47 protein-coding genes, 1 tRNA gene and 1 pseudogene (2 of these 49 only partly in view) are annotated in these 57,671 nt (G+C 61.1%); 20 read left to right on the top strand and 29 right to left on the bottom strand.

The window, feature by feature from the left end; genetic code table 11:
* From ACR9Y2_RS25655 to groL, 5 genes are all read left to right on the top strand, one after another.
* Nucleotides 1–124, top strand: partial view of a DUF6804 family protein gene (locus ACR9Y2_RS25655; RefSeq protein WP_435044566.1) — the 3' portion only. 323 nt of this gene lie to the left of the window's left edge; 124 of the gene's 447 nt are visible here — the last part of the coding sequence; its start codon lies off the left edge, out of view; the stop codon is at nt 122–124.
* Nucleotides 117–812 (top strand): hypothetical protein, encoded by a 696-nt coding sequence (locus ACR9Y2_RS25660; RefSeq protein WP_435044567.1) that lies wholly within the window; start codon nt 117–119, stop codon nt 810–812. The genes ACR9Y2_RS25655 and ACR9Y2_RS25660 overlap by 8 nt, the downstream gene beginning before the upstream one ends.
* 332 nt (nt 813–1,144) lie before the next feature.
* The gene (locus ACR9Y2_RS25665; RefSeq protein ID WP_435044568.1) at nt 1,145–1,552 is read left to right on the top strand and encodes a hypothetical protein; all 408 of its coding nucleotides are present in this window, start codon (nt 1,145–1,147) and stop codon (nt 1,550–1,552) included.
* 38 nt (nt 1,553–1,590) lie between these two features.
* Nucleotides 1,591–1,908, top strand: a complete 318-nt coding sequence (locus tag ACR9Y2_RS25670; RefSeq protein WP_435044569.1) for a co-chaperone GroES — start codon at nt 1,591–1,593, stop codon at nt 1,906–1,908.
* Between the two features lie 29 nt (nt 1,909–1,937).
* Complete coding sequence (groL, locus tag ACR9Y2_RS25675) at nt 1,938–3,524, top strand: chaperonin GroEL (RefSeq protein WP_435044571.1); 1,587 nt, start codon at nt 1,938–1,940, stop codon at nt 3,522–3,524.
* Nucleotides 3,525–3,953: 429 nt separating this feature from the next.
* Here the strand turns inward: groL and ACR9Y2_RS25680 are convergent, their stop codons facing one another.
* Both ACR9Y2_RS25680 and ACR9Y2_RS25685 read right to left on the bottom strand, forming a co-directional pair.
* The gene (locus tag ACR9Y2_RS25680) at nt 3,954–5,561 is read right to left on the bottom strand and encodes a putative N-acetylmannosamine-6-phosphate 2-epimerase (RefSeq protein ID WP_435044572.1); all 1,608 of its coding nucleotides are present in this window, start codon (nt 5,559–5,561) and stop codon (nt 3,954–3,956) included.
* Nucleotides 5,552–6,445, bottom strand: coding sequence for a dihydrodipicolinate synthase family protein (locus ACR9Y2_RS25685; protein ID WP_435044573.1), 894 nt, complete (start codon nt 6,443–6,445; stop codon nt 5,552–5,554). The genes ACR9Y2_RS25680 and ACR9Y2_RS25685 overlap by 10 nt, the downstream gene beginning before the upstream one ends.
* Nucleotides 6,446–6,686: 241 nt before the next feature.
* Here ACR9Y2_RS25685 and ACR9Y2_RS25690 point away from each other — a divergent pair, with 241 nt between their 5' ends.
* From ACR9Y2_RS25690 to ACR9Y2_RS25710, 5 genes are all read left to right on the top strand, one after another.
* A complete protein-coding gene (locus ACR9Y2_RS25690; protein WP_435044574.1) occupies nt 6,687–7,895 on the top strand; it encodes an MFS transporter in 1,209 nt (402 codons plus the stop codon).
* Nucleotides 7,896–8,073: 178 nt separating this feature from the next.
* Nucleotides 8,074–8,826: a GntR family transcriptional regulator gene (locus tag ACR9Y2_RS25695; protein ID WP_435044575.1), complete on the top strand. Its 753-nt coding sequence runs from the start codon at nt 8,074–8,076 to the stop codon at nt 8,824–8,826.
* A 168-nt stretch (nt 8,827–8,994) separates the two neighbouring features.
* Nucleotides 8,995–12,393, top strand: a complete 3,399-nt coding sequence (locus ACR9Y2_RS25700) for a carboxypeptidase regulatory-like domain-containing protein (protein ID WP_435044576.1) — start codon at nt 8,995–8,997, stop codon at nt 12,391–12,393.
* A 39-nt stretch (nt 12,394–12,432) separates the two neighbouring features.
* Nucleotides 12,433–14,064: a glycosyl hydrolase family 32 gene (locus tag ACR9Y2_RS25705; protein WP_435044577.1), complete on the top strand. Its 1,632-nt coding sequence runs from the start codon at nt 12,433–12,435 to the stop codon at nt 14,062–14,064.
* Between the two features lie 14 nt (nt 14,065–14,078).
* A complete protein-coding gene (locus tag ACR9Y2_RS25710) occupies nt 14,079–15,368 on the top strand; it encodes a pectate lyase family protein (protein ID WP_435044578.1) in 1,290 nt (429 codons plus the stop codon).
* A 230-nt stretch (nt 15,369–15,598) separates the two neighbouring features.
* Here the strand turns inward: ACR9Y2_RS25710 and ACR9Y2_RS25715 are convergent, their stop codons facing one another.
* The 4 genes from ACR9Y2_RS25715 to ACR9Y2_RS25730 all read right to left on the bottom strand — a co-directional run bounded on the left by ACR9Y2_RS25715 (nt 15,599) and on the right by ACR9Y2_RS25730 (nt 18,881).
* On the bottom strand, nt 15,599–15,826 hold the full coding sequence (locus ACR9Y2_RS25715) for a hypothetical protein (RefSeq protein ID WP_435044579.1): 228 nt from the start codon (nt 15,824–15,826) through the stop codon (nt 15,599–15,601).
* A gap of 1,406 nt (nt 15,827–17,232) precedes the next feature.
* Nucleotides 17,233–17,811 (bottom strand): nucleotidyl transferase AbiEii/AbiGii toxin family protein, encoded by a 579-nt coding sequence (locus tag ACR9Y2_RS25720; protein WP_435044580.1) that lies wholly within the window; start codon nt 17,809–17,811, stop codon nt 17,233–17,235.
* A 69-nt stretch (nt 17,812–17,880) separates the two neighbouring features.
* Nucleotides 17,881–18,141 carry a hypothetical protein gene (locus ACR9Y2_RS25725; protein WP_435044581.1) on the bottom strand — a complete coding sequence of 87 codons (261 nt, stop codon included), beginning with the start codon at nt 18,139–18,141 and terminating at the stop codon, nt 17,881–17,883.
* On the bottom strand, nt 18,138–18,881 hold the full coding sequence (locus ACR9Y2_RS25730) for a DUF6088 family protein (RefSeq protein ID WP_435044582.1): 744 nt from the start codon (nt 18,879–18,881) through the stop codon (nt 18,138–18,140). Before ACR9Y2_RS25730 ends, ACR9Y2_RS25725 begins: the two co-directional genes overlap by 4 nt.
* Before the next feature lie 444 nt (nt 18,882–19,325).
* Here ACR9Y2_RS25730 and ACR9Y2_RS25735 point away from each other — a divergent pair, with 444 nt between their 5' ends.
* From ACR9Y2_RS25735 to ACR9Y2_RS25745, 3 genes are all read left to right on the top strand, one after another.
* Nucleotides 19,326–19,799, top strand: coding sequence for a hypothetical protein (locus ACR9Y2_RS25735; RefSeq protein ID WP_435044583.1), 474 nt, complete (start codon nt 19,326–19,328; stop codon nt 19,797–19,799).
* Nucleotides 19,800–19,823: 24 nt separating this feature from the next.
* A complete protein-coding gene (locus ACR9Y2_RS25740; protein WP_435044584.1) occupies nt 19,824–20,690 on the top strand; it encodes a hypothetical protein in 867 nt (288 codons plus the stop codon).
* A gap of 89 nt (nt 20,691–20,779) precedes the next feature.
* The gene (locus tag ACR9Y2_RS25745) at nt 20,780–21,487 is read left to right on the top strand and encodes a hypothetical protein (protein WP_435044585.1); all 708 of its coding nucleotides are present in this window, start codon (nt 20,780–20,782) and stop codon (nt 21,485–21,487) included.
* Between the two features lie 494 nt (nt 21,488–21,981).
* Here ACR9Y2_RS25745 and ACR9Y2_RS25750 read toward each other — a convergent pair whose 3' ends face one another.
* The 7 genes and pseudogenes from ACR9Y2_RS25750 to ACR9Y2_RS25780 form a co-directional block, all read right to left on the bottom strand.
* Complete coding sequence (locus tag ACR9Y2_RS25750; RefSeq protein WP_435044906.1) at nt 21,982–22,683, bottom strand: SDR family oxidoreductase; 702 nt, start codon at nt 22,681–22,683, stop codon at nt 21,982–21,984.
* 14 nt (nt 22,684–22,697) lie between these two features.
* Nucleotides 22,698–22,790: pseudogene (locus ACR9Y2_RS25755) on the bottom strand (alpha/beta hydrolase); the annotation flags it as partial.
* A gap of 429 nt (nt 22,791–23,219) precedes the next feature.
* The gene (locus ACR9Y2_RS25760; RefSeq protein WP_435044586.1) at nt 23,220–23,759 is read right to left on the bottom strand and encodes a DUF4136 domain-containing protein; all 540 of its coding nucleotides are present in this window, start codon (nt 23,757–23,759) and stop codon (nt 23,220–23,222) included.
* 60 nt (nt 23,760–23,819) lie between these two features.
* Complete coding sequence (locus ACR9Y2_RS25765) at nt 23,820–25,781, bottom strand: PP2C family protein-serine/threonine phosphatase (protein WP_435044587.1); 1,962 nt, start codon at nt 25,779–25,781, stop codon at nt 23,820–23,822.
* A gap of 239 nt (nt 25,782–26,020) precedes the next feature.
* Complete coding sequence (locus ACR9Y2_RS25770) at nt 26,021–27,895, bottom strand: TolC family protein (RefSeq protein WP_435044589.1); 1,875 nt, start codon at nt 27,893–27,895, stop codon at nt 26,021–26,023.
* A 1-nt stretch (nt 27,896) separates the two neighbouring features.
* On the bottom strand, nt 27,897–29,192 hold the full coding sequence (locus ACR9Y2_RS25775) for an efflux RND transporter periplasmic adaptor subunit (protein ID WP_435044590.1): 1,296 nt from the start codon (nt 29,190–29,192) through the stop codon (nt 27,897–27,899).
* A gap of 20 nt (nt 29,193–29,212) precedes the next feature.
* Nucleotides 29,213–32,410 carry an efflux RND transporter permease subunit gene (locus tag ACR9Y2_RS25780; protein WP_435044591.1) on the bottom strand — a complete coding sequence of 1,066 codons (3,198 nt, stop codon included), beginning with the start codon at nt 32,408–32,410 and terminating at the stop codon, nt 29,213–29,215.
* Between the two features lie 530 nt (nt 32,411–32,940).
* On the opposite strand from ACR9Y2_RS25780, the gene ACR9Y2_RS25785 reads away from it, so the two are divergent.
* The 3 genes from ACR9Y2_RS25785 to ACR9Y2_RS25795 all read left to right on the top strand — a co-directional run bounded on the left by ACR9Y2_RS25785 (nt 32,941) and on the right by ACR9Y2_RS25795 (nt 38,920).
* Nucleotides 32,941–33,969, top strand: coding sequence for a tetratricopeptide repeat protein (locus ACR9Y2_RS25785; protein WP_435044592.1), 1,029 nt, complete (start codon nt 32,941–32,943; stop codon nt 33,967–33,969).
* A gap of 1,052 nt (nt 33,970–35,021) precedes the next feature.
* Nucleotides 35,022–36,023 carry a sigma-54 interaction domain-containing protein gene (locus ACR9Y2_RS25790; protein WP_435044593.1) on the top strand — a complete coding sequence of 334 codons (1,002 nt, stop codon included), beginning with the start codon at nt 35,022–35,024 and terminating at the stop codon, nt 36,021–36,023.
* 188 nt (nt 36,024–36,211) lie between these two features.
* Nucleotides 36,212–38,920: a TonB-dependent receptor gene (locus ACR9Y2_RS25795; protein ID WP_435044595.1), complete on the top strand. Its 2,709-nt coding sequence runs from the start codon at nt 36,212–36,214 to the stop codon at nt 38,918–38,920.
* Here the strand turns inward: ACR9Y2_RS25795 and ACR9Y2_RS25800 are convergent.
* Nucleotides 38,914–41,673, bottom strand: a complete 2,760-nt coding sequence (locus tag ACR9Y2_RS25800) for a sensor histidine kinase (protein ID WP_435044596.1) — start codon at nt 41,671–41,673, stop codon at nt 38,914–38,916. The two genes, ACR9Y2_RS25795 and ACR9Y2_RS25800, sit on opposite strands and share 7 nt — an antisense overlap.
* 417 nt (nt 41,674–42,090) lie before the next feature.
* Here ACR9Y2_RS25800 and ACR9Y2_RS25805 point away from each other — a divergent pair, with 417 nt between their 5' ends.
* Both ACR9Y2_RS25805 and ACR9Y2_RS25810 read left to right on the top strand, forming a co-directional pair.
* Nucleotides 42,091–42,693: a response regulator gene (locus tag ACR9Y2_RS25805; RefSeq protein WP_435044597.1), complete on the top strand. Its 603-nt coding sequence runs from the start codon at nt 42,091–42,093 to the stop codon at nt 42,691–42,693.
* Between the two features lie 281 nt (nt 42,694–42,974).
* Nucleotides 42,975–43,250 (top strand): hypothetical protein, encoded by a 276-nt coding sequence (locus tag ACR9Y2_RS25810; protein WP_435044598.1) that lies wholly within the window; start codon nt 42,975–42,977, stop codon nt 43,248–43,250.
* A gap of 529 nt (nt 43,251–43,779) precedes the next feature.
* Here the strand turns inward: ACR9Y2_RS25810 and ACR9Y2_RS25815 are convergent.
* From ACR9Y2_RS25815 to ACR9Y2_RS25870, 12 genes are all read right to left on the bottom strand, one after another.
* A complete protein-coding gene (locus ACR9Y2_RS25815) occupies nt 43,780–44,532 on the bottom strand; it encodes a UbiA family prenyltransferase (protein WP_435044599.1) in 753 nt (250 codons plus the stop codon).
* A gap of 2 nt (nt 44,533–44,534) precedes the next feature.
* Nucleotides 44,535–45,161, bottom strand: coding sequence for a cytochrome c oxidase assembly protein (locus ACR9Y2_RS25820; RefSeq protein ID WP_435044600.1), 627 nt, complete (start codon nt 45,159–45,161; stop codon nt 44,535–44,537).
* Nucleotides 45,158–46,615, bottom strand: a complete 1,458-nt coding sequence (locus ACR9Y2_RS25825) for a cytochrome b N-terminal domain-containing protein (RefSeq protein ID WP_435044601.1) — start codon at nt 46,613–46,615, stop codon at nt 45,158–45,160. The genes ACR9Y2_RS25820 and ACR9Y2_RS25825 overlap by 4 nt, the downstream gene beginning before the upstream one ends.
* Nucleotides 46,606–47,127: a ubiquinol-cytochrome c reductase iron-sulfur subunit gene (locus ACR9Y2_RS25830; protein ID WP_435044602.1), complete on the bottom strand. Its 522-nt coding sequence runs from the start codon at nt 47,125–47,127 to the stop codon at nt 46,606–46,608. The genes ACR9Y2_RS25825 and ACR9Y2_RS25830 overlap by 10 nt, the downstream gene beginning before the upstream one ends.
* Nucleotides 47,128–47,156: 29 nt before the next feature.
* Complete coding sequence (locus tag ACR9Y2_RS25835; protein ID WP_435044603.1) at nt 47,157–47,849, bottom strand: c-type cytochrome; 693 nt, start codon at nt 47,847–47,849, stop codon at nt 47,157–47,159.
* A complete protein-coding gene (locus tag ACR9Y2_RS25840; protein ID WP_435044605.1) occupies nt 47,846–48,670 on the bottom strand; it encodes a hypothetical protein in 825 nt (274 codons plus the stop codon). The genes ACR9Y2_RS25835 and ACR9Y2_RS25840 overlap by 4 nt, the downstream gene beginning before the upstream one ends.
* A gap of 10 nt (nt 48,671–48,680) precedes the next feature.
* Nucleotides 48,681–49,277, bottom strand: coding sequence for a cytochrome c oxidase subunit 3 (locus ACR9Y2_RS25845; RefSeq protein WP_435044606.1), 597 nt, complete (start codon nt 49,275–49,277; stop codon nt 48,681–48,683).
* A 3-nt stretch (nt 49,278–49,280) separates the two neighbouring features.
* Nucleotides 49,281–50,945, bottom strand: a complete 1,665-nt coding sequence (ctaD, locus tag ACR9Y2_RS25850) for a cytochrome c oxidase subunit I (RefSeq protein WP_435044608.1) — start codon at nt 50,943–50,945, stop codon at nt 49,281–49,283.
* Nucleotides 50,945–51,892, bottom strand: a complete 948-nt coding sequence (gene coxB / locus ACR9Y2_RS25855) for a cytochrome c oxidase subunit II (RefSeq protein WP_435044609.1) — start codon at nt 51,890–51,892, stop codon at nt 50,945–50,947. The genes ctaD and coxB overlap by 1 nt, the downstream gene beginning before the upstream one ends.
* Nucleotides 51,893–52,211: 319 nt before the next feature.
* Nucleotides 52,212–52,655, bottom strand: a complete 444-nt coding sequence (locus ACR9Y2_RS25860) for a DsrE family protein (protein WP_435044611.1) — start codon at nt 52,653–52,655, stop codon at nt 52,212–52,214.
* Nucleotides 52,656–52,665: 10 nt separating this feature from the next.
* On the bottom strand, nt 52,666–53,082 hold the full coding sequence (locus tag ACR9Y2_RS25865) for a hypothetical protein (protein ID WP_435044612.1): 417 nt from the start codon (nt 53,080–53,082) through the stop codon (nt 52,666–52,668).
* 559 nt (nt 53,083–53,641) lie between these two features.
* A tRNA-Val gene (locus ACR9Y2_RS25870) sits at nt 53,642–53,718 on the bottom strand.
* A 103-nt stretch (nt 53,719–53,821) separates the two neighbouring features.
* Here ACR9Y2_RS25870 and ACR9Y2_RS25875 point away from each other — a divergent pair.
* Both ACR9Y2_RS25875 and ACR9Y2_RS25880 read left to right on the top strand, forming a co-directional pair.
* Nucleotides 53,822–54,409, top strand: a complete 588-nt coding sequence (locus ACR9Y2_RS25875) for an SAM-dependent methyltransferase (protein WP_435044613.1) — start codon at nt 53,822–53,824, stop codon at nt 54,407–54,409.
* 87 nt (nt 54,410–54,496) lie between these two features.
* A complete protein-coding gene (locus ACR9Y2_RS25880) occupies nt 54,497–55,825 on the top strand; it encodes a Gfo/Idh/MocA family protein (protein ID WP_435044614.1) in 1,329 nt (442 codons plus the stop codon).
* Nucleotides 55,826–55,883: 58 nt separating this feature from the next.
* On the opposite strand, the gene ndk is transcribed toward ACR9Y2_RS25880, so the two are convergent.
* The 3 genes in view from ndk to sucC are tightly spaced (at most 15 nt apart) and all read right to left on the bottom strand, a layout consistent with a single transcriptional unit that may run on beyond the window.
* Complete coding sequence (gene ndk / locus ACR9Y2_RS25885; protein WP_435044615.1) at nt 55,884–56,297, bottom strand: nucleoside-diphosphate kinase; 414 nt, start codon at nt 56,295–56,297, stop codon at nt 55,884–55,886.
* Nucleotides 56,298–56,303: 6 nt separating this feature from the next.
* Nucleotides 56,304–57,179 (bottom strand): succinate--CoA ligase subunit alpha, encoded by an 876-nt coding sequence (gene sucD, locus ACR9Y2_RS25890; protein ID WP_435044616.1) that lies wholly within the window; start codon nt 57,177–57,179, stop codon nt 56,304–56,306.
* 15 nt (nt 57,180–57,194) lie between these two features.
* A protein-coding gene (gene sucC, locus ACR9Y2_RS25895) for an ADP-forming succinate--CoA ligase subunit beta (protein WP_435044617.1) crosses the window boundary here: on the bottom strand, nt 57,195–57,671 show its 3' portion. Its footprint extends 681 nt past the window's final position; only the last 477 of its 1,158 coding nucleotides appear in the window; its start codon lies off the right edge, out of view — the gene reads right to left on this strand; its stop codon occupies nt 57,195–57,197.

Raw genomic sequence — 57,671 nt, forward strand, 5'->3', positions numbered from 1 at the left:
CAATCCAATCCTGCCGGTACTCATCTTTGCCGGTGAGTGGCAGCGGGTGATCGTGCTGCTCAGCATGATTCCGTTTGGCTTCTCATTTGCCCGGTTAATTTCCAGGAGTCCGAAAAATGCTTAGGTCCTATCAGGGCGGAACCGTCGCTGCGCTCTCGTCAACATTGCTACTCTCCCTGCTGATGCCATTGGCCTCGGCGGGCGACCTCTCCCGGTTTCGCAATTTCCAGCTAGGCTCCGATGTGTCCACTGTCCTAAAACAGACAGGGGCCAATCCGGTCGACGTCAAGGTCGTCCATCGGCGTCCGGCCCTGGTCCAGCTTTTGGAATGGCGTCCCCAATCCTTGAGCTCCGCCACTCAACCCGAGCCGGCGCAGGACATCTCATTCACCTTCTACAACGGTGAACTCTTCCGCATCTTCGTCAACTACGACCGCTACGAAACGGAAGGCTTGACGGCCAGTGATATGGTCGAGACCTTTGGGGTGAAATTCGGAGAGGCACTGAAGCCGTCGACGGTGCCGAAGCCAGTGGCCGCCACCTACGGCGATCAGGAAGAGCCCCTGGCTCGCTGGGAAGATGCCGACTACCGCTTCGAGCTCAGCCGGTCCTCCTTTGGCCCAACCTACAAGCTGCTCGGCATCCTCAAACGGCTCGAGGCGCCGGCCCGCACGGCCGCCCTCGAAGCACTCCGGCTCGATGATAAAGAGGCTCCTCAGCGCGAAGCTGATCAGAAAATTAAGGATGTTGAGGCGGAGCGTGCCAAACTCGAGAAGGCCCGTTTGGTCAACAAACCGAAATTCAAGCCTTAGTCCGCTTTGCACCGCAATGAGGAAACGCGCCTGAGGCGCGAACCAGATGAGCTCAAAACCCGCCAATTCGGGATGTTCGAAAACCGCCGAGGAAGCGCCAGTGGTGAATCCTCGGCCTCCCTGTGTCCTGGATGGCCTCCTTGTCAGCGGCGACGCCCATGTCGCCGAACCTCAGGCAATCGTTGATGCTGGCTGGTCACATCCGCCCGTCCGGCTCACGGCTTTGCGAGCCTGGCCGGGTCTGCCGCTACCTGCCTCCACCAACCGCACTTGTGCTCCGAACGAGGGCGCAGGGATGAATTCGAACAACTCGAAGAGGGGAGGGCATCGAAGTGGGCGACGACTCTGTGACCAACGGCTTCTTCCATCGAGCCATCGAAATCTGGGAAGACGACGGGGGCGCCTCGCGCGCAACCGTCGATTCCTCACCAGTGGCCTTAGCCGGCAGTGCCGCGCAGGTCGAATGGGCGGAACGCATCAGGAACCTGGTGAATGTTGATTTTAACCGTGTGGCCTCCGCCTTCCGCACGGTGGCCGGAACTCAGCTTCCGGGCAGGCGGGCAGATACAGAGCGCATCCTCGACATCCTGGAAGAGAAAAGGATTGAGGTAATGAGCCGGCCCCAGGCTGGCTACTTCATCCACAACTGGCAGGAGATCGGTGACCAGGTGCGCCAAATGATCTTTCACGACGACCGCTACAAGGCGATCCAGCGGAACAGGCCGGCGCGTCCCCGGTGAAGTGGACGACGAACTGAACAAACAGAGCGAGCAACATCATGAATCTCAGACCCCTATACGATCGAATCGTGCTCAAACGCATCGAGGACACTGAAACGACGCGCAACGGCATCATCATCCCCGATTCCGCTAAAGAGAAACCCCAGGAAGGAGAGGTGCTGGCTGTCGGTCATGGCAAACGGCTGGAAGACGGCAGGCTGGTCCCGCTCGACGTCAAGGTCGGCGACCGCGTGCTCTTCGGCAAGTACTCCGGCAACGAAACCCGCCTCTCCGGAACCGACTACATCATCATTCGTGAGGATGAAGTTCTCGCCATCCTGTCAGCCGACGCCACACCTGCGGTGAAGACCTCCTAGGTCACGACACATTCAAAGGGAACTCCTCCATGGCCAAACAGATCATCTACAGTGAACACTCGCGCCAGGCTATTCTGCGCGGTGTGAACCAGCTCGCCGAAGCCGTGAAAGTCACGCTGGGACCGCGCGGGCGCAATGTCGTTCTCGAGAAGAAGTTCGGCGGCCCCACCATCACCAAGGACGGCGTCACCGTCGCCAAGGAGATCGAACTCAAGGATCCGCTGGAGAACATGGGCGCGCAAATGGTGCGCGAAGTGGCCTCCAAAACATCAGACGTCGCTGGCGACGGCACCACAACCGCCACGATTCTCGCCCAGGCAATCTTCCGCGAAGGCGTCAAGGCCGTTGCCGCCGGTGCGAATCCCATGGCCGTCAAGCGCGGCATCGACAAGTCCGTCACGCTGGTCGTGGAAGAGCTCCAGAAGCTCTCCAAGCCCGTCTCCGGCGACATGATCGCCCAGGTCGGCCGCATCTCCGCGAACAGCGATTCCACCATCGGCGACGTCATTGCCGAAGCAATGGCGAAAGTCGGCAAAGATGGCGTCATTACGGTGGAAGAGTCGAAGACCATGACCACCGAACTGCAGACAGTCGATGGCATGCAGTTCGACCGCGGCTACCTCTCTCCTTACTTCGTCAGCGACCCCGAACGCATGGAATGCGTGCTGGAAGATCCTTACATTCTCATTCACGAGAAGAAGATCAGCAGCATGAAGGACATTCTCCCCGTACTGGAACAGATCGCCCGTGCGGGCAAGCCGCTCCTCCTGCTGTCTGAGGATGTCGAAGGCGAGGCTCTGGCCACGCTGGTCGTCAACAAGCTGCGCGGCACGCTCAATGTCTGCGCGGTCAAGGCGCCCGGCTTCGGGGACCGCCGCAAAGCCATGCTGGAGGACATCTCCATCCTCACCGGTGGGAAAGCCATCATGGAGGAGACCGGCATCACTCTCGAGAGTGTCCGCCTGGAGGATCTGGGCCGCGCCAAACGCATCACGGTCGACAAGGACACCACCACAATCATCGATGGCGGCGGCGTACAGCAGAACATCGAGGGCCGCATCAAGCAGCTCCGTACGCAAATTGAAGACACCACTTCGGATTACGACCGCGAGAAGCTCCAGGAACGCCTGGCAAAGCTCGCCGGCGGTGTGGCCATCATCAAGGTCGGGGCCGCAACCGAAACCGAGATGAAGGAAAAGAAGGCGCGTGTCGAGGATGCTCTCCATGCAACGCGCGCGGCCGTCGAGGAAGGCATCGTACCCGGCGGCGGTGTAGCCCTCCTGCGTGCGTCCATCGTTCTCAGGACGCTCAAACTCGAGGAAGACGAACAGTTCGGCGTGACCATCGTACGCCGCGCCTGCGAAGAGCCGGTCAGGCAGATCGTGCTCAACTGCGGTACGGAAGGCGCAGTGGTCGCGGCCAAGATCATCGCCAGCGATGATCCCAACTACGGCTTCAACGCGTCCACCGAAGTGTACGAGGATCTGGTGAAGGCCGGCGTGATCGATCCCACAAAGGTCACCCGCTCGGCTCTGCAGAACGCTGCCTCCATCGCCTCCCTGATGTTGACGACGGAAGCAATGATCTGCTCCGTCCTCGACGAGCCCACTCCGTAGTGGCAGCGTCTGCAACCGGGGGCTAGGTCCAGCCGCGCGATCGCTTGCTCGTGCCAGGCTGGATAGCGGCCAGCTTCTCTGAACCCGGAATGCAGCGTGGCCAACAACCTGATGCCGTGCGGGAGGGCAAACGCTCCCGCCGGCGCCAGGCGTAGCGACCCTGTGCGTCAGTTCAACTCCGCGAAGTCAGCCGGAACGGTCCGCTGACGGAAGTCCAATTGTTGGGAGCCAAAGCAATGTTTCGCTTCGTGAAGAGCCTGTTCTCCACTCGCTGTCCGCACTGCGGATCAATCGAGTTTCGCAGCGTGGGCGTGCGCAATTTTCTGGAACAGGCGATTCTCTGGCTCCTGCAGCCATGCCGTTGTGACTTTTGCGGCCGGCACTACTTCCTCTTCCGGTGGCAGTTGCCCATCGGTGGCACAGCATAACCTATCGCCGGCCCCACTCCAGCGCCGCAATCGCGCCCGCTCCACGCACACCGGCATACCCCCCTGCATCGGAGACTTCGATCCGGATCCTCCGCTGCCCCCATGCCAGGATTCGCTCGCTCAATGAGCGGCGCAGCGCCCCTACCAACAGTGGACCCGCGCTCGCCAGGCCGCCAGTGAACACCAGCACTTCCGGATCCAGTAGATGGACCGCCGGCAACAGCGAACCGGCTAGCGTGGAGGCGTACTCCTCCAGCAGTCTGCAAGCATCCGGATCCTTCCCCAGCACGGCCTCTGTCCACGCTTCCAGCGAGCCGAAACTGGCCACCAGCCGCGTGGCGCCCACCTTGCCCAGTTCCGTCTCTGCGCAGCCCGTTAGTCCGCATGTGCAGGGCATCCAGGCGCCAGGCAGCGGCAAGTGGCCCAGCATGCCCGCCAGCCCGTGCCCACCCCGCAGCAACCGGCCTTCGACAATTGCGCCTCCTCCGACGCCCGTGCCGAGTGTGACGCACACCCCCGAACGCACGCCCCTTGCTGCTCCGTAGAGCCACTCGCCCGCCGCTGCGGCAACTCCATCGTTCTCGAAAAACGCAGGCAGGCTCGTCTCGTTCGCGACGGCGGCGCGCAAGTCCGCACCGGCCCATCCCGGCAGGTTGCCGGTGGCATAGGACACCGACCCGGCCTGCCTGTCCAGCCAGCCTGCCGCCGCGATCGAGACACACTCCACTTCCGGCCCATGCGCCTGCGCCAGGCATGTGCGCAATGCAATCCGCATCTGCTCCAGAACCTGCTCGGCGCTGCCTACGGGTGTCGGAACCAGGCCCGTGCCGTAAATGTCTCCACCTCGCGCCACCAGCCCGTACTTGATGTTTGTGCCGCCTACATCAATCGCCGCAGTCCACTGCGGCCCCCGGCCATCCTGCAGCGCATCGGCGAACTCTCTCGTGATCAGGTGCGGCCGTGTAATCGCGCTACCCACCACCACGGCCCAGGCGCCGGCCCGGACCGCGCTGGCCGCTTCCTCCGGCGACCCAATCCCGCCTTCGGCAATCACCGGAACCGGACAGCGCCGCACCAGCTCCGCGATGAACTCAGGCTCAAAACGACCTCTCAGATGCCTTGTCTCCGCCGTGTAACCCCGCATCGTGCTCAGCACGAAACTCGCCCCGTGACGTACCGCGGCCTCGGCCTCTTCCCGGGTTGCAATGTCAGCCATGGCCGGCAGGCCCAGTTCACGCCGGATCCGCTGCAGCCTGTCATGGGCGCCTCGCACGATGCCGCGCTGGCTGCAATCCACGCCGATGGCGTCCGCACCGGCTCGGGCCAGTTCCACCGCTCGATCAAACGTCGGCGTGATCAGGATCTGTCCGTCCTCCACAACTTCTTTGTGAATGCCCAGGATCGGGACCGGCACGGCACTTCGAATGGACTCGACATCGGCCGCTCCGTGCGCGCGAATGCCGCCCGCGCCCCCATCGACGGCCGCCCGCGCGAACCGCGCCATCAGGCCGGCCCCGTCAAAAGCGTCGGGCGCCGCCGCCTGGCAGGAGACGATCAGCCGCCCACGCGCCTCCGCCCACGCGCCTCGCGCACCCTCGTTCATATGCATACCGGCCGGAGACTCGCCGTCGCCCCCTCGTTCAATTCGGCCTGCAGTTGCTCCACCTCCGCCGGGGTCAGCCTGCGCCGGGGCGCCGCGCACACTCCGCAATCGAGGCCCTGCCAGCGGAGGATCTCCTTCACCGCCGCGTGCGGTTGATAGCGCAGTCCGATCGTCACCAGGCCGTTCACCTTAGACTGGAGGACTCGCGCCCGCTCCCAATCGCCGCGGCGCGCCGCCTGGTACAACTCCACGAACCACCGCGCGGCAACATTGTAGAAGCTCCCGATGCCTCCATCGGCGCCCATCAGCAGCCCCGCCGCGAGAATCTCGTCGAATCCGCTGAACACGGTCACCGCATTGTCCTTCAGCCTTCTCAACAGGTAAAGGTCCGTGCTCGTGAACTTCAGGCCGGCCACGTTCGGAATCTCGCACAGCCGCATCAGCTCGTCATATGTCCGTGGATGCGCCGCGTGCCCGGGATAGTAGTACACCAGAAACGGCAAATCCGTAGCCCCAGCCAGAGCCTCGTAGTAGCCATACACTTCGTCCATCGAATAACTGCCGGCCGGCGGCAGGCTGCTCAGCGCATGCGCACCCACCCGCGCAGCGTGCCGCGCCAGGTCCATCGCCGCCGCCGTGCTTGAAGCGCCCACATGCACGATCACCTGGCGGCCCGTTGGAGTCGCCTCCACCGCCCTCTCCGCCACAGCCTTCCTCTGCTCGAGGCTCATGCTCAGGCCTTCCCCCGTCTGCCCGCAGACATACAACCCGTCCACCCCATCCTGGTAGAGCCTGCCGCACAGAGCCTCAAACGCCTCCGGCATAAACACGCCGTCCGTCGTCATCGGCGTAATCACCGCCGGATAAATGCCTTGTAGTTCCACCGCCATCGATATAATTCCCCTTTATCGTCTGTCCGGTGCTCGCGACGTCACCCGGCCCAAGAATGGACTCCGCAACCCCGGCTACCCGGTCCTCCGCGGCTGCCTTGACAACACGGCCCGGATCAGACAGACTCATTATTGGAATAATCGATAATCGATTGCAAGAGGATCGTCACCATATCGTGATCCCACTCAGCCGCCTTCTCCCACTCTCAGTCTTTCCTCCACCCCCGCCGCATAGACGCCCATGCTGACCAGAAACGCCTGGTGGATCGTCGCCCTCCTCTGGGTCGTTGCCCTTCTCAACTACCTCGATCGCCAGGTCATCTTCTCCCTCTTCCCCCTCCTGCGCGCCGACCTCGGCCTCACCGACATGGAACTGGGCATGCTCGGCACCGCGTTCCTCTGGATCTATGCCGCCGCCAGCCCGCTGGCCGGCTATCTGGGCGATCGCTTCGGACACCGGCCCGTCATCCTCTTGAGCCTGCTCATGTGGTCCGCCGTCACGGTCTGCCTTGCCCTCGCCGGCGGCTTCCGGTCGCTCATCGCCACCCGCGCCCTCATGGGCATCGGCGAAGCCTGCTACATCCCCTCCGCACTGGCCCTCATCTCCGCCTGGCACGGACCCCAGACCCGCTCCCGCGCCATTGGCCTCCATCAGAGTGGCATCTACGCGGGCATCCTCCTTGGCGGCTTCGGCGGCGCGTGGATCGGAGAAAACTACGGCTGGCGCACCGTCTTCTGGGTGCTGGGCGCGGTGGGCATCGCCTACGCCGCCCTGTTGCCCCGGTTGCTGCCGCGGACACCGGCCCTTGCCCCGGATCGCACCAGTTCCGCCGCCTTCCTGCCCACCATCCGCTCCATCCTGCGGAAACCCGCGTTCTGGCCCGTCCTGGCCGTCTTCGCCGTGATGTCCATGGCCAGTTGGCTGGTCTACGCCTGGATGCCTCTGTTCCTCTTCGAGAAGTTCAGTCTCAGCCTGTCCAGCGCCGGCTTCGTCGCCACCTTCTTCGTCCAGGTGGCCAGCGTGGCGGGCATCCTGCTGGGCGGTTGGCTCGGCGACACCTCCGGTCGGCGCTCTGCCCGCGGACGCCTCTTCACCCAGGTGGCCGGACTCGCGCTCGCCGCCCCGTTCCTCTCGCTCAGCGGACTCGCCTCCGATGCCTGGGTGCTCTACGCAGCGCTCGCCCTCTATGGCGTCGGCCGGGGCATCTACGACTGCAACGTCATGCCCGTCCTGTGCGAAATCGTCAATGAAGAGGAGCGCTCCAGCGCCTTCGGCCTGCTCAACTTCGCCGGCACCTTCTCCGGCGGTCTCATCGCCCTGCTCGCCGGGGCGCTCAAATCCACCCTCGGCCTGGGCATGATCCTCGGCGCCGTCGGTCTTGCCGTGCTCGGCTGCTCCACCCTGCTACTGCTCATCCCCCGGCTCAAAGCAAAGGCGGCCGCCGCATGATCCATCCCATTCGCCGTTGCGGGACCCCAGCCGTCGGCGACCCGTCTTCGCCTCCTGTTTTTCAACCCCTCCCACGGCGGCATCCGAAAGTTACAATGACTGTTGTCGGAGTGGAGCCGCGGTTCGGCTTACCGCGTTCCGCACGGGCCGTGAACTTACGCGCATAGGTACTCACCACATGTTCGATCCAGACTTCGCCCAGGCCCACCAGCCGCAACCCGCCGCCGCACCGGCGCCAAACGCGCCCCTCGCTCCGCGCCAGCCCATTCGCGCCGACTCCCTCGCCACCCAGGTCTTCAACCTCCTCAAGAAGGAGATCTTCTCGGGCCAGCTCCAGCCCGGGGAACTGCTGCGCGAACTCCACCTGGCCAAAACCCTCAACGTCAGCCAGGCCACGGTCCGCGAGGCGCTCGTCCAGTTGGAACAGGAAGGCCTCGTCGTCCGCTCGCAGAACCGCAAGACCAGCGTCACCGATTTCAGCTCGGACGACGTCCGCGACCGCCTCGCCATCCGCATGTCCCTGGAGGAACTCGCCGCCGTCCGCTCCGCCCGCAACATGACCGCGGTCGACCTCGACGAGCTCCAGCGGCTCGCCTCCGCCATCGACGACGCCATCGAAGTCGGCGACTGCTACACCATGACCCTGGCCGATCTCGCCTTCCACCGCTTCCTGTGGAGCTGCGCCCGCAGCCCCGTGATGCTCAAAACCCTGGAACAGATTTCCACCCCCCTGTTCGCCTTCCTCGGCGTCAAACACATCCGCAAGCCCCTCCAGCAGAATCGCGGCATGGCCCACGCCGGCATCGTCGAAGCCATGCGGCAGCGCACCCCCGCGGCCATCCAAAGCGCCATCCGCGCCCACATCGAAGGGTCCTACAGCTCACTCCTCGTCTCGCCCGCCGGCTCCGGCGACAATCCTTCCGCCGGTTAGGCGGCCGTCTCTCCTCGAACCATCCTCTCCGGCGCTCTTTCCGTCCGCCCGCCGCGGCGCCATCTTCCTCTCCAGCCACGCAGCCCTCGCTTGACATACCCTCCAATCAGTGATAACTTTCTTTTGATTATCGATGATCGATAATCGCAAATAGGAGACCACATGACTATGCGTCTGCTTCTTGTCTTCATGTTGGGAGCCCTGTCGCTCCTCGGGCAGGTTCTTCGAACAGGACTGCTGGAAGGAGAGATCCGCGATCGGGCCGGGGCCGTGGTCCCCAATGCTCCCGTTGTCGCCACCCACACCGAAACCGGCGTGCATTACCCCGGCGCGACCAACGAAACCGGTCTCTATCAGATCAGCTACCTGCCCGCCGGCACCTACGCCCTCACCGTCGACGTGCCCGGCTTTAAAGGCATCAGCCGCACCGTGACCATCGCCCTGGGACGCACCACCACCGTCAACCTGGAGCTCGAAATCGGCAACGTGAACCAGCGCGTCGAGGTCTCCGCCGACGCCACGCTGCTCGAGACCAATACCTCCTCCTCCTCGGTGTCCATGAACAACCGCTACGTCGCAAAGCTGCCCGTCGTCGGCGGAAACGTCTTCCAGCAGGCGACCCTCTCCGCCGGACTCACCCAGGGCGACTATCCCACCGCGCAAATCATCGCTCACAACAAATCCGTCTCGCGCCTCTCGGCCAACGGCGCGCGCAACCAGCAGAACGCCTTCCTCATGGACGGCATCCCGAACAATCGCGCCGAACTCGTTGCCTATGTCCCGCCGGTCGAGCAGGTGCAGGAGTTCAACGTCCAGACCAACTCCTTCGATGCCGAGTTCGGCAACGGCGGCGGCGCCATCATCAGCGTCATCACCAAATCGGGCACGAACCAGTTGCACGGCGCGCTGTACGAATACAACCGCAACGAAGTCTTCAACGCCAACACCTTCTTCAACAACCGCTCCGGCGCTTCTCGCCCCCGCGTGCGCTTCAACCGCTTTGGAGCCGCGGTCGGCGGCCCGGTCCTGCGGAACAGGACCTTCTGGTTCTTCAACTACGAGGGCATGCGGCAGTCGAGTCCCACCAGTTCCACCTTCACGATCCCCACGCTCGCCCAGCAGGCCGGCGACTTCTCCCGCACGTTTGACAGCCGCGGCCGCCTCATCGAGATCTACGATCCCTCCACCACCCGCACTGATCCCGCCAATCCCAACAAATTCGTCCGCACCCTGTTCCCCGGCAATGTGATCCCCAGCGCCCGCATCAACAAGGTGTCCAGCAATCTCTTGAGCCGCTTCCTTCCGTCCGCCAATCTGCCCGGCAACGCGATCACCGGCACCAATAACGTACTCTTCAATGGCGCGGAAGGCCGCAAACTGGCCAACTTCACCAGCCGTTTCGACCACAACATCGGCAGCCGCCATCGCCTGTTCGGCCGCTGGGGCCGCACCGAGAGCAGTGAGACCGCCCCTTACGTCATGCCCGCGTTCGGCCTGAAGACTGAGCGCATCATCCAGATCTCCACCGGCGGCGGCGACACCTACATGCTGCGTCCAGACACCATCGTCACCCTGAATGCCGGCCTCACCCGCTACATCATCCGGCAGGAACGCCCCGGCTTCGACATGCCCGCCCTGGGCTTCTCTAACAAGTTCGCCGGCACGGTGCAGGCCCAGACCGTACCGCTGTTCTCCAACTCCGACATGGCCCAGATGGGCGTCGGCGACGGCAACTCCTACGACGTGGTCAATACCTACACTTACTCCGGCACCGTCTCCCATCTCCGCGGCCGGCACAGCCTCCGCCTCGGCTTCAACAGCCTCATCCGCCAGTGGAACTCAGCCAGCGGCAGCGCGCAGGCCGGCAGCTTTTCCTTCGATCGTGGCTTCACCCAGGGCTCCGACCCCACCGCCCCCGCCGCCAATGTCGGCCACGGCGTCGCCTCGCTCCTGCTGGGCTCCCCCTCGTCCGGTTCCGTCGCCTTCCGCAACTCCCAGGCCTCGCAGGCGCCCTACTACAGCCTCTTCTTCCAGGACGACTTCCGCATGACCTCGCGCCTTACGCTCAATCTCGGTCTGCGCTACGAGGTCAGCATCGCGCCCACTGAGCGTTACAACCGCGCCACTCGCGGCTACGCCTTCGACACCGCGAATCCCATCGAGGCCGCCGCCCGAGCCAACTACGCCGTGAATCCCATCGACCAGTTGCCCGCCTCCGCCTTCAACGTCCGCGGCGGCCTTCAGTTCGCCAGCTCCAGCGACCGCCGCACCCGCTCCACGCCGCTCGGCGACGTCAGCCCCCGCCTCGGCCTGGCCTACACTCTCAACAACAAGACCGTCCTCCGTGCCGGCTACGGTCACTTCTACAGCTACTGGGCCGGCGCCGGCTCCGTCTATCAGGACGGCTTCGCCTCCACCACGCCCATGCTCGCCACCGTGGACGGCATCACCCCAGCCGGCTCCATCGAGAACCCTTATCCCCAAGGGCTCTCGCTCCCCATCGGCTCCTCCCAGGGCCTGCAAACGCTGCTCGGCAACAGTCTCAGCGTCCTGTCCGTCAACAGCCCCAGCACCTACAACGCCCGCTGGCAGGCCAGCGTCCAACGCGAACTCCAATCCGACTGGCGCCTCGAAGCCGCCTATGTCGGCAGCCGCGCCATCAATCAGTTTGTGGGCAACAGCGGCAGCGGCGGCGCGGGCGAACAGCAGCGCCGGCTCAACTTCATCCCCGAGAAATACCTGTCCCTCGGCTCGGTGCTGAACCAGCAGGTGGCCAACCCCTTCTTCGGGCTCATCCCCTCCAACCTCACACTCGGTCAGGCCAAGATCTCCCGGCAGAACCTGCTCATGGCCTACCCGCACCTCAGCCAGTTGACCCTCGTGCAGGATGGCTCAGGCTCCTCCGTCTACCACTCCGGCCAGTTCACCCTCACCAAGCGCTTCGCCCACGGCCTGCAGGCCCTCACCACCTACACCTTCCAGCGCCAGATCGACAACTCCCAGTACCTGAACGACAGCGATCCCGCCCCCTCCAAGGCCGTGGCCGAGTACTGGCGCCGCCACCGCGTCAGCTTCGCCGGGGTCGGCGATCTGCCCTTCGGTAAAGGCCGCCGCTTCGCCAACATCAACGGCTTCGCCGGAGCCCTGGTGAACGGCTGGCAGCTCTCCGTCATGTACATCTTCCAGAGCGGCGCGCCCATCTATCTGCCCAGTGGCTCCCAGGCCACCGGCCAGGATCCCCAGTTGAGCGCCGGCGATCGCACTCTCAACCGCTGGTTCAATACCGGCGCTTTCACCGTCCAGCCTTCGTTCACACTGCGCAGCCTGTCCGTCCGCTCCGCCTCGCTCATCGGCGACGCCCTCAGCAAAATGGATCTGTCGCTGTCCAAATCCACCACCATCGCCGAGCGCTTCACCGTCGAGTTCCGCGCCGAGGCCTTCAACGCCACCAACCGCGTCCAGTTCGGCAACCCCGACGTCAACCCGGCCAGCGCCGCCTATGGCACCGTCAACAGCCAGGTCAGCGTCCCCCGCGAAATCCAGCTCGGCCTCCGCATCGGCTTCTAACCCGTCGACTGTGGTCCCATGTTCTCGATGGACGTCAGCATGCTTACACGACGACAACTCCTTCTTTCGGCCGCGTCTGCTCCGCTCCTCGCGCAGCAGACGCTCCACAACGGCATCGTCCTGCCGGCCGATTGGCCGCCCTCGCGCCAGTCCCTGGAATACAAGCCGATGCCCGTGCCCTATCTCGAGCAGCCGCCCAGCCTCATTCCCATCGACTTGGGCCGGCAGCTCTTTGTCGACGACTTCCTCATCGAACAATCCACCCTGCGGCGGGTCTTTCACCAACCCAGCTACCATCCGGCCAGCCCGGTGCTCAAACCGGACCGCCCCTGGGAGACAACCGCCCAGGGACCCGCCTCGATGGTCTTCAGCGACGGCGTCTGGTTCGACCCCCAGGACCAGTTGTTCAAGCTCTGGTACATGGCCGGCTACTGGGGCCCGCTGGCCTACGCCTGTTCGCGCGACGGCATCCACTGGGAAAAGCCCAGGCTCGACGTCAAACCCGGCACCAACATCGTCCTCGACATCCCGCGCGGCTCCACCACCGTCTGGCTCGATCACAACGAACCCAATCCCGCGCGCCGCTTCAAGCTCTTCCGCCAGGTCGGCGGCGAACGCCCGCCGCGCTTCGCCCTCCACTACTCGCCCGACGGCATTCATTGGAGCGGCGTGGCCGCCCTCAGCGGCACCGCCAAGGATCGCAGCACCCTGTTCTACAACCCCTTCCGCCGCAAATGGGTCTTCAGCCTGAAGGACGACAATGCAGACCAGCGCATGCGCCTCTACTGGGAGAGCGACAACCTGGAAGAGGGCTTCTTCTGGACGAAGCGCACCACCCCCGTCTGGGTTGGGGCCGATCCGCTCGATCCCCAGCGCCCCGATCTCAAACGGCGGGCCGAACTCTACAATCTCGACGCCGTCGCCTACGAAGGCCTGCTCCTCGGCCTCTTCAGCATCTGGAAAGGGCAGCCCACTGATCGCCCCAAACCAAACCAGGTGATGGCCGGCTTCAGCCGTGATGGCTTCCACTGGCATCGCCCCTGCCGCGATGCGCTGCTGCCGGTCTCCGAAAAGCAGGGCGACTGGAATTGGGGCAACGTCCAGTCGGCGGGCGGCTGCGTGCTGGTCGTGCGCGACAAGCTCTACTTCTACGCCTCCGGGCGCGCCGGCGTCCCCGGCACCAAACAGGATGGCGTCTGCACCACCGGCCTCGCCATCCTGCGCCGCGACGGCTTCGCATCTCTCCGCGCCGGCGCGGCAGGCGGCGTCCTCACCACCCGCCTGCTCCGTTTCTCCGGCTCCCAGCTCTTTGTCAATCTGGAAGCCCCCAACGGCGAGTTGCGCGTCGAGATCCTCGATGCCGAAGGCAAAATCGCCGCCGGCTGCTCTCGCGGCAACTGCCTCCCCCTGAGCGGCGACAGCACGCTGATGCAGGTCCGCTGGCAAGGTGTGAATGAACTGTCCCGCCTGCACGGTTTGCCCCTGCGCTTCCGCTTCCATCTCGTGAATGGCGGCCTCTACTCCTTCTGGGTCAGCCCCGACTCTTCCGGCGCCAGCCGCGGCTATGTCGGCGCCGGCGGACCCGGCTTCCAGGGGCCCATGGACTTCGCCGGCAAGGCCGCGCTCGGCCTGAGCGTCGACCGCTCCTCTGACTCCGATCAGGCTAATTGAAAGGCTCTCCCCTCATGAATCGACGACTCTTCCTCCAATGGCCGGCCCTCGCCCTGGCCGCCCCCCGCCGCCCCTTGCCCGCCTTCCCCGGGGCTGAAGGCTTTGGCGCCTATACCCGTGGCGGCCGCCACGGCGCGGTCCGCTTCGTCACCAATCTCAACGACTCCGGCCCCGGCAGCCTCCGCGCAGCCATCGACGGTTTCTACGCGCGCACCATCGTCTTCCGCGTCGCTGGCGTCATCTCGCTACAGTCGCCTCTCGTCGTGAAAAATCCGTTCGTCACCATCGCCGGCCAGTCCGCCCCCGGCGACGGCATCTGCCTGCGCCGCTTCGGCCTCGTCGTCGACACTCACGACGTCATAATCCGCTTCCTCCGCAGCCGCCCCGGAGACGAAGCCGGCCAGGAGGTCGATGGCATCTCCATCGTCGGCAACAGCCGCAACGTCATCGTCGACCACTGCTCGGCCAGTTGGAGCATTGATGAGTGCCTCTCCGTCAGCGGCACCGTGGCCGATATCACCGTCCAGTGGTGTCTTATCGCGGAAGGCCTCAACCAAAGCGTCCACGGCAAGGGGCCCCACAGCATGGGCTCCCTCATCCGCGCCGTCGGCGGCGTCACCTTCCACCACAACCTCTGGCTCCACCACGACTCCCGCAACCCCCGCCTCGGCCAGCAGGAGCCCACCGTCCCCGTCGTCTACGACATCCGCAACAACGTGATGTACGACTACGGCACCACCTGCTCCGGCCTCACCGACGGATACATTAGCGTCAACTACGCTGGCAACTTCATCAAACCGGGCCCCTCCTCCCGTCCTGGCCGCACTCCGCTCATCATGCACAAAACCCCCGGAACACAGTTCTACCTCGAGGGCAACCGCTTCCTGGGCAACGAGAAACTCTCCGCCGACAACCGGCTCATGATTGACCGGCCCATCGTGGACGGCCTGCGCGTCGCCACCGTCGTGCCCAAACCCTTCGACGCTCCACCCGTGACAACCACCTCCGCCGAAGAGGCCTATCAGGCTGTATTGAAAGGCGTTGGCGCGTTCCGCCCCACTCGCGACAAGGTCGACCAGCGCCTCCTGGCCGACGTGGCCGCCGGCACAGGCGCCATCATCGACTCCCAATGGGAAGTCGGCGGCTGGCCCGAATACCGCGCTGCCCTTCCGCCGCGCGATGCCGATCGCAATGGCCTGCCCGACGACCTTCCGGCGTCGGCCCAACCCAGCGACACCCAAGCGCCGGCCGACGAGTACTCTCCGCTCGAGCGCTACCTGAACCATCTCGCCGAGCTGCGCTAGCTGCGGCGCCCCGCTGTCCGCCCGCGCTGCCAAGAGGCGAGCGGACGCCGGCGCGCTGCCGCCTCTTTCTCCGGAGCCGCGTCCCCGCTACTCGCCCAAGAACCGGACGTGGCTAAGGCCGCCCAAAGAAACTTCATGCGATGGAACCAATCTGGCGGAAGTTTACTGCGAATTGTCTAGCGAAAGCTGCGCCGCGTTGAATGTGATGTAGTTCCGGTGGGACGTCTGTATTACCCACGCGGCGCGGCGGAAAGCGTGTCCAGGCCCAGCGGGTCGGCGAGACTCTGGTGAGCGAGGGAGTGCTTGGAGAGCACGGTTGCCGTGCGGTGGGGACCCTTCTCGCCTTGGGTGGGGTAGGGCAGCACGAATTGTATGGTCTCGTCGAGTTCCGCCAGCAGCAGCTCGTTGGAGAGGCCGGGCCAAACGGTTTGGGCTTTGCGGTCAAGTGATGGGAGCAAGGACACGCCAGGCATGCAGGAAAGCGACACCTCGCCAGGACTCGCCGCCGTCTGCCGGCCTTCTGCCCCCGAAACCACAACCTCGGTAAACCCAAAACCCCCAAACACACGAAGAGCCCCTCTTCCGTGGGGTATGCCTCCAGGCTTGCGGGCCGGCATTCGTGCCGGCCTTCTGCCCCCGAAACCACAACCTCGGTAAACCCAAAACCCCCAAACACACGAAGAGCCCCTCTTCCGTGGGGTATGCCTCCAGGCTTGCGGGCCGGCATTCGTGCCGGCCTTCTGCCCCCGAAACCACAACCTCGGTAAACCCAAAAGCCCCGAACACACGAAGAGCCCCTCACCCGTGGGGTATGCCTCCAGGCTTGCGGGCCGGCATTCGTGCCGGCCTTCTGCCCCCAAAACCACAACCTCGGCAAACGCAAAAGCCCCGAACACACGAAGAGCCCCTCACCCGTGGGGTATGCCTCCAGGCTTGCGGGCCGGCATTCGTGCCGGCCTTCTGCCCCCGAAACCACAACCTCGGTAAACCCAAAACCCCCAAACCCACGAAGAGCCTCTCATCCGTGGGGTATGCCTCCAGGCTTGCAGGCCGGCATTCGTGCCGGCCTTCTGCCCCCGAAACCACAACCTCGGTAAACCCAAAACCCCCGAACCCACGAAGAGCCCCTCTTCCGTGGGGTATGCCTCCAGGCTTGCGGGCCGGCATTCGTGCCGGCCTTCTGCCCCCGAAACCACAACCTCGATAAACCCAAAACCCCCAAACACACGAAGAGCCCCTCCTCCGTGGGGTATGCCTCCAGGCTTGCGGGCCGGCATTCGTGCCGGCCTTCTGCCCCCAAAACCACAACCTCGGCAAACGCAAAAGCCCCGAACACACGAAGAGCCCCTCACCCGTGGGGTATGCCTCCAGGCTTGCGGGCCGGCATTCGTGCCGGCCTTCTGCCCCCGAAACCACAACCTCGGTAAACCCAAAACCCCCAAACCCACGAAGAGCCCCTCATCCGTGGGGTATGCCTCCAGGCTTGCAGGCCGGCATTCGTGCCGGCCTTCTGCCCCCGAAACCACAACCTCGGTAAACCCAAAACCCCCGAACCCACGAAGAGCCCCTCTTCCGTGGGGTATGCCTCCAGGCTTGCGGGCCGGCATTCGTGCCGGCCTTCTGCCCCCAAAACCACTGCATGCCCCGCGCATGCCCCTCAGCCTGTACCCTGTCCCGCAGCGGAACTACATAACAGCTAGACGGAAGACGGCAAGGTGACATTGCGTCACGCAGTGGCGAAGGTATCTGTTGCCATCTTGCAGCTACAGCAGATGCCGTAGTTCTAGAAACTTGGACCGCACACCGGCCCAGGGCGGAAACGATCCATAGCACAGCAATTTGCATTGAGCGTCGTACCCGGACTTCAGCGTCGGCTCGATCTCCGGTGGCGGGAACAGGGCCTCGCTTTCCGCGAAGCGCATACCTTTGGGTAAGAAATAGCTTCTGTCGAAGTGCTCCCGGCTGATTCGGTCATAGCCGCTTTTGTTTCGCCGTACTCGGCGGACTGCAACATGTCGATGACCTCGGTTTGTGCCGCCAATTGGAAGAGGTCATAGTAGTGACGGGCGTAGGAACCCAGCGGCTCTCCGTTCCGTTTCAGCAATTCCACCTTGCCGTGGATGGCGAACATCTTCTCCACGAAGGTGCGCCGGAAGTGCAGGAGTCGCATCGAAAAAGCATCTTCATCGTCCGCTCCCAGCGACACGCCGCGGGCACGCAGGAATTGACTGAGGTAGGAACTGATCTCGATTACAGTAGTTGGCTCACGCCCGCTTGCGGTTCCAGCTTCGAGAAGCACCCGAGCCGCGACCTCGCCCGTGCCGCCGAAACGCTGGTCGTAGGCGAGCCGGTCATTGCGCCCGAATCCACCAATCGTTTGGCTCTCGCCTTCAACGAATGTGAGCGCAGAATGCGCCGCGACGGCATCACGCAGTGCTTTCAACTCGCGGTCTATGGCGCGTTTGCCAAGCGGCGGCTCGAACGCGAGAGGATCCAGGAAGATACCAATGTCCTAGGAGAACCGAGCGATGAGATTCCGACCCTTGGACAGACTGGTGCCGCCTTTGAAGATGATCGTGTTGCTGATCATGCCTGTGGAGTTCTCGCGTGTTCCGGCGGCCGCCTTTGGAGCGCCGGCAGTCGCAATGGAGCGCAGAGCCTCGGTGACGTAGTAGTCCTTTTCGAGGATGGCCGCTCGTAAGCCCTGCGGACGGAAGTGCTCCGCCGCCTCGAGGATGGCCCGCTCGAAGTCAGGGTGTTCGAAGAGTTTCATGCCTCACGTGCTGACTTGGATTGCCACTTCTTAGCGTGCTGCAATCCCGCGAGGAGTCCAAAATCATACTTGGAGAATGGATTCAGGGAATCGTGAAGACACTGCAAGTCGCTCGGAGTCTTGCCGAGTTGCTCGCCGATAGCACCGAGCATCGCGCGAACGCGCGGCGGCTCGGTGTCGGCGACTGCAAGCAGTCGTTCAAAGCGTCGTTTCTCGCTAAGCAGTGCAAGCGTCTTCTGGACGGTCTTCTCTGGCAACACTTCGCTGGTCTTGCCTCCGCACCTCAGGAATTCGAGCAGGGCGGCATCTTCCGGCGACAACTTGTTCCATGCCGCTGGACGCCTTGCATGAATGACCGTATCCTGCCCAACCAGTTTCCGCGGAAGGCTCCCGGCGCTCGTGGAAACCTCATTCTGCCTGCCGGTCTGCGTACTGAAACCCAGCAGGTTGGCTGCTGCAAGACCCGAGGGGAAAATCGGCTTGTGTTTGGCCGCGAGTTTCTGAATCGCGGCGGGGTTGGGTCGGCGGTGCCCGAAGACCGTTGGTCTGGTCTTGTAGTAGATTCCTTTGCTTAATCGTTCCAGGGCTCCGGCCCGCGTGAGGCGCGATAGCGCTTGCGGTGCTGCGGCAAAGGGCAAGTCTCGGAAGTCCTCCAGTCGCCAGACACGTTCGCCGCCCTTCTCGATCCGTTGCCGGATGGAGGCGGTATAGGACTGCGACGGCGTGGGGGACTCACCCATACCCAGAGGATGGATTTCGATAAAGGGGCTGTCTAGTTTTGTCGCAAGAAAACTGGACAGCGAGGTGAGGGCAAGCTGGTTTGGTCACGACCTGAGAGCTTGGCCAGACGCGCAACGCCAACACTGGGGGCTGGCAAGGAATGGACTTGTCCCCTTTCTTGGCACAGCGCGCAAGCAATGTTCAGCGGTGCACCGACACTGGTCATCTCCACCCGAATCGCTCCGGAAGCGCCCCCTCCCGGCCAATCCCGACCTTTCTGAGGTATCCCCCCACCGGCGCAAATCCAACAGCCCCCACCCCACTTCTCCCCCAATTCCAGCATGAAGCCGTCTTCATCCACAGGCGTTCGAAATATATCTTCTCTTTCCCTGCAATCCTTTACAGCCGCATCCCCCAGAATCGCTTGGTCCCATGGTCTACAACCTCGGCCAAGGAGCAATATCATGGAACTCTTCAAATCGACGACCGACGGCTTCACACCGTCGCGCCGCTTTCTGCAAACCACCGGCGCCGAGAACGCTCTCCTCCTAGGAGACGACTCGGCCAGCCTCATCACCTGCATCGAGGACCGGGCCCTCTACGAAGCCCTCCGCGACGACGTCCACCAACACTGCACCCCGGCCACCCGCCTCGAACAGCACATGGCCGACTCCCTTGCCGAGGAACTCTGGCGCAAAAGCCGCTACGCGTTGGTCGAAACCACCGCCCTCTCCGCCGCCATCGAGCGCGACTGGGAATCCGTAAAGAAGGAGTGTCCCAACGCCGATCCCGCCTACCGCACCTACGTCGCCTTCCGCGACATGAGCCCCCGCGACTCCGCCTGCCTCCGCGCCAGCCAGGACTTCGAGGCCCGCTCCTGGCGCCGCAGCCGCGCCGACCTCTCCACCCTCCGCACCTCCAGGACGAAACCACGCTGACAACCGAAACCGGAGACCACCGCCTTGACGAAACGAACCCGATCCTACGGCCGAGCCGCGCACGTCGCCAGCCGGCACAGCCACTACCATCTGCCCGCCGGCATCGCGACCCGCCTCTACCGCCAGGCCCTGGAGCAAACAGCGGACATCGCCGACCCTCGCTTCCGAGCCCTCTTCGTCCAGCGCCTCCTACTCCGCGGCCACGAACGCCGCCTCTTCCAACTCGAAGCCAAACTCTGGGCCGAAGCCCTCCGCGTCAATCACGCAGTCACCCATGGCCCCGCAGGCCGCCAAAGCGAAGGAAGCCGCGCACCCCGCCCCAGTCCCGGAGTGACAGCGACGGGCCACCAACGCGTCTTCAACGGAGTCCCCATGGCCCTTCGGGCCGCCAAACGAGAGGAAATCGCAACGAACCACGACCGTCAGGGAGTGGTCCCCACCGCGCTGCGAACCGCGCACGGCAGTAAGCGGGCACCCGGGCAATGTCGCGTCTGCAACGGAGCCGTCCACCAAGCCTCGCTCTGGATCCGCGACAACCACGCCGAGGTCATCCAAACCCTGGGCCGCTACCACTCCTGGATCTGCGCCCGAATCACCGTCGTCCAGAAGGCCCTCCGCCCCTACCTCGCCCAGCAGCGCGCCCGCCAGGCCGCCACCATTCCGGCTGTCTTCGCTGCCGCGGCCGGCTCCAGCCGCCCCATCACCCTGGCCGCCCGAAACGAAGCCAGCGGCCCCCTGTCAGTCCAGCACGCAAGCCCCGCCAGCTCCAACAGGAAGCCACCCTGCACCGGCCGCCCACCTCACTTCTCCCCCAATTCCCCCATTAAGCTTTATTCAGTCACCAGGTCCGAAACTCTTTATTTGGTTTCGATTCAACACGGCCCTCCCTAAACCACCCATTTCCTCTTGACCCCACCCGTTACCCTGGAATCGCGCCGGCACCAATGCCGGCATTTTTTGTTTACAAGGAGATCTTCATCATGGCAACCGCAGCTCAGATCAACGCCAACCAGGCGAACGCGAAACGCTCCACCGGCCCCGTCACCATCGACGGCAAGGCCCGTTCATCGCAGAACGCCCGCAGCCACGGCTTCACCGCCCAGAACCTCAACATCACGCCCGAAGACCGCGCCGCATTCACAGCGCTCGAAGCCGCCCTCCGCCTCGATACCAGGCCCGCGAATTGCATCGAGGAAGAGATCTTCCATCGCATCCTCACCCATACCTGGAACCTCCGCCGCATCGAATCGTTCGAGTGCCTCATCCTTGCCGAAACGGACCCATTGGCGGAAACCAACACCCACGCCGGCGAACTCGAGCGCTACGCCCGTTACCGCCGCGACCTCGAACGCGGCCTCTATCGCGCCATCAAGGAGCTCAGCAAACTCCAAACCGAGCGTGCCGCCCTGGGCCAGCAGCATCCCGACGTAGTCCAGGGCATCCGCGAAAACGTCCCCCTGGCGGAAGTCACCCGCCTGACCAAAAACACTGAGGAACTCTTCTTCTATGAAGGCTATGGCCGCCCCCGCCGCGCCCTCGAGCACCTGACCACCGGTATCGATTCCAACCATCCGGACAACCAGGACCCCATCGCCGACCTCCAGCCGATCCGCGTTCCACGCAACGAAGCCAACCTGGCCGCCACAGACGAACTGCCGCCCCTCCTCTACAACGTCTCCAAGCGCTGAACACCACGTCCCGGCGAAGCCGCCGCGCATTCGTGGAGACGCAGCGCATCGACGAAACAAAGCCGCTGAGGAGTTCCGCAGCCGGCCGCAACCCCAGCCGGAGCCGCCTCCGGCACTGCTCTTTGACAATTTCACCTTTATGTCCGTCGCAGGGGAGCCGCCGCTCGCCGAGCCCACCCCGTCGGGAGGGCGGACGCCCTCGTCGGCGGCGGACCCCCTGACCGGCTCTCTTCTCTTCATCGATAAGGACAGATACCGCCAAACCGGTCGCCACCAGTTTTCCGATCCGTCAGCCGCGCCCCAATCCGCCTCCCCAGTCACGGAGCGCCAGCGACGGGCTCCCCACACCGCATTCCCGAAACCAGCCAACGATCTGCAGAACGCTGCCGGTCTAAGCCCGGCGCTCGCAGGCAGGGAACTGCGAAACGCCGCCAATCGGATAGATTACCGGATGCTGGTTGGCGCGAGACCCGTTGGAACGGCCACGCACTGGATCAAATCTGGGCAAGGCCGCCGTCGACAAACAATTCGATTCCTGTGACGTAGCTACTTTCGGCTGAAGCGAGAAAGAGAACGGCGCTTGCGACCTCCTCCGCATAGCCGACCCGGCCCAGGGGAATCCCTGGTAGGGCGCCACCGACAACCTGCGCGAGCTGATCGTCATTCAATCCGAGACTGGTATGGTACCCGGGAGTCGGAACCAATCCTGGACTCAACGCATTCACCCGGATCTTCCGGTCGCGCAGATCGACGGACCAGGTGCGAGCGAACGATCGTACGGCGGCCTTGGTGGCGCTGTAGACGCTGAAGTTGAGATTCCCCTTGGAGCCAACTATGGACGCGTTCAGTACGATCGAACTGCCGTCGCGGAGCAGCGGCAGCGCCTTCTGTACGGTGAACAGCATCCCTTTGACATTCACATTGAACTGCTTGTCAAAGTGTTCTTCCGTAATCTGTGCCAAGGGTGCGAACTCACCGATCCCGGCGTTGGCAAAGAGGACGTCGAGCCGGCCCTCTTGTTTGCGGATGATGTCGTACACAGAATCCAGATCTGCCAGATTCGCGACATCACCGCGGATGCCGGTGACATTCGCTCCGATCTCTGAGACAGCACGATCCAGTTCAGTCTGCCTGCGCCCGGTGATGAAGACTCGTGCGCCTTCGGCTACGAAGCGCTTCGCCGTGGCCAGGCCGATTCCGCTGCTGCCCCCAACGCTTGGACACGCTCGGGATGCAGGAGCGCCAGTCGATAACCAACGGGGGCGCCGTAGTCCATGACATACATGGAAAACGCCGTGAGCCCCCCGCGGAATGATGCGACGGGATAGTGATGATTCCGTTGATAGACGACATTGATATCTCCCGAGTGGGTTGCATGGCAACCTCATTCCCCGACGCAAGTCGAAACCTTGTGGGGAGTTCCGTTAGCCGATGTAACTCTCTCCCACTGCTGGTTGGAATGACAGCCAGCGGTTCATTCACCAGGCTCTCAATCCTTGCATTGCAATATTACAGCCAACAGCGGGATCTAGGACAAGCAACCGCTTATTGAGCGAACGATCTGTGCCATGTGTCGCCGGTCCGGCAGATGTTCGAGTGATGGACAGCGGCCGCCCGCGCGGCGGGCGGGTTCAAGACTTTCATCTGTCTAGTCACCAGGAATGCCGAACAACCGTCCCATGCCGACACGAACTTCACGTCCGTGCCGGCCCACAACATGGGAGGTTCACCCTTAACGCTCGCTTTGTAGGCGCGCTTCGGGTGGGAAGTGCTTGAACATCTCGCCAACGTCCTTTTGCAGTTTCTTCTCGTTCTTCTCAGCCTTGCCCGACAGTGTCGCTGAGGAGGATCCGCGCCATACCAATTTTCTGGTCTGCGCGTCGAACACGTCAACGACCAGGGTTCCCACCTGTGTGTATTCGACCGTTGTAGTCGCCATGCCGTCGCCGAAGCCGCGCCACCTCCAGCCGCCGCCGAAGCCGCTGTAGAACGTGTCGAGAGTTCGTTCCTTATGTGTCGATCCAAAGGCGGCTACGGTCGCATCGCCGCCGGAATCCACCTTCTTCCACCCTTTCGCTGTAAGCTCGTTGTCCACGCTGCGAACAATACGGTCTTCCCAGAGGGAGTCCTTCGCATCGACTTTCATCCATGAATAGGTCTTGTAACGGTCGAAGTGCACCGTGTGGTCGAAATCTGTGCTGACCCGAGCTGCGAACGCGATGCCCACGAACGCAGCCGCGAGTGTGAGAGTACCCGACAATGTTAGTTTCATACTGATGCGATTGAGCACTTTGAGAACCATGTAACTTTTAGGTTGACTCGGACATGCAGTTCACATCGAATCAGGCGCGATGCGCAGCACGACCACGGTGGTATCGTCGAACCGCTCCGCACCGCTGGACCAATCGGCAACGGCATGCATTAGATGGCCGGTCGTTTCCCTGGCGTCCCACCCGGGCTCGATGGCCTTGCAGCGGGCAAGCAGGCGGTCCTCACCAAACTCCTCCCCAGCAACATCCGCGGCGTCGGTAACGCCATCGGTAAAGATCACGAGGCAACTGCCGGGGCGCATCTTCACGGTTGTCGCTACGTATTGGGCAGTCGGGAACATCCCCACCGGAAAGCCCTCCGAGCTCAACCTGTCGATTGCGCCGCTCGCGTGAACGACAATCGGCGCAGGATGGCCAGCTCCAACATAAGTTAGGTCACGGGTTTGCGTATCATAGACAGCCCAAATCAGGGTCGCGTAACGATTGGTCCCGAAGCGGCCCGCCAGTTCGGTATTCAGCACTTCGACGAAATGAGCAGGGCATATGGAAGGGACGTCACTGGCATGACTGGCATGCGCCCTCGTCAGGGCTTGCAGGTTGGCCATCATCAGAGCCGCCGGAATGCTTTTCCCGCTGACATCCGCGCACAACATCCCGATTCGCCCGTGGCCAAGGTCGATGAAGTCATAGAGATCGCCACCGATCACTCGCGCGGGCAGGGTCTGTCCCGAAACGGTGGCGTTGAGGAGCACCGGCTCATGGCGAGGGTACAGGTATTGCTGAACACTCCGGGCTGCCTGGAGCTCGCCGTCGAGACGCAACCGCTCCGCTTGTTCCTTTTGAACCTTTTCCAGCGCGATCGCCATCTCGTTGAAATTCGCGGTCAGTTCCCCGAGTTGGCTTTTGCTCCGCACCGCGGTCCGCCAGGAGAAGTTGCCGGCCGCGATCTCAGCCGCCGCGATACTCAGATCGTCAACAGATGTGGCGATCTCCTTACCGAACCGGACGCACGTCCACATGCCGGCGCCATCCAACAGAAAGGCAGCGGCACAGAGCCCAATCAGGAGCCACACCCAATCCGCCAACTGCCCTCCCAGACGCGCCATGCCTTCAAATGTCCTGGAGTAATTGCCCCGAACGCTGGCGACGATCCAGTCCTCCTGTCCGCCTGTCTTCCAGTTGCGTACCGTCAACACCACCGATGCCGGCTGGACCTTGCCGGGGATGAAGTTACTACGGATGGTTTGGAGGATTCGCTGGTTCAACGGGTGCACACGGAAGCGTTGATGACGAACGGCGGTGATTTCGACACCACTGGCCGTCGCAAGGCGCGCCGCCAACCGGGCTCCCAGTGGCAGGCTGAATGCCACCGTCACCGTACAGGCGCCTTTCCGCGCGGAAAGCAGGTGCCGGATTCCGACTTCTCCCTGTTCTACCACCAGCCCGGAGAACTCCTGGGATTCGAGCCAGTTCGGGTGTTCAGCGGCGAGACGGGCCGGCCCGGAACTATGGAAGCGCACCCCGTTGGGACCATCGATGGTGACGGACGCCCGGGACTGCGGAAACACCTCCGCGGTGTAAGCGAGCAACGACTGAGGCAACACCAAGCGGTCCGTTGTTGCCGTGCAGTTCGCGGCATGGTCGAGAATCGTAGGTGCGACGGAGCGGCTCTCGTTCAAGAGCAGGGCGATCTCTTTCTCCACTACACTGCTTGCTTCGCGCCGGACCAGCACGTTCAGGGCGGCAATCGACAATGCCACAACCAGAAGTGTGGACATCCCGGTAAACACCAGAATGGCAGCCATTCTCCAACGCACGCGTCCCCATATCCGATGCAGAGTTGCGGAGGCTCGGGATAACAACGAAGGCATTTTCACGTGGATAGAACGGCAATCGGGCTGCCACTTTGGTTCGTCCCAGCGACGCGTCGAAAATCCCGCGATATGACTTCTCGTCGACATATCTGCTTTGCCGCCATTTGAGTAGGCACCCGTAACTATAGAGTCCGTCGTCGCCAGCGCCAATCAACATGAAGTGACCGCGGCATACGTTCTGCGGTTCCCGATGCGCTGGATGACGCCATTCGTTGAGGCGGGCGTTGGCGGCCTGGTATTCAGTCCCCGCAACATTCTCACTTCAACCACACGGGAGAAGGCTGCCTTCTTATATGGAGGGGGCGCCGAATACTCCGCGAGCTTGGGGGCGGCAGATGATCTACTCAGTTCGGCCGCGGATACGTTTTGAGTCTTTCGCAGCAGTTGATTCAACGAGCGGGCGAATGGGGGCGAGAGACTGTCCCTCGGTAAGCCTCGTCGATCGAAATGCCATTGGTGCGGAGGATACTCCCTGTCGCTCTCTCTAGCGCGATTCTGGCCTTGGCGTAAGCGCCCTTGGCCGCTACTTCGGTGGAGCGCGCTTGCGCCAGAAAGCTCTGGTACTGGATCACCAGAAAGTTGGTGGACAGGCCTACGTCGAATTTCTGCTGCTCCACATCAACCGACTGCTCTTGTAGAAGTCGAGTCTGCACAGCGGCTTCATAGGACGCTCGAGCCTGCTGGAGTGACACCTGCGCATCGGCGACTTCGAGACGCGCCTGGTCTTCGAGTTGTTCGCGCTGAATCTGCGTCTGCCGTAGCTGCAACTCGTCGCGCGCCGCGTCGGCTTGCGCGACGCGATTGCGCAGAGGTAAGTTCATCTGCACGCCGACCCCATAGGTCGGATTGTTTCGCCGGAATATCTGGCCTAGCGTCGTTCCATAACCACCGGTGGGAACGCTTCCCGCCACGGTGCCGGAGAGCGGGTTCAGGTCGCCCGCGAGACCCCCGTTTCTAACGACGCCAACCACGTCGATTGACGGCCTCAGCGCGTTGCGCGATCCCTTGAGACTGATCTGTGTGTTCTCCACCTGTATGCCGGCCTGGGTCAGATCCGGCCGGGTCTTTAGCGCGTCCGCAATCAGATTCTCAAGCGGCACCGCGGTCTCCTGGTCCGGAACCGTGAGCGAATCGGTCGGCACTATGTGGGCGTCGCGAATCGACGCGCTAGCCAGCCCACGCCGCGTAAGTGCCGTCACTACGATGAGTTCCTGCTGCCGCACCAGCCCTTCGGCTGATATCAATGCCTGCTGGCTGGCCGCCACTTGCGCCCGCGCACGAGTTACTTCGATAGGCGCGAGGGTGCCCTGGTCAACCTTGTTCCTGTTGTCGTCGTAGAGCCGCTGGGCCAGCTTCAGCGACTCACGCTTCACGTTTACGTCCTCGTTCAGGCTGACCAGGTCTGTGTAGAGCCGCGAGATGCCGGCGATGGTATCGATCACCTGTTGCTGGAACACGAGTGCCGCCACTTTCTCGCTGTTCTTTGCGATTCGAATGTAGCGGCGATTCAGATCGATTCCGAACCCGCGCAGCAGGGGCTGCCTCACGGTGATCCCCAGATTGGAGTTGAAGGTTGGGTCGTAGGTATACCGGGTGGCGTTGTTCGTGAAGCGCGTATTGTCGAAGTTGACGTCGATCTGTGTGCCGGTCGAGAATCCCTGTGTGAACTCGATACTTCCGTTTGTATTCTTCGACACCAGCCAGTTTGATCCCCCGGTGAGTACCGTGCTGAACTGCGGGTCTGACTGATGCATCCAGTTGAAGCCACCCGAAACAGATGGATCATATTGCGGAATCGAGGTTCCGCTCGAGAGTGGCGCGCCGCCAGCAACGGAGAGATTGTTTTGCTGCCGGCTGATCAGCGCGAGGTCCGAAAAATTGGTATTGACCAGCGGGGTGGGCGTCGAACCCGCGGTGAGGTTGGTGAGCAGCGGACCGTTGGGGCCGCCGATCCCGGGCGCCGGCTGATTCACCAGCAGGCTCAATCCGCGCAACTGACCGCCGCCGCTGGCACGGAGGACATCCGTCGCTGCAATTCGGGGGAGCAGTCGTTGCAGTTCGATGTCGAGATTGTTTTCCAGCGCGAGCGCCACCGCGTCAGCCAGCGAAAGATAGAGTTGGCCAGCGCGGGTCAACTCGTCGATCCGGCCTGAGTTCTGAAAATTGATCTGCGGGACCGGCCGTGGGCGGTACCAGCGAAGCTGAGCGGCCGCGCCGATCGGTATCAGCGCCATCGATACGACAGTTGTCAGGATGTGACGCATTTCACTGTTTCGCCTTTCCGGACACCGCCGAGACCGGCATGACCAGCATGCCCTCTCTCACCGCGTCGCTCGGGTCGACGGCGACATCCTCATCTCCTTGGAGTCCCCGCAGAATTTCCAGGTTGATTCCGTTATCGCGGCCGGCCTCTACCGTTTGGAAACGGACGCGGCGAACTCCTTCCGGCTTTCCGCCGGGAACAGGTTGCAGCACGGCCACCCGCGTCCCGTCCGCCTGCACGATCAGCGCAGCGCCCGGGACCAGCAGAGGCGGATCGCTCCGGTCCGTGAAGAACCTGACCATCGTGTACATGCCGGGCAGCAGAATTCCAGTTGGATTGGCGACTTGCACCTCTGTCAACAGTGTCCTGGATCCGGCGTCAAGTGAGTTTGAGGTCCGCGTCACCTTGCCTGGAAAGACGCGGTTCTGAAACTCCTGAACCGTCACGTCCGCCGCTTGTCCCACCGTGATTCCGGGCGACTGCGACTGCGGGACCGATATGAGTATTCGTAGCCGGCTGATCTCGGCCACACGGAATACATCTCCGCCCCTCGCAACGTCGGCCGGGGCGGCTGTGGACCCTAGGGGCCCCTGGCTCGATCCCGTCGTCGAGATCAGCGCGCCCACGTCAACGCTCCTCGAAGTAACCACGCCTGCAAAGGGCGAGGTGATTCGTTCGTAGCCTTGCAGGGTAACCAACCTCTGGAGAGTGGCCTTGCTCGCGCGCACGAACTCCTGGGCCGCCTTGACGTTCTTCTCGCCCGCCGTTACATTCGCCTCGGCGGTTTTGGACGCCGTCGATTGCATGTCGCCATCCTGACGGGACACCGCCCCGCTCGCCGTGAGCACCTGGTAACGCTTCCAGGTGAGGTTGGCCAGATCGCGGGTTGCGATGAGTTGCTGCAAGGTCGCCTCCGATTGACCCAGTTGTCCCTCGGCCTGCGCCACCGCCGCCTCCGCCTGGGTTACCTGCTGATCGAGATCCGGCGCGTCAATTTCCGCCAGCAATTGTCCCGCGCGCACTTTGTCACCGATGTCAACGTAACGCCGCTTGAGATATCCGGCTGCGCGCGCAAACACATATGCTTCGGTGATCGGCGTGATGGTGCCTGGCAGCAGCACCTCAGTTCGGGAAGGCGCCCGCCCAACCCTCGCGGAGTTGACGAGAGGCGGGGAGTTCCTGCGAAGTTCCGCCTCAGCATTCAGGCCCGCGGTGGTTCTCCTGCGCGCGAGATACCCGGATGCGAATCCCGTTAACGCCAATACAACCACCAGGCCCGCGACAAATATGCCTTTCATGTCAATCACCGAACCTTTCCCTATGCATCGTGGGTCTCAGCCTCGAGTTGCTGATCGAGATCAACCGGCGCCTTGTGTCGAAGCCAGCTATACATGATGGGGACAAACAATAGCGTCGTTGGGGTCGCAAGCGCCAGTGCGCCGATCACGGCACGGCCGAGCGGCGCATTCTGCTCACCGCCTTCGCCCAGGCCCAGCGCCATCGGCACCATGCCGACAATCATCGCGAGCGCCGTCATCGTCACCGGACGGATTCGTGTGAACCCCGCCGACAAGGCCGCCTGCAGGGAGTCCATTCCTTGCGTGCGCTCCTCATTGGCAAAGGTAACCAGCAAAATGCTGTTCGCCGTTGCAACGCCGATTCCCATGATCGCCCCCATCAGGCTGGGGACACTGAACGTGGTTCCCGTCAGATAGAGCATCCATAACATCCCGGCGAGAGCGCCCGGCAGTGCCGTCAGGATGATGAAAGGATCGACCCAGGATTGAAAATTGACCGCCATCAGCAGGTAGACGAGTATGATGGCGAACACCATTCCTATGCCGAGACGTGTGAATGACCTCTGCATGGTGTCGATCTGTCCCCGGATATCGATCGTGCTTCCTCGAGGGAGAGATGGCCGCATCCTGTCGATCACGCGCTGCACGTCGGCAGCGAAGGCGCCGAGGTCGCGTCGGTCCGGGCTCGCGTAGACATCGAGCACAGGCTGGACATCGTAGTGATTGATGATGGCCGTGGACGTGGTCCGCCGAAGGGCCGCCAGGTTGTCGAGCAATTGTTTGCTTCCGCCGGAGAGAGCTGTAATCGGCGTGCGCTTCATTGCGTCGAATGTGTCGACCTTAATCTGCGGCGTCTGTACTGCGACCTGGTAGTTGACTCCGTTCGCCGGATTGAGCCATTGATTGGGTGCGACCTGACCGCTCGAAGAGAGCGATATGAGTAAGCTATTGGCCACGTCTCGCTGCGTGAGACCCGCTTCTCCGGCTCGCAGGCGATCGACGTTGACCTGCACGGTAGGATAGTCGACCTGCTGCCGCACGAAGACATCGACCGCCCCGGGCAGCAACGCGATCTCTCGACGAAGATCGGCAGCGATCCGGTAGTTCTTTTCGGCATCGTTGCCGGTGATCTGAATGTCGATTGGCGCCGGTAGTCCGAAGTTCAATATCTGACTGGTGATATCGGCCGCCTGGAAGTAGAATGTCGACGCGGGGAACTTCGCCGCGAGCGTATCACGCAGCAGGCGCGTGTACTGCAACGTCGGACGGTGCTTTTCCTTCAGCGAGATCAGGATCTCTCCATCGCCTTCTCCGACCGTCGAACTATCGCTGAACGCGAGATTGATACCCGAATTCGGGAGTCCGATATTGTCGAGTATCGAGTTCAACTCCTGGGGCGGAATCACGCTTCGGATTTCCCGTTCCACGTCGGCGAAGATGCGTTCCGCCTCCTCGATTCGTGTCCCCGTGGGACAGCGAACATGCAGGCGCATCTGCCCGGAATCGACATAGGGGAAGAAGTCTTTGCCGATTAACGGAGCCAGCCCCAGCGAGACGAGAGAGAAGGCCATGAAGGCCCCGCCCGCCAGAACGCGGTGGTCGAGCACCCGGGCGAGAAGGCCGTGATAGGCGTGCCGGAGCTTCTCAAACCAACGGTCAAAGGCTTGATGGATGCGCCAGATCAGGCCTGCCGACTTTGCGGTGGCGCCATCTTGCCCCTCCTGGTACAGCGCCATCTCGACCGGCAGCAGGTAGTGCACCAGCGTCGGCACGATCGTACGTGTCAGCAGGTAAGATGTCAGCATCGCAAACACGACCGCCATGGCCAAAGGCGTGAACAGAAACTTAGCCGCGCCGGACAACATCAGCACCGGCACGAAGACGATGCAGATGCACAGCGTCGATACGAAGGCGGGCAGAGCGATCTGCTGCGCTCCGTCGAGAATCGCGCGAGCCAATGTCTTGCCTTTGATTCCCATATTGCGGTGCACATTCTCGATCTCGACGGTCGCGTCGTCTACCAGTATCCCGACGGCGAGCGCCAACCCTCCCAAGGTCATCACATTGATCGTTTGGCCGAGAAGGCCCAGGACGATAAGGGAGGTCAGGATCGAAAGCGGTATGGACAAACAAACAATCAGAGTGCTGCGCCAGCTTCCCAGAAAGAGCAGAATCATCAGGGCCGTCAAGATTGCGGCGATGCTAGCCTCGCGGATTACGCCGCCCACCGCGGCTCGAACAAACAGCGACTGATCGAATAGCTCAGTGATCTTCAAATCGAGCGGAAGAGTCGCGGCGATCTTGGGCAGGAGAGCCTTCACATCATTGACCACGGACAGGGTGGAGGCGCCGCCATGTTTCAGAATCGTCAGCAGGGTGGAGCGCGCGCCGTTGCTGCGAACGATGTTGGTCTGCACCTGGTAGCCGTCCCGCACTTGAGCAACGTCCCTCATGTAGATAGGAGCCCCGTTCACCGTCTTGATAGGGACGTCGTTGAGCGCACCCACCAACTCGGGGCTGCTATTGAGTTGGATGAGGTATTCCCGTGTGCCCATCTTCGCGGTACCAGTCGGAAGGATGAGATTCTGTAAGCTCAGCGCGTTTGAGACGTCGGTGGCAGAGAGTCCCTTTCCATAGAGAGCGTCGGGATCGAGATCCACCATCACGGTCCGGACTTTCCCACCGTACGGCAGCGGGACAGAGATACCTTCCACAGTCGCCAGACGCGTGCGAATGAAGTTCTGCCCGTAATCGTAGAGCTGTTGTTCTGTAAGCGTGTTGCTGTTGAGGCCCAACTGAAGTATCGGCACGCTCGACGCGTCGTATTGAACGATTAGCGGCGGAAAGATCCCGGGCGGTAGAAGCCGGAGTAGCGTTTGACTCACCGCAACGATCTGGGAGATCGCCAGATCGATGTTGGCGCCAGGCTGCAGATAGACGCGAATCAGACCTACGCCGTTGTAGGCAGTCGACTCGATATGTTGGATTTCATTTACCGTCGTTGTCATGGCACGCTCGGAAACCGTGAGAACGCGCTTTGCCATATCATCCGGGCTCATGCCCTGATACGACCAGATCACTCCGGCGACGGGAATGTTGATGTGCGGGAAGATATCCGTGGGCATCGTCACGATGGAGAGACCGCCAAGAATGGCAATCAGCAATGACATCACGATGAAAGTGTAGGGCCGCCGAAGCGCTAGTTTGACAATCCACATAGTTGCCAGGACTGATGCAATTTAGCGCCCAACCGCAACGTCAGGAAAAGTCTCGATCTGCGCGCTATGGACTGACGCAGGACCGACACGCCGCGTGACGAATCGTCAGGTCACGCATGGTATCGGTCAGCGACGACACTAGTCGCGCGGCCAGGGTGCGCTTCGAACTGAAGAAGGAAAAGCAATTTTGCGACTCGAGGTGCAAGCGGTAGAAGCTGTATTGCGCGAGGCTTCGATCCTGGTAGCGCACATCATGCCGGGGGCGAGTGTGAGTGCAGGTCGTCCGCGTCACGGTGTCACGGCTACCGGGCGGCAGCCCCTTGAATTGATCTCGAGAATTGCCAGCGCCGCAGATTCGTTGCATCGCTGCCCCCACAGTCACTCAGGCACGCCGGTCGCCACTGACAGATGTCGAAATGCCATGGCTCCGAACAGGGTGAATGTCGAGCCAGCGCCGATTCGATGACACAGACTGGACGCATTTCGACACCGACAAAGCTGGAAGAGCAAGCAGTGGAGAGTGTTACTCGATGGCGCGCAGCTTGCATATTAGTCCGGGCATGAGATCGATTTATTGTCGTGCGTGTTTCTGTTTGTTGCTGGCCGGTCTGCCGGTTCGCTCCTACGCCCAGTCCGGTTCGGACGATGCGGGAGGCATCGTGACTGGAAATGTGGAAACAGGTGGGGCCTCGACATTTGGATTTATGGTGGTCTTGTCTTCCGACGCCTCGTTCGACCGGCGGGCGGACCTTGATATGCACGGTGGCTTTCATTTCTTTGGCATCCCAAAAGGCGACTACGAACTTTCTGTCACCACCGTTACAGGCGCTGTCCTGCACCGTGAGTATGTCTTCCTGCGTTCGCCGACGAACCGCCTGTCGATACGTCTCCCCACGTCGAACTCACGACTCAGTCGTGGCGGTGCCGCCACGGTCTCAGCGGCAAGACTATTGCACAAGGTTCCCTCGAACGCGCGCAAAGAATTCGCGAGAGGAATGAAGGCAGCAAGCAGGATGCACTCTGCCGAAGCAATCGAGCATCTTGCCAGATCGATAGAGCTCGATCCAGGCTTCGTTGAGGCATACAACAACCTCGGCACCCAGTATCTGCAAGCGAACGCGTATGAGACGGCCCGGTCCTATTTTCAGAAAGCGATCGAACTCGATACGGGAGCACCGGAAGCTCACGTCAATCTTGCCCTTTCCCTGCTTAAGCTGCGACGGTATCTCGAAGCGGAGACCGCCGCGCGCGTGGCAATTCGCATGGCTGGCAACGACCCGGCTTCGCACTACTATCTGGGCATCGCACTCCTGAATCAGAGCAGGAATCCAATAGAGGCAATTGACGCGCTACAGCGGGCGTGCGACAGCATCCCGCGAGCGCGTCTGGCCATCGCGATCGTCTCCCAGAGGCGCGGCGATATGGAGCGTGCCAAGAAGGAGTTGCAGGCCTATCTCAACCAAAGAACGGTCGAGAACCGTCGAAGCGTCGAGGAGTGGCTGGCCAATCTGCAACAGCCCGCGATCGGCGAGCATGGCGGAATTAGTCCATCGAAGTAAGGTGGTGGCGGCGCATTTGACGGACATCCCGGTCCCCGTGGCTGCGCCTCTTTGCAGGCACCGGGCGCCGGCCATTCGAGCGCATTCGGAGGGTTCAACCACGCCGGCGTTGTCCGCGGTAACGCTGCGCGCGGACAGGGTAGCTTGGGGGATTTCGCGGCGGAGGAGGCGGCGGGATGCGTGGCCCAAGGTCTTTCGAAGTCGCCGGAGCGCTGACAGTGTTTCGCAAAGACTCCACCTGGCGGGGGGTGCGCTAAATGACCGAAGGGCTGGATTTACCGGCGCACGGCTGTTATCGAACGTACCGCAAAAGAGACGTGTGGAATGTGAGACATGCGTTGCCGATGAACCACTCTGTTGAGGGCGCGGTCCGGCACCGTTGGATGTCCAGCCCTGCGAAACCCAATACCCCTTTTGAGTAAGCCCCAGTCAACACGATCTTGCAATTGCGTCAGAAGCCGGTTCCGCCGATGATAGCTGCAGTGATCGACCGGAAAGCAAGGCAGGGGAAGGACGTAGAGCAATTGCGATCCGTAGCTTTGGGAACTTCCCGTCCGGGGTGACGGGGGTTGGTCTTTTCTTGCTACGGGTGATTACCGCGATAACGTCAGGCTGGACTGGGTGCAAGTTGGTTTACGATGCCGCGGCAGATTCGGTATGAGTGTGCGATCTTCCGCACATGATCAGTGCGGTGTTTCCACTGCTTGGCATTATGATGGTCGCGGGATTTGCGGGTGCGTTGTCGGGATCGCTTCGGTGCGCCTTCCTGCTCGTTAAGTTGACATGGTTAGGCCTGCCGACTGGCGGGTTGTTCGCCGCAGCCGGCGGTCTTTCCCTGGTGTTGATACTGGTTGGGCCTGGCTATTACTCGCTCGGCGCGCAGTTATTTCGGTGGCGACGTATTGAAATCAAGCAACGCCGGCCTGGATCCGGACGGCAGTTCACGGTTCAACCGAGTCTAGGGCGCGGTGCCGGTCCGAAGGGGCCTCGGTGAAGGCCCACGATTCGCGCAGGGAATGGAGTTGGGCGACAAGAACAGAAGAGGACTGAAAATGAGTCAGAAGCTACCGCCTATGATTTGCAGAAGCGCTGCCTTTCGCAACGTGCTCCGGCAGGTGGACCTGGTTGCACCCACCGAAGAAACGGTTCTGATTGAAGGAGAAACGGGAACGGGAAAGGAGGTAATCGCGGGCGCAATCCACGAACTGAGCCCACGCTGCAGCCGTCCCCTGCTCAAGTTGAACTGTGCCGCAATCCCCTCGGGACTCCTTGAAAGCGAGCTCTTCGGGCATGAGCGCGGCGCCTTCACAGGCGCCCTATCCCAACGCGTTGGGCGTTTTGAATCCGCGGACCAGGGGACTCTCTTCCTGGACGAGATTGGAGACATCCCCCTCGATCTGCAGCCGAAGCTGTTACGAGTACTTCAGGAACAGGAGTTCGAGCGGCTGGGGAGCAATCGAACCGTGCAGTGCAATGTTCGCATCGTGGCGGCGACCAATCGAAATCTCGCCAAAATGGTTGCTGAAGGCACATTCCGCGCCGATCTTTACTATCGCCTAAGCATATTCCCGATTCAATTGCCGCCGTTGCGCCACCGGCGAGAGGACGTTCCGGCACTGGTTCGGCATTTTGTGGAGGATTATGCCCAGCGCATGAACAAACAGATCGACGTCATTCCGCAGCCAGCAATAGACGCAATGCAGCGCCACGCCTGGCCAGGCAATATCCGGGAATTGCAGAATTTCATCGCACGAGCAGTTATTTTGACAAGTGGACACGCACTTGAAGCGCCGCTATCGGAACTCCTACGGGCGGAGGACAAAATTGCCTCGGAGCCCACAACCCTCGAGGAGGCCGAGCGCTCGCACATTCTTCGTATTCTTGGTGAGACGAATGGACGTCTCGCCCCAGCCGCGAAAATCCTGGGCGTGCCACGAACCACTTTGTTCTACAAGGTTCGCCGCCTCGGCATCGACCTGACGCGTACCGACTTAGGACAGTGGCGTGAAACTTCAGCACTTACCGTGGATGGCCCCATATCCTTTGTCGCATAATAAGCGCTTTCACTCACGGAAGTTACTCTCGACGCGCACGAACTCGCCTCAGTGAATGCGCGACGAATGGGCGCGGCGACAGATTTGCGAGCTGGCATTCAACGCTCGCCAAGGCGTGAATCGCGTTCTCGTGAATCTTGATTTGTGCGTTTGCAGGAAGGTACAATCTGCCATGGGCCGTCTGGCACATGGACCAAGCTCACCGGCTCTACCGGGGTTTCATGCGCGGTAGAAGACGGCGGGCTGTCATCTCCCTCGTATTTCCCAGCGTTCTATTTGCGCAGTCCGGTGACATCTCGGGGGTCGTTCGTTCGCAGGGTGGTCTTGGAATCGCCCGCGCGAAGGTGAGCGCTACCTGCACGCCGGAGACGGCGGAGACCGACGAACTCGGGGCATTTTCGCTGTCCGGCGTGTCGCAGGGTTGTCGCTTGGCGGTGGCGGCCGAAGGTTTCGAGACGGCGATGTACACCGTAAACGGCCTGTCTCAGCGCATTGAGGTGGTTATCGCGATAGATCGTCTGCGCCAAACGGTCACAGTCCTGGCATCGAGTCCGTTGGTGAACTCCAATCCAGAGCTCTCGACGACGATTGACACAAGGACGCTCTCGCAGGTTCCCTCTTCCACCCGCGATATCAACCGATTTGCGATGCTCGATCCACGAGTCCGCAATACGAGCTCATTGGGCACCGATGGCGTGTATGGAACGCGTTTAGCGGCAAACAGTCAACTGTTCCGATTCACGCAATACCAAATGGACGGGCTGTCAAACTATGAACCCGCGTTGGGGAACGGACCCCAACAGGTTCTTTCCATCGCCTCCGTTGCTGAATACAAGGTCCTTGTCCATCAATATGGCGCCGAGTATGGTCGATCGAGCGCTGGCATCATATCGGCGATCACCCGTACCGGGGGCGAGGACTGGCACGGCGAAGTGTTTTCCTTCCTGCGCCCCAGCGGTATCCAGGCTGCGCCTCCCCTGTCGCTCTTCCGCGTTCCGAACGAGCGGTTCATGTGGGGCGGGGCGGCCGGCGGACCCATCTCCCGCTCCTGGCACGCATTTGCCAGCCTCGAAGGGAACCAACAGACACGGGGGGCATTCATTCAATCACCGGTACCGTCCTTCTACCCGGGACACCAGACGCAGTACTTTGGGCTTGTTAACCTGGACTGGCGTCAAGACGAGAGACTGTCGTTTTATCTGCGGCTCAATGGCCACTCTACGGTTGGGGACAACCCAAACGACGCGGTTGGGGGATTCGTCCAAGCGAGTGCTGCACGGCGGGACTCTGGCCAGAACGTTGGCTTTCAGGTGACGCACCGCCGGCTTGTCAGCCGATCCGTGCTGAACGAACTGCGAATGGGGGCAGCCAAGAGCGTTCCGCAGTCTTACTACGCCTTGCACCCTCAAACACAGGTTGTCCGGCAATCGTACTCCACGGAAGGGCTGTCGGACTATTTTGATCAGCGAGTGATCACATGGCAGGTTTCGGAGAGAGTTTTGTGGCAGCGGGGTTCTCACAGTCTGCAAGTGGGCGGCGATTTCATTCGGAATAAGATGCGCGATGTTTCCACATCTCTGTACGGCAGCTACGTTATGAGTGCCGGGCCGCCGCACATCGGAGAGATACCTCTCCGGTATACCCAGACGTTCGGCGCCGCCCCGGTTCGTTATGGCGACACCCTTGCTTCCTGGTTTGTCCAGGACGACTTGAAGTTGGTTCCGAGGCTTACCTTGAACCTTGGTGTGCGGCATGAATACCAATCGACCACGCACGACAGCAATAATGTCGCACCCAGGTTGGGTTTTGCCTGGGACGTATTCGGAGGTGGCCGCACGGTCTTTCGCGGTGGTGCGGGGGTCTACTACGACCAGGTTTTCCTGCAGGTTGTGCGGGGCGCCCTGCAACAGGGACCAGACTCACTTCAGGCCACTTATACATTGCCGTACGGTGTCACCGGCTTTCCAGTGTTCCCTAATTCGCTAACGGCTCCGCCGACCGGCGCGGGAGACCGTCGCGATCTCGCCCTCTATTCACCGCACCGTCTGAATCCTTACAGCGGCCAGTTCACATTCGGCGTGCAACGAGTGCTTGGCGAGGAGTGGACACTATCCGCCAACGTATCTCACATGTTGTCGCGGAAGCAGCTACGCACCTTGGATCTGAACGCGCCCAGCCTGTTTGTCCGTACCGGCCCTGGTCAACTGCAATCAGCCATGGATGCGGACGCTACCCGTCCCTACGAAGCCTATGGTCGCGTATCGGTCCGGGCGGTCAGCCTCGCTGAGAACACGGGCAGCAGCCGCTACAGCGCGTTCGACGTACAGATCGCTAAGCGGTTCACTCGCAGGTTCCAGCTGATGGCTCATTACCTATATAGCTCTTCGATTACTTACGTCTTTTTCACTGGTGGGCCGAACACCGGTGTCCCGTCGGATTGGGGCAATCGCGGCATCGACGAACGCGGTCCCAGCGACTTCCATCAACGCCATCGGATGACCGCGCAAGGCATAGTCGACCTGCCAATGAGTCTGCAGTTTACCTTCTACTCGATCGCCGCCTCGGGGCTGCCGGTGAATCCACTTACTGGAGTCGACAACAATGGAGATTCCAATTTGCTGGACCGGCCGGTGGGCTTTGGACGCAACAGTTTTCGCGCGCCATCACAGAGTACGATGGACCTGTCCCTCACTAAGAAATTGAACATCACTCAGCAAGTGCGGGCTGAATTGCGGCTGGAAGGCACAAATCTGATCAACCGATCGAACATCCTGCGTGTCAATGCGATTTACGGGGATAGACTGATTGCTTCGCCTACGTTCCTGCAGCCCATCGCCGGGCTCGCGAATACTGATCCTGGCAGACAATGGCAGGTTGGGTTGAGAATTACCTACTGAGGCGGAGTTGGCTTCCGGCAGTGCTTCCTGAGCCGCGACATGGCTCGAACGATGGGAGACGGGTTGTCGCCATTGACATCGAAGGCGATGTTCCCCGGAATGGTCAAGATGACTTCCGTACCCTCCCCGACGCGGCTATAAACGTCCAATTTCGCACCAATTCGGTCGGCGCGTTCCCGCATTCCTTCCAAGCCGAAATGGCCATCTCGTCCAAGATGCAGGACTCCTTCAGGCATGCCCTTGCCGTTATCCCGCACGGAGATTCGCAAGCAGCTCACGTAGCCGACTTCGACGCGTATCGAGGTCGCGCCCGAATGCCGATAGGCGTTGATAATGGCCTCAGAGCCGACTCTCAAGGCCTCGTAGTGAATTGCGGGTTGAATACCGCGCGTTTCGCCCGTAGTCGCAAGGCTAAATGCCACGTCGTAGTGGTTCGCATCGCCAGCCACCGCCGACAGTTGCCCTGCGAGGTCGGTGTCGAGGCTGGCTGAAGCCCGCAATCCTTTGAGCGCCGCGCGCGACTCGGCGAGCGCAAAGTCCAAGCGGTCTACTGCGCGGAGCAAGGCTCCCTTGACGACAGGCAGGGAGTCCGGAACCTTTTCCGCGGCATTTTCAACCAACATCGTCGATCCCGAAATCGCTTGGACGACGGTATCATGCAGTTCCTGGGCGATTCGAGTGCGCTCCTCCATGCGTTCGTGAAAACCTGCCTGAATGCGATCTACGGCTTGCTGCACGCGGAAGCGGTAGACAAGAAAGGCGAATGATAATGCCGCCGCTGACGCGAGTATCATGAACCAGGAAGTTTGATAGAAGATGGGGAGTTGCTCCAGCTTAAGGGCTGGCGCTTCCCGCCATTGATCCTCGCCGGCGCTCGCGGCCACTCTAAAGGTGTAGGCACCGGGCTTCAAATTACTGTAAAACGCCTGACGCCGAGAGTCCGCGCGAACCCAGTCGTGGTCGATCCCCTCCAGCCAATAACGGAACCTGACGGTCTCGGGGCTGGAAAGAGTGAGCGCTGTGTAGCCGAGCTCGACCGAACGTGAGCCAGGCGGGATTCGCAGACGATCTCGCGAAGATTGCGGGACGCCATCTACCTTGACGTCCTCAATGAGGACCTGGAATTCCTCGCTATGAGATTGGCCCGGATGCGGCGGCGTCACCCCCGATACTCCGTCGGCAGTGGCAAACCAAAGACGTCCATCCGTGGATCGAACTGCAATGGGAAAGGCGCGACCGTTTCCGTAGGTTGCGCGGAGTCCATCCGAACTGCGGTACACCGTCGGAGTAAGCCTGTGGCGTGTGCCGGACGCCCAGTCGATCAACGCCTTCTTTTCGATGACCGCTACGGTGCCGTGGCTCGCGAACCACAACCGATCGTAAGAGTCATCGACAATGGCAAAGATCTGGTCAGACGGAAGTCCATGCTTGGAGTTGGCGGTGCGGAGCCCATTGTGAAAGAAGCTAAGGCCGCTGGATGAACCAATCCAGACGTCGCCCTTGGCGTCGGCGAAGACCGTGTACACATTGGGCGATCGAAGGCCCTCATTGCGGTTGAACTTCTGCACCTGCTGGCCGGCGATCCGATAGAGCCCGCCCCCGTAAATGCTGCCAGCCCAAATGGCTCCTGTGCGATCCTCCGCCAGCGTCTGAACGTGCTTGTCCTCCAGCCGGGTCTTGAGGAAAGCTGGAGATCCGGAGGAGGGTGGTCTCCATTGGAGCAGGCCCCGGTTCGAAGTGCCGATCCAGATTGTTGCATCGGTCGCCCGGAACAAACAGCGCACGTTCAGTCCTGCTAGATCCTGAACCAATTCGGTGTGATGCGGACTCCAATGTACACTCCCCTGTTCAAAGCCGATCAGGAAACCGCCACGAAGGTCCGGCAAAATCGTAAGAGGTCTATGGCCGGCAGGGAGAGCGAGCGGAAAGGCCATCTTCTCGCTCCCCGACATCTGCGTGATCTTTCCGCCCGATGCAGTCCAAACGCCTCCATGTTCGTCACCGACAAGGGGCCCCACATTGGGGGCGGCTTCACTCTCGTCGGTAAATGTTCGAAACGCCGCATCGCGCAATCGATCCAAACCAGCGCGCGTGCCGACCCAGAGGTTTCCTTCCCGGTCCTCAAAAATGTCGGAAACGAAATCCCCGCTGAGCCCGGTGTTTCGGTCCATCTTCGTCACCTTTCCCGACTCTGCCCGGAACAGGCCGGATGAAGACGCGATCCAGAGGTTCCCGTTCCGGTCGACGGTGCAACCGATCGCGTAGGGTACCGCCGAGTTGATGACGGGATCGGGCACGAACCGAGTGCCGTTCCACGAACTTAGGCCCTTCCAACCCGCCGTCCAGAGTTTGCCGCTGCGATCCTGGCACAGTCCGCTCACTCGTGTGTCGGGCAGGCCATCCTTCGCCGAAAAAGCAGTGATTGATCCATCTCGAAGGCGATACACTCCATTTCCATATGTCGCGATCCACAGCGAGTGATCTGCCTGCTCCAGGAATGCAGTAACTGGACCGGCGGGAATTCCCAGGGATACACTCTCAAAGCGGCCCTGGTTCAGACGGGCGAACTGTCCGTCTCGTGTTCCCAGCCAGAGTGTGCCCTGCGTGTCCCGATACAACGAGCCGATGTCGTCAGAGGGCAGGCCATCGTGCGAGGTGTAAGAGCGGAACTTTCCATCTTTGTGATGGATGAGCCCTCCGCCGAGAGTTGCAATCCATAGCGAGCCATCCGAATCAACTACCAGATCCTGCATTGTGCTGCTCTCGATGCCTTCCACTGAGCCCGCCAGGTAAGTGGTAAATCGTACACCGTCGAACCGCACAAGGCCGCCCCGGGTAGCGAGCCAAAGGTATCCATCCGGCGTTTGCCTCAACCGGCGCACCGCCTGGAGACCGGAGTCGCTCCTCCATGCGGTATGAACGTATTGCGAAAGTTTACGCTCTGGATTCAGTGCGGAGGCGGGCCTCGCCAGGACGATCGCCAAGGCCACCAGCAACGCCCTTGGCCAACGACGAGACAGACAGGCGGGATTAGGCTCGATTGAAACTACGGATGTCCGCAATCTCAAGTTTGCCCCTCCTGTTGAAGTTCAACGCAAGCGGTCTGATCACAGCACCGACCGAATGATACGCTAGAGTCAGACGTGTCTGGGAACCGACAAATCTCGGTTTTGTGCATCGATGATCATCCGATCGTACGAGAGGGGATTGTCTCCATCATCGAGGGTGATCCCGAACTGAAGCTTATCGCGGAAGCGGAGAATGCTCAACAGGCAATCGACGCTTTCCATAGATGCAAACCCGACGTGACGGTGATCGACTTAAGGCTACCGGACCGCGACGGAGTCGAAGTCATCACCGAGATCCGGGAATCCTACCCGCACGCGCGATTTGTTGTCCTCACTTCCGCTGAAGGCGATATTGACATGAGGCGCGCCCTCGAAGCAGGAGCCCAGGCATACCTGATTAAAGGGGTAGTCCGCAAAGAACTGCGCCAGGTAATCAAGGCCGTTCACGCTGGCCAACGGCACATCCCGGCAAATGTAGCCGAGGAAATCGTTGCTTATATGGACGCACCGACACTGACGGTACGAGAGCTGGAGGTACTTCAACTCGTTGCCGAAGGCCTGCGCAACAAAGAGATCGGCGGGCGTCTATCAATTAGCGAAGATACAGTGAAAATGCACATGCGGAACGTGATGCAAAAATTGGCAGTCAACGACCGAACCCACGCGGTCATGGTCGCAGTGCGTCGCGGCTTCATTCGCACCTAACCTCGCTGGCGCCGGTGAACACCCCACACTTTCAGGTAGGCCCAAATCAACACGATCTGGCAATAGCCTCGGATTCGAAATCTGCCGATCATGGGTACAGTGATCGAGTAGAAAGCAAGGTCCGGGAAGGTCGTAGAACTATTCCGATCCATCCTTTTCGGAGCTTTCCGTCCGGCGCGGCGGGTGTAGGTCTTTTCCTGCTACGGGTGATTGCCGCCTTAGCGTTAGGATGGACCGGGTACAGGCTGTTTTACGATTCCGCGGAAGAAGCGGCGCGGGTCTTGACACTTCCGCACCTGGTCGGAACTCTGTTTCTGCTGCTAGGCATCATGATGATTGTGGGCTTCGCGACGGCGCTATCGGGCATTCTTGCGTGCGCGCTCCTGCTCGTTTCGTTCGTTTGGCTGGCGCTGCCGACCGAAGGTCTGTCCGCCACGGCTGGCGGTCTATCGCTGGTTTTGGTGCTGGTTGGGCCTGGTTACTATTCCGCCGACCGGCGGTTATTTGGGTGGCGCCGTGTCGAAATCGAGCGCAGTGGGCGAAAGTCCAAATGGTGACCAGCGCGTCGATGTTCCAAGGCAGTTCGGCCTAGCCGCTCCGATTCAGGATGATCCAGGTTTCGGCCTCCTTGGATGAGGGCATTCTGGTGTTGACTACCCAAGCCCCGAAGAAATCCACAACAGTTGCTCTGCCTGCTGCATTTGGCGGACACGGCCATCACGGTGCTCGCCAACTGTTCGACACGGCGTCTGCTCCTCGTAGCGAGTCGCGCGCTGATGGACTGCGTTGGTCCCACGATGGGTTTGGCTTTAAAGGGCCACCTCGCTCCGGATGGCTCCAAGGCGCCATGGAAGCAGATGTGCATGTATAGCAGAGGTTGGGTGGTTCCCGGTGACTCAGCGGACCGAGTGCTGAGCAAACCACTCCGAAGCGGCGCAGATTCAAAAATGCACGCGCTTGAATGAGTACCGAAGGGAGATGGGAATCAGTGAAACGACGAGCTTTCCTGAGGAGCCCCACTGGTTGGATGGCTACCGTAACCGGACTTACAGTTGCAACAGGAAGTACAGGAGAGGTCCAAAGCCTTCAACAACCCGCTGACTTCGGACCGTCCCTATTCCGGCCGCCAGATTTCAGAAAGTAGAAGCCGGCGTTCCTGATACTCAAATGACCCGCGAGGCGACGGGCCTGCTTCGAGAACTCAGTACACCTCTGTTGTTTAACCATTCTCACCGTGTCTTCTTTTGGGCCAGGGAAATTAGCCGACACAACGGCAAGCCCTTCGATATGCAACTGCTCTTTATCTGTTCGGCGTTTCACGACTTCGGACTCCTTAAACGATTCAGCAGTGCAACCGATCGCTTTGAGGTTGACGGCGCCAACGCTGTTCGCCAATTCCTGACGACTCACCAATGTAATTACGGCGAGCATGCTGGTCAGTGCGTTCACGGTGACGAAAAGGCAGGCTGTGCCAGAGACTGAAAGCGTGATCCCAAAGCCGAGGGCCGTCCAAGGGCTCAGCCTGCGGGCAGCAAGGGGACGCTTCCACGTTCGCCGCATCTGCGCATCGAAGCCGCGTTCAAGATATTGGTTCAGAGCCCCCGTGCCGCTGGCTACCAACAGTGTGCCTGACAAAGCGCCCAGCAGTCGTGCGGCAGGAAAAGGGTGATTATTTGGACAACCGAGGTAGAAGCCGGCGAACGTCGCAATTACGATCAGAACGTTGACTTCCGGCTTTGTCAGAGCCAATAGGTCGACAACAGCGGCCAGTACCAAGCCGAATGGAGACGGACGCGCGTGCACTTCAAACTCGGGTGCTGAAGCAGAGGATCCGTCCATCGCTAAACACCCGTCTGGACCGCGACTTTTCGTTCGCCGGATAGGAGCTTACCCGTCACAACAAGCGCCGGGATCAAGTAGGCAAACGTGACGGCAACCCACATCAGCGCTGCTGCCAGCACCTGGTCTTCGAGAGGCTCCAGTCCGAAGTGTCCGCCTCCGTGCAAGTAAGGCCTGTACACGACGTAGCCACAAAACGCCAGGAATGCGGATAGAGCGTCGCAGGGCAACGTGGCGATCAACAGATACACCGGAACCAACCAGCGGATCGAGTTTGCTACGCTGAGCCACAGCTGAATTACCGGCCACCAAAAGAGAATTCCTGCAACGAAAAAGGTGACCTGCTCGAACGTATGCCACCAATGCGACCGCAGCGCCATCTCAAAGACAGCGGGAACATGCCAGACGATCACGGTTAGCGTTCCTGCGAGCCAGCAAAAGACCGGATGAGGGTGCCATCGAACGACGATCGAGCGCGCTCCGAGCAGAATCAACGGCCCGGCCACCAACATGATTAAAAGATGCTGCACCATGTGTGCGGTCAAGAGGTGATGGTCGAGATGGGACAGGGGCGACGCAATCGCGATCCATAACACGCCGGCCCCCAGCGCGCTCGAGAGGTGTTTCACGGCTGCACTCCAGCGTTACGGGATGCGTCCTGAGCCGGAGCCTGGCCCGCGGGATGGAGTGCCTTGAGGAACGCCACCAAGGCGGTGGTCTCAGCCGGGTTCAAGTTATTTCTGTATGCTGGCATGTTTCCGCCGCCTTGCAGCACCTGGCGCACGAGTTGGTCCTCCGTCAGGCGGACGGCGACCGCATCCAGAGCCGGCCCTCGCTTGCCGCCGCCCCCGCCGATCGCGTGGCAGTTGTGGCACTGTTTCGATTTGAAGACGAGCGCCCCCTGTATTTGTACGGGCGTCCGCCCGCTCAGAAACCGCATGGGGATCGGCGTCCCGGTCCCCGCATCCATTGCCGGACTCCACGGCGCATGGCTTGCCAGATTGGTGAACGTACCCAACGTCACAGCCACCAATAGAATCGTCAGAACCGCGATGGGGCGGCGCTTCCAACTCTTCTCACCCTCCCCCGAGAAAAACGGCAGCGCCAGTAGGCCGATCAAAACGAACACAGGTCCGATCAGCAGAGCCGGGGTTTCGAGCGCTGGCGGTAGCAGGGATAGAAGCGCATACAGCCACAAGAAGAAGAAATCGGGGCGTGGGGTCGCTTGTATTACCCGGGGATCGGGCTGACCAGATGGGCCGAAGGGACCGAAATACAAGGCACAGGTGGCGATGCAAAGTAGAATGAATCCGGAGAAAGCCGCGTCCTTCCACACGCCGTACGGCACAAATGGCACTCCGTCCGTCCGCGTCAGGACGTGGTACTTCTCCAGGTAGTCGGACCGCCGCACCAGGCGTCCGGGCATAGGCCACTCATTGATGCCCAACTTGAGCACGAGCAATACATGCACCGCCACGAACAGCGTTAGCATTCCGGGTACGACAAAGACATGCAGTGCAAAGAAGCGGGAGAGCGTTGGGCCGGCAATAATCGGACCGCCCAAGACTAGCGTCACCAGCGCCGGTCCCAGCACCGGCACGCGGCTGACAATCGAAGCTCCGATTCCCAGGCCCCAGTACGCATCTTCGTCGAATCGCAGCACCTGCCCGGTGAAGGCCATCCCGAGAGTCAGGAGCAGCAGGAAAATGCCAAGGATCCAAGTCAGTTCTCTGGGATACTTAAATGCTCCAAAAAGAAAGACCTGGACCATGTGAAGCAGCACAATGGCCAGCATGAAATTCGATCCCCAGCCGTGCAGGGCCCGAATGAACCACCCGAGGGTTACCTGGTGGTTCAGGATCTGCAAACTATCCCAGGCTTCACTCGCCGAGGGCACATAAATCAGTGCCAGAAGTACTCCTGTCACGAGTTGCAGCCCGAAGACTGTCAGTGCAGCGCTGCCGAAGACGTAGAACCAGCTTGCCGTATCCCGCGGGATCGGGTGCTCCATGGTTGCGCGGATAGGCGCTCCGAGCTGAAGCCGCTGATCGAGCCAGCCGCCAAGTTTTTGCATCAGGCGCATTGCTGACTCCTGCTGCAGGGCTTCTGACGAATGTCGGCCGAAAGACCGGGCGTGGGCATCTCGCCTGCCTGAATTTGCAGGTTGCCGTCAAGGATCTTGAAAGGGTATTGGAACAAACCGCGCACCGGAGGCCCGGACGCGCGTGCGCCGTCGGCATAATACACTCCACCGTGGCAGGGACACATGAACAGGCCGGACTGCGGGAACCAGCGCACGGGGCAGCCCAGGTGCGCGCAATTGATCGCGAATACCTGGAAATGGTCGCCATCAGTGTGACGCACCCAGCACGGGATCTCGGCGGTTTCTACATCCCCGGTATGGGTCACCGGATTGTGGTACGTCGCCAAGCGAGTCTCGCCCGAAGGGAACTGATTGATCGAGCCCAACGAAACCCAGCTTTCATAGCCCGCTTTCCGTCTTCGAGTGACGGGAGCAAGCAGGTAGCCGACCACCGGTACGGCCAGCAGCGCGGCAACCAGACCGTTGAACACCATCGCAATTTTCAGGAACATCTCCCGCCTGGAAAGGCCGGTGGGTACAGTCATTCAGAACCTCCTGCACGTTTCAATTGCGATGACAGCGGCGTCCGCTGTGTGACGAGCCAGCCGACAAGGTCAGTAACGTCGGTGTCGGAGAGCGGCTGGGCGTGGGTTCGCCAGTCGGGCATGCCCAGGTGCGGCATTCCCGTGATGACGACCGTGCGCAGGTGCTGATCGCTCACCAGCGCAAGAAACGAATTGTCGGCTATGGTCCGTGCCCCGCGGCCATCGGGACCATGGCAGGCAGCACAGTTGGCCTTGAATACACTGTGGCCCCGCGCTGGGTCGCCCGGCTCAGAGGATGCATAAGCCGGAGGCCTGTCTTTTCCGAACACGCCAACCCTCCCCCAATGAGTTCGAATTCCATGCACGAGGATCTCGATCTGCGCGGCGGTTAGAAACCCGCCCGCCTCCCGGGCGAACGCCGGCATCGCGGTTCCCGGTCTGCCCGCCTCCACGACGCGCCGGATGGTAGCGTCGTCGGCGATGGCGAGGTAAATGGGACTACCTATTCCAACGGTCAATCCTCCCTCTCCCTTCACCCCGTGGCATCCAGAGCAGTTCTGGGCATAGAGCACCCCGAAATCAGTAACTTCACTCGGGCGAATGGCGCGTGCTTCCGGTGCCGGCCGGCCGGGCATCCTGCAGGATGCGAGGCCGAAGATGGCGGTGAGAGCCAGCTTGCGATACTTCACCGCCGCAGGTCCTCCTGCTGTTCCGGCAAGAGACCGGAAGCTTCGATACCCATACGGACGACCAGCGGGGCGTTCTGCCGGGTGGGAATTCGCTCGTGTGCCGAGACCACAATACCTGCTACGAGTCCAAACCCAATTTGCGATGCTACAAACCACTCCCAGTGGATGTGCTGCTTCATTACAGGGTTGATGATTGTCAGACCGCCGGCGATCAAGCCGGACCACAGCAATGGCGCCACGAAACCGCCCAGCAGAACTGGGTGACGTGGGAGCATTGGCAGCATTGTTCCGTAAAGCAGCCCGACGAGAAGCGAGATCAGCAGGTGGATTGGGAGGGCAGCCAGGAGACGATAGATGTGGAAAGTACCGAGTTCTGTGGAGGGTTGCGTCGAGATCGCGGGAAACAATCCCCCTACCAGAAGGTTCATCGCATACCAGATACCGTTGCCGCTCACTAGCCCGTAGGCAGCGGCCAGTAGTGCCATCACCACACCGCCGGCAACACCGCCTTTGACTCCAGCAGAAACCGGATGGACTGCGATCGGCAGCCAGGCGTGCGAGCCTGCGCCCAGGACGCATTCCACGGTTTTCCGTGACGTCTCAATGACGATCTCTTCAGGAACAAACGACGTCCATTCGTGCGCTTCGACCGGTAGAACCTGGCGGAACCAGCCAACCCCGCCTGCCAACGCCAGAACAGCACCCAGTATGCCCACCGAAGCCGCCGTGACAAGGCTTGCGGCTACCAGCGTCAATCCAAAAGCCAGGACTATTGGCCAGGCCGTTGGGGCAGGCATTCCTACCTTGCTTTCGCTGTCCATTGCTCCTCCTCTAAACTCCAATGACGTACACGACCAGGAACACAACCACCCAGGCAGCATCCACGAAGTGCCAATACATCGACAAAATCTCCAGGCGTTCCGCGTGCTCTCGGCGCAAGCGCGCAGTGAAGTAAAACAGCGCTACGGTAATCAGACCCAGCAACCCCATGGTCACGTGAAAGGCATGAAGACCAACCAGCGAGTAATAAGTCGTACCAAAAAGGTTTGTGCTCACCGTCAGTCCTTCTTGCAACATAAGGTAGGCCCACTCGCGCGCAGTTCCATACAGGAATGCGCCCCCCAGAATAATCGTGAGTAGCCAGCCCCGCGCAAACGCCGCCATATTTCCAGCAATCAACCCGCGCACGGCCGCGTGGACGGTGAGACTGCTCGCGAGCAGGCAAACCGAAAAGAAGATCGGTGCATGAAGAACATCTCTGGGCTTCGGACCGGTAACGCTTTTGCCGATGTAGAAAAGATAAGCCACGACAAAGATGGTGAAGATGGCTGTCTCGGCGCCGATTAGGCAATACATTCCTACGCGTCCGCGCGACGGAAGCCGCCAGCCGGCATACGGGCCATTGAGACCTTCAGGCAATGCGCTCATCGCCTACTCGTACCTCCAATCCGGATCTTCCGGGTGCTTCAGATCCCACAGCGGCCGCCGGCTGCGTACCGTCGGAATGACGGCGAAGTTATACGCCGGGGGTGGCGAAGTGGTCGACCACTCCAGCGTCCACGCGTCCCAGGGATCGTGTCCGGCTGTCTTGCCGCGGAAGTAAGACAGGATCAAGTTGGCCCCAAATACCAGGATTCCAGCTGCTTGGAAGAAAACACCTATAGTCACGATCAGATTCCAGATGTCCCAGCCGCGGCCGGGTTCATAGGTGTAAATCCGGCGTGGCATCCCCAAGAGCCCCGGGATGTGCATGAAATCGAAGGTGAGATGAAAACCAATCAGAAACAGCCAGAAGTGCAGTTTTCCGAGCGGTTCGCTGTACAATTTCCCGGAAGCCTTCGGGAACCAATAATAGAAGGCGGCGAATGCCGCGAATAGGATTGCCCCCACGATAACGTAGTGAAAGTGTGCCACAAGGTAATAGGAGCCACTGAGTTGCCAGTCGAACGGTGCAACGGCAAGGGTGACGCCCGTCAGTCCCGCGATCAGAAACTGGAACAGGAAGGCAACGCAAAACAGCATCGGCGTGGCAAAGCAGATCTTGCCTCCCCACATGGTGGCTAGCCAGTTGAAGATCTTAATTCCGGTCGGTACTGCAATGGCCATCGTCGAAAGCACAAAGAATGTGTTCGCTCCCGAAGTCATTCCAACCGTAAACATGTGGTGAGCCCAAACGCTCATGCTGATAAATCCAATTGCAACGGTCGCCATCACCATTACCGGATAACCGAAGATGGCCTTTCGCGAGAACACGGGGATGATCTCGGAAGCGAATGCGAAAGCGGGAATTACTAGTACGTAGACTTCGGGATGTCCGAAGACCCAGAAGAAGTGCATCCAAATAACAGCCGAGCCGCCGGCCTGTGTATCGAAGAAATGCCCTCCCAGATATCGGTCGATCAACAACATGAGTTGGGCGGCGGTGAGCGGGCTGATCGCCAGAATCACCAGGCCAGCCATCGTCAGGTTCAGCCAGGCAAGAAGCGGCATCCGGCCCAGGGTCATACCCGGACAGCGCATACATAGAATCGTCGCGATCAGGTTGACCGCCGTGCCTACGCTCCCGATGCCGGAAACCAGTAGCGAGAGGGTCCAATAGTCCGTGCTGTGCCCCACGGAAAAGGTCTTGGCCGTGAGCGGAGCGTAAGCGAACCAACCCACGTCAGGAGCGCCTCCGCCCCCGTAAAGACCGTTCCCGCCAAGAAAGCTGAAGTAGAGCAACAGTCCGCCCAGGGCGGTCATCCAGAAGCTGAACGCATTGAGGCGGGGGAACGCCATGTCTCGCGCGCCAATCATCAGAGGCACAAGATAGTTCGCAAACCCGAACACCAGGGGCATAGCCACAAAAAAGATCATGGTCGTGCCGTGCATAGTGAACATTTGATTGAAGACCTGCGGCGAAACGAGATCATTGTTCGGGCGGATCAGTTGCAACCGCATGATGGTTGCTTCGATACCGCCTATGATCAGAAACACCATGGCGAAGAAGATATAAAGCAGCCCGATGCGTTTATGGTCAACGGTCGTCACCCACTCGTGGAGGCGCAGTGTCAAAGGGCTGGACGCCGGAAGCTCGGATATTCCTGTGGTGGACATCAGCGCAGAGTCTCCAGGTAGGCAGCCACGCTCTCGATATCTTGGTCGCTTAACCCCATCGCCGGCATCTTCGACCCCGGCTTGATGGCATCGGGATTCCTGATCCAAAGCCGCAGTTGGTCATGATTGTTGGGCGCGGCACCGGAGGCTATAGTGTCGCGGCTCATGAGGTGCGTCAGGTCCGGGCCAAAGGTGCCTTTTGCCTGCGTGCCCGACACGGTATGGCAGTTGACACACGCAGTGGATTCGAAGACGCGCTGTCCAGCCGATGCCGGCGTGGCCGGTGGCAATTGCTGTTGCTGACGCACCCAGCGATCGAACTCCTCCGGCGTTTGGACGTAGACACGCAACAGCATTTTGGCGTGCTGGGTTCCGCAATACTGAGCGCACTGTCCAAGGTAGAGGCCCGGCGCGGGCGGGTCGAACCATAAGCTGTTAGGGTGATTCGGAATCAGGTCGGCCTTGCCCGCCAGACGCGGCACCCAGAAACTGTGGTTGGTGTCGGCCGAGAGCAGCGTTAGGAATGTGGGTGACGGATGCGCAGGGTTGCTCACCGGAACGTGAAGCTCATTGGCCGTCACTATGTTCAATTTGGGATAGCGAAATTCCCACCAGTACTGGTGACCGGTGACAAGCACTTCCATCGCTGCGGGCGGGCGGGGAGCATTCTGAACCGACGCAATCACCCGTGCGGCTGCCAGAAAGAGCGCGACGACAATGAGCACCGGAATGATCGTCCAAATCAGCTCGACCTGGGTGCTTCCGTAGATCTGTGCGGGTTCGGTGTGGTTGTCGGAGCGTTTGTTTCTGAACTTAACAATTGCGTAGGTGAGCAGAGCGGAAACCACAATGAAGATCGCCGCGCATGTCAGCACCACAAACATTGACAGGCCGAAGATTGATTCAGCGGGAGTGGACGCCGGAGCGAATATATTCGTTGGGCTCATTGGGACAGCTGATTCCTTCTTTCAGTAAACGTACTGGCCTCATTTCTGTGGCTTGCTCCAACGAACCGCCGCGTGCTCGGCCAACGCCGACCGCATGTCATTGCCTCATGGCGAGTCCACTTGTCGAAGACTGCAACCTGCCGTTCGTCGATTCCCGCGAGTCTGATCCGTGAATTTCTCGACGCCGACAGCGTGGTTCCCTGAAGGCAGATTGCGTCAGAACGGCGTTCTCAGGGAGCCTATCGGCGCAGTGCCGGTGAGTCGGCGACCGGCACATAGCAGGGGGAAGCCTGGTCCGTGATGCCTGGCGATCCCTATTTCAATCCCACTCAGCCATTTGCACGAACCCCTGTTGCGCCAGTTGGGACATCCTGGCCATTGCGTCGGTATTGCCCTTGATGCCTGGAAGCAAATCTGCGTTTCCCCAACCGTGTACGGCCGCCGTCGCGCCACACAGTTCGACCCGGACGCCGCGGCCCATCAAATCGGCAATCAGGCCCTTGTACGGGTTGCCGGTCGCGATCATCCGTTCATCATTGTAGGAGACGTCATTCAGTGTCACGTGGCCGGCGTTCGTGTGAAAGACCGCCACGACTTCCGCGCCGCTGTTCCAATCACGTATGTCATTCGAGATGAGTTGAAGATGAAAGATGCAGGCCGGCAGGTCACCCTCAAAGGCGAGGCTGGCAATACTGAACGCGATCTTCAGTTGCTCCAGCTTGATTGGTATATCTATTTGCAGTGCTTTGTTGGTGTTTGTCATGCGAGGATTCCTAAACTCCTTGGAATACGAGTGTGGTAAAGAACCGGGGCGTGATCAGAAACTGTCCCCACCGGGAGTCGTATTCGGCCGTCGGCTTCGCGGCGACCACGTTTGTTGGGATCGCATCGGCGGGCGCGGCCGCGATGCCCGGCTTCGAGACGGTGTAGCCGGCATCTATGAGCACTTTGCCGTCTTTCCCGGTCAACACAACGATGTTCCCGCCGGAGCCATCAAGAACACTTATATTGCGGCGGATCGATAGAATATTGATCCTGGCATTCACTGCCGCGGAGAGCATTGTCTGAACGATTCGGCTGCCATCGTTCTGTGCATGGAGAGAACGGGGTGCGATCACCGCCGCACCGGCAGATGGGCCCGCAGTGGCGAGGAGTGCCCCGCGCGAGGTGATCTTACTACGAGCGTTCATAGCGTCCTCCGCTTCCAGGCATGCCACTAGGAATGCAAGAATGCGGCCAATCCCGCGCGTGGCTTCAGGCCTCTTAGCCGAGTGATTTCAACACCGCGCGACGTTCGCCGGCGGGTTGTTCAGGGCTTTTGACGAACCAGTCAGTCATGTGTGTCGGCAGGTGGACATTTGGAGGGCCTCTGTTAGCTCGCTCAACATGCCGCTGCAGTCCATGTAAGCTCCCAGGAACCTCACTGGTAGGATCCCGCGGCATCCATAACCGTCGGGATGAGCCTGCACGTTTGCCAGACGTCAGCTCGGTTGATATTTATCTGATCGTGGATCCTCTGACTGAACAAGCCAGGGGCAACAGTATCCTCAATCTCGTCCGGAAAGTGGAGCACCTACGATTCTCGGAGTGGAGGACTTGTTCCCGGAGAACCGCTCGAAGCCGCTGATCCGAAGCAAGCGCCAGCGGGATCAGGAAAGGTCCTGGCACAGTCCTGGCGCAGTTTCAGACGGGAGAGAGACCACGCGAGGGCAGGGAACCAGGCAAGTTCTTAGGAATCAATCGTGGGAATGGTGGGCGCGGCAGGACTCGAACCTGCGACCTCCTGCGTGTGAAGCAGGCGCTCTAACCAACTGAGCTACGCGCCCTAAGGCGTGAAACTTCAGTGTACAACAGCACCCACCCCGCTTGTCCACAGGGGGAGAGAATCCGCCCTTGGACAAAATCCCTGCCCATGATAAGCTCTCGCCCATGAGGATCTTACGATGGGCTCCGGCCCTCTTCATCACTCTGTCGGCGCCGCTTGCCCTCCACGCGCAGACTTACGGCGAGAGCGGTGACGTCCCCTATGTGCCAACTCCTCAACACATTGTCGAAGCCATGCTGAAACTCGGCAATGTCCAACCCGGCGACGTCGTCTTCGACCTCGGCTGCGGCGACGGCCGCATCGTCGTCACCGCCGCTGAAAAATTCTCGGCTACCGGCACCGGCATCGACCTGAATCCCAAGCGGATCGCCGAAGCCAACGAAAACGCCCGTAAAGCCGGAGTCACCGACAAGGTGAAGTTTATGGAGCAGAACCTCTTCGAGTCCGACGTGAGCAACGCCTCCCTGGTCACACTGTACCTGCTGCCGGAAGTGAACGTGAAACTGCGCCCCCGCCTCCTGCAGCAGTTGAAACCCGGCGCCCGCATTGTCTCCCACAGCTTCGACATGGGCGAGTGGAAACCAGATAAACAGGTCGACGCCGATGGCCGGATCCTCTATCTCTGGACCGTCACCGACAAGGCCAAAGCGGAATTCGCCAACAAGCCCGAAGCCGGTGTCGCCGTCCACTGACCGTCAGGCATGACCCAGCCGCGCGATCCCGCGTATACTGCATTTGACGTTCCCTCTCATCCCTGTCCGACTAGGAGCCATTGCCGAATGAACCGCCGAAGCTTCCTTCACACCGGCACCGCCGGGCTCGCCGCCCTGAACGCCTTCGCCGACGACAAACCCAAACGTGTAGGCCTGATCGGCACCGGCTGGTATGGCAAGTGCGACCTCCTGCGCCTCATCCAGGTGGCACCCGTCGATGTCGTCTCCCTTTGTGATGTCGACCGTAAGATGCTTTCCGAAGCCGCAGACATCGTCGCTTCCCGCCAGGTGTCGAAGAAGAAACCCCGCACCTTCGCCGACTATCGCCAGATGTTGAAGGAGAAAGATCTCGACATCGTCCTCATCGCGACACCCGATCACTGGCACGCCCTCGCCATGATCGAGGCCGTGAAGTCCGGAGTCGATGTCTACGTCCAGAAGCCCATCAGCGTCGATATCACGGAAGGCGAAGCGATGCTCGCCGCCGCCCGCAAGTACAAGCGCGTGGTCCAGGTGGGCACGCAGCGCCGCTCCACCCCCCATCTCATGGAGGCTCGCGACGAAATCGTGCGCTCCGGCAAGCTCGGCAAGATCGGACTCGTCGAGATCTGCTGCTACTACCCGATGCGCGCCCGCGGCGACGCCCCCGACATTGCTCCGCCCGAGAATCTCGACTACGAGATGTGGACCGGACCTGCGCCGATGCGCCCTTATAATCGCCTCATCCACCCGCGTTCCTGGCGCGCTTTCATGGAATACGGCAACGGCATCGTGGGCGACATGGCCATCCACATGTTCGACATGGTGCGTTGGATGATGGATCTCGGCTGGCCCACCAGCGTGTCGTCCGAAGGCGGCATTCTCATGGACAAAGCCAGCAAGTCGAACATCTCAGACACGCAAACCGCCACATTCGACTACCCGGATGTGAAGATCGTCTGGACCCATCGCACGTGGGGCCAGCCGCCGGACCCGAAATACACCTGGGCTGCCACCCTCTACGGCGACAAGGGCACTCTCAAAGCCAGCGTGATGAGCTACGATTTTACGCCCGTCCAAGGCACGCCCATCCACAAGGACGTCACCTACGAGTTCGAGCAGTATCCCGAAGACCGCACCGAGAAGGATCTTGAACGCCACTGCGCGCCCGCCATCCGCGGCCACATGAAGAACCTGCTCGAAAACATCGCTTCCCGCGGCAAGCCGGTCGCCGACATCGAACAGGGCCACATCTCCACGGCCAGTTGCATCCTGGCGAACCTGTCGATGAAGCTGGGCCGCTCGCTGAAGTGGGATCCGGTGAAGGGCAGGGTAGTGGGTGACGAAGAGGCCAATAAGCTGCTGACGCGGGCCTACCGCAAGCCCTGGGTCCATCCCACGGCCGCCAACGTCTAGACACAAAAATGGGGATGCCCCGCTAAGGCATCCCCACTTCCAACTGAAAACGATCTAACTAGTTCAGTTCGTAGCCGCGGAAGAACCACGCCAGCTCAATGGCCGCGTTCTCCTGGCTGTCCGAGCCGTGGCTCGCATTGCGGCCGATGTTCGCGCCGTAGAGCTTGCGAACCGTGCCGGCTTCCGCCTTCTCCGGATTCGTAGCACCCATCACTTCGCGCCACTTGGCGACTGCGTCCTCACGCTCCAGAGCCAGCAGGATCACTGGACCCTCGGTCATGAAAGAGATCAGTTCCTCGAAGAAGCCCTTGCCCTTGTGGACGGCGTAGAAGCCTTCGGCGATGGGCCGCGTCAGGTGCTGCTTGCGCAGCGCGAGCACTTTAAATCCGTTCTTTTCGATCAGGGCGAGAATGTTGCCCGCGTTTCCGTCCGCAACGGCGTCCGGCTTGATAATGGCGAATGTGCGTTCCATAGTTCCTTAAAGCTTGAGTGCTGCCTTGGCGCGATCGCCGAGATCGGCGGGCGTCGGGCATACGATAATACCGGCGTCTTCCATGGCGGCCATCTTGTCGGATGCCTTGCCGGAGCCACCGGAGATGATTGCGCCGGCGTGGCCCATGCGGCGGCCGGGCGGCGCGGTCTGGCCCGCGATGAAACCGATGACCGGCTTCTTCACGAACTCTTTCACATACGCGGCGGCGAGTTCCTCGGCGTTGCCGCCGATTTCGCCGATCATGATAATCGCTTCGGTGGCCGGATCCTCATTGAACAACCGCAGCGCATCGATATGCGTCGTGCCGATAATGGGATCGCCGCCGATGCCGATGCAGGTGCTCTGGCCGATGCCGAGTGCCGACAATTGGCCCACGGCTTCATAGGTCAGGGTGCCCGAGCGCGATACGACGCCTACCGGACCGGCCTTGTGAATGTGGCCGGGCATGATGCCGATCTTGCATTCACCAGGCGTAATGATGCCGGGGCAGTTGGGACCAATCAGCCGGGTGCCCGGCTTGGTTTTCAGATACTGCCAGGCCTTCACCATGTCCATCGCCGGAATGCCTTCCGTGATGCACACCACCAGGGGCAGGCCCGCGTCCGCGGCTTCCATAATGGCTTCCGCCGCGAAGGGCGGAGGCACGAAGATCACAGTGGCGTTGGCGCCTGTGGCATTCACTGCTTCCGTGACGGTATCGAAGACGGGCCGCTCCAGGTGAGTCGTGCCGCCCTTGCCGGGCGTGACGCCACCCACAATGTTGGTGCCGTAGGCGATCGCCTGCAGGGCGTGGAAGGTGCCTTCCTTGCCCGTGAAGCCCTGCACGAGCACGCGCGTGTTCTTGTTGACCAGTACGCTCATGGTTGGGATCCCTTTCTACTGCGCGAGCGCGACGACCTTCTCGGCCGCGTCCTTCATGCCGTCGGCCACCGTGAAGTTCAGGCCGGACTCCTTCAGGATCAGGCGCCCTTCCTGCACGTTGGTGCCTTCCATGCGAATCACCAGCGGCAGGTTCATGCCCAGCTCGCGTGAGGCATCCACCACACCCGCGGCCAGCGTGTCGCAGCGCAGGATGCCGCCGAAGATGTTGATCAGCACGGCCTTCACGCTTTTGTCATCCATCAGGATGCGGAACGCGTTCTTGATCTGTTCCTTGTTGGCTCCGCCGCCAACGTCCAGGAAGTTGGCCGGACTGCCGCCCGCGTACTTGATGATGTCCATCGTGGCCATGGCGAGGCCCGCGCCGTTCACCATGCAACCCACGCTGCCGTCGAGCTTGATGTAGTTGAGGCCGAACTTCGAGGCCTCCACTTCCAGCGGATCCTCTTCGTTCAAATCGCGCAGTTCAACCAG

It is taken from the genome of Paludibaculum fermentans (assembly GCF_051172195.1).
GTDB classification, from domain to species: Bacteria; Acidobacteriota; Terriglobia; order Bryobacterales; family Bryobacteraceae; genus Paludibaculum; species Paludibaculum fermentans_A.

Excerpts from the sequence above, each read along its gene's own strand:
- ACR9Y2_RS25815 (WP_435044599.1), bottom strand. The coding sequence starts at position 44,532 with ATGGACGGATCCTCTGCTTCAGCACCCGAGTTTGAAGTGCACGCGCGT.
- ACR9Y2_RS25785 (WP_435044592.1), top strand. The coding sequence starts at position 32,941 with ATGGCGCGCAGCTTGCATATTAGTCCGGGCATGAGATCGATTTATTGT.
- ACR9Y2_RS25860 (WP_435044611.1), bottom strand. The coding sequence starts at position 52,655 with ATGACAAACACCAACAAAGCACTGCAAATAGATATACCAATCAAGCTG.
- ACR9Y2_RS25705 (WP_435044577.1), top strand. The coding sequence starts at position 12,433 with ATGCTTACACGACGACAACTCCTTCTTTCGGCCGCGTCTGCTCCGCTC.
- ACR9Y2_RS25825 (WP_435044601.1), bottom strand. The coding sequence starts at position 46,615 with ATGCGCCTGATGCAAAAACTTGGCGGCTGGCTCGATCAGCGGCTTCAG.
- ACR9Y2_RS25745 (WP_435044585.1), top strand. The coding sequence starts at position 20,780 with ATGGCAACCGCAGCTCAGATCAACGCCAACCAGGCGAACGCGAAACGC.
- ACR9Y2_RS25710 (WP_435044578.1), top strand. The coding sequence starts at position 14,079 with ATGAATCGACGACTCTTCCTCCAATGGCCGGCCCTCGCCCTGGCCGCC.
- ACR9Y2_RS25830 (WP_435044602.1), bottom strand. The coding sequence starts at position 47,127 with ATGTTCCTGAAAATTGCGATGGTGTTCAACGGTCTGGTTGCCGCGCTG.
- ACR9Y2_RS25875 (WP_435044613.1), top strand. The coding sequence starts at position 53,822 with ATGAGGATCTTACGATGGGCTCCGGCCCTCTTCATCACTCTGTCGGCG.
- ACR9Y2_RS25760 (WP_435044586.1), bottom strand. The coding sequence starts at position 23,759 with ATGAAACTAACATTGTCGGGTACTCTCACACTCGCGGCTGCGTTCGTG.
- ACR9Y2_RS25735 (WP_435044583.1), top strand. The coding sequence starts at position 19,326 with ATGGAACTCTTCAAATCGACGACCGACGGCTTCACACCGTCGCGCCGC.
- ACR9Y2_RS25730 (WP_435044582.1), bottom strand. The coding sequence starts at position 18,881 with ATGGGTGAGTCCCCCACGCCGTCGCAGTCCTATACCGCCTCCATCCGG.
- ACR9Y2_RS25770 (WP_435044589.1), bottom strand. The coding sequence starts at position 27,895 with ATGCGTCACATCCTGACAACTGTCGTATCGATGGCGCTGATACCGATC.
- ACR9Y2_RS25670 (WP_435044569.1), top strand. The coding sequence starts at position 1,591 with ATGAATCTCAGACCCCTATACGATCGAATCGTGCTCAAACGCATCGAG.
- ACR9Y2_RS25880 (WP_435044614.1), top strand. The coding sequence starts at position 54,497 with ATGAACCGCCGAAGCTTCCTTCACACCGGCACCGCCGGGCTCGCCGCC.
- ACR9Y2_RS25690 (WP_435044574.1), top strand. The coding sequence starts at position 6,687 with ATGCTGACCAGAAACGCCTGGTGGATCGTCGCCCTCCTCTGGGTCGTT.
- ACR9Y2_RS25780 (WP_435044591.1), bottom strand. The coding sequence starts at position 32,410 with ATGTGGATTGTCAAACTAGCGCTTCGGCGGCCCTACACTTTCATCGTG.
- ACR9Y2_RS25865 (WP_435044612.1), bottom strand. The coding sequence starts at position 53,082 with ATGAACGCTCGTAGTAAGATCACCTCGCGCGGGGCACTCCTCGCCACT.
- ACR9Y2_RS25840 (WP_435044605.1), bottom strand. The coding sequence starts at position 48,670 with ATGGACAGCGAAAGCAAGGTAGGAATGCCTGCCCCAACGGCCTGGCCA.
- ndk (WP_435044615.1), bottom strand. The coding sequence starts at position 56,297 with ATGGAACGCACATTCGCCATTATCAAGCCGGACGCCGTTGCGGACGGA.
- ACR9Y2_RS25725 (WP_435044581.1), bottom strand. The coding sequence starts at position 18,141 with ATGAAACTCTTCGAACACCCTGACTTCGAGCGGGCCATCCTCGAGGCG.
- sucD (WP_435044616.1), bottom strand. The coding sequence starts at position 57,179 with ATGAGCGTACTGGTCAACAAGAACACGCGCGTGCTCGTGCAGGGCTTC.
- groL (WP_435044571.1), top strand. The coding sequence starts at position 1,938 with ATGGCCAAACAGATCATCTACAGTGAACACTCGCGCCAGGCTATTCTG.
- ACR9Y2_RS25795 (WP_435044595.1), top strand. The coding sequence starts at position 36,212 with ATGGACCAAGCTCACCGGCTCTACCGGGGTTTCATGCGCGGTAGAAGA.
- ACR9Y2_RS25800 (WP_435044596.1), bottom strand. The coding sequence starts at position 41,673 with ATGCAGGATCTGGTAGTTGATTCGGATGGCTCGCTATGGATTGCAACT.
- ACR9Y2_RS25695 (WP_435044575.1), top strand. The coding sequence starts at position 8,074 with ATGTTCGATCCAGACTTCGCCCAGGCCCACCAGCCGCAACCCGCCGCC.
- ctaD (WP_435044608.1), bottom strand. The coding sequence starts at position 50,945 with ATGTCCACCACAGGAATATCCGAGCTTCCGGCGTCCAGCCCTTTGACA.
- ACR9Y2_RS25680 (WP_435044572.1), bottom strand. The coding sequence starts at position 5,561 with ATGCATATGAACGAGGGTGCGCGAGGCGCGTGGGCGGAGGCGCGTGGG.
- coxB (WP_435044609.1), bottom strand. The coding sequence starts at position 51,892 with ATGAGCCCAACGAATATATTCGCTCCGGCGTCCACTCCCGCTGAATCA.
- ACR9Y2_RS25775 (WP_435044590.1), bottom strand. The coding sequence starts at position 29,192 with ATGAAAGGCATATTTGTCGCGGGCCTGGTGGTTGTATTGGCGTTAACG.
- ACR9Y2_RS25845 (WP_435044606.1), bottom strand. The coding sequence starts at position 49,277 with ATGAGCGCATTGCCTGAAGGTCTCAATGGCCCGTATGCCGGCTGGCGG.
- ACR9Y2_RS25790 (WP_435044593.1), top strand. The coding sequence starts at position 35,022 with ATGAGTCAGAAGCTACCGCCTATGATTTGCAGAAGCGCTGCCTTTCGC.
- ACR9Y2_RS25685 (WP_435044573.1), bottom strand. The coding sequence starts at position 6,445 with ATGGCGGTGGAACTACAAGGCATTTATCCGGCGGTGATTACGCCGATG.
- ACR9Y2_RS25700 (WP_435044576.1), top strand. The coding sequence starts at position 8,995 with ATGCGTCTGCTTCTTGTCTTCATGTTGGGAGCCCTGTCGCTCCTCGGG.
- ACR9Y2_RS25660 (WP_435044567.1), top strand. The coding sequence starts at position 117 with ATGCTTAGGTCCTATCAGGGCGGAACCGTCGCTGCGCTCTCGTCAACA.